This window comes from Brevibacterium sp. K11IcPPYGO002 (assembly GCF_050920635.1).
GTDB lineage: Bacteria > Actinomycetota > Actinomycetes > Actinomycetales > Brevibacteriaceae > Brevibacterium.
This window is the reverse complement of sequence record NZ_CP131929.1, coordinates 3,327,011-3,382,325: the sequence shown is the minus strand read 5'-3', so window position 1 is coordinate 3,382,325 and position 55,315 is coordinate 3,327,011. Positions and strand designations below refer to the sequence as shown.

Sequence of the window (55,315 nt, the reverse complement as noted above, 5' to 3'; positions counted from 1 at the left end):
ATTCACGGAGATCCCCACCCTGATCATGCTCGGGGCGCTGATCATCCAGTGGCAGAGATCGGACGAGCGTCTCAGCCGCAGAATCGACCGTCAGGCCGCTCGCGACGGCGACGCCCAACTGCAGGCCTACAACCGTTATCTCGCGCAGCTGCACGCCGCAGACCAGCGCAGTCCTCGCCGCCGGGCATGATGGCTGCGTTCGAGTGCGACCCGAGCATGGCCCCCGACCTCGACTCATCCCGGACGTGTGACGCAGATCAACTTAACGTACGTTAAAGTGGCGGGAGATGCTTCTGCACGTCTCGAGGGCGGAGAGAAGCAGACGCCCCGAAAGCTACTCGGATCACCGGATTCGTACGAAGGAGTCGCATTGTCCACCAGTGTTCTCACCGAAGTCAGCGGCGATGTCACGACCGTGACCATCAATCGTCCGGAGAGCCTCAATGCGCTCGACGAGTCGACGTTCCAAGCCATCGGCACAGCCGTCGCCGAGGCGGCCGTGAACTCCCGTGCCCTCATCCTCACCGGCAGTGAGCGGTCCTTCAGCTCCGGAGCGGATCTGCAGGGAGGAGTGGCGAAGCGCGAAGGCATCGACCTCGCCGGGGCGAATGAGATCATCGCCTCGATCCTCGACCTGCCCATCCCCACGATCGCGGCGGTGTCCGGACCGGCCGCCGGCATCGGCTGTTCCCTCGCTCTGGCCTGCGACTATCTGGTGATGAGCGAGAAGTCCTACCTCATGCTGCCGTTCACGAAGATCGGCCTCATGCCCGACGGAGGCTCGACTGCCCTGGTCGCCGCCTCGGCCGGGCGTCACCGGGCTCTGCGCCTGGCGCTGACCGGAGAGAAGCTGCAGGCCGCCGATGCCCTCGACTGGGGATTGGCCAGCGAGGTCGTTCCGGCGGGAAGTCACCTGGAACGTGCCGAAGAAGTCGCCGTAGTCTTCGCTCAGGGCCCCACCCGGGCCCTCACTTCGTCGAAGCGAGCGATCAATCGGGCCAGCCTGGCCGAACTCGACTCGTCCTTCGACCGCGAGGTCGAAGGGCAGGATGCTCTGCGGGCAAGTAAGGACTTCGCCGAGGGAGTCGCCGCCTTCCTCGACAAGAGAGCACCCGGCTTCACCGGGGAATGATCCTGGAGCGGCGCGGATGAGATTGTTGATGACTGCCAGTCCACGGGCCGGTCCATGAACGCCTGGCCACGGATCGGTCCATGACCGCCCGACTACGGATCGGTCCATGACCGCCCGACTACGGATCGGTTGATAACTGTTTGACCACGAATCGACTCAACCGCATCCGCGCCGCCTCCACAGCTGATGTGATGGTGACGACCGCCCACCACGAAACCGGCGATCACGATACTTCTCCCGTCGCAGCCACAACGTCGCGACGGGACCGGAGCACGAACGAAGGAGTCTCATGCTGACAGGAATTCCGTCCACCCTCGGCGACAGCTACCAGCTCAACACCACCAGCCTCATCCGCCACGCAGCCACCGTCTTCGGTGATGTCGAGGTCGTCTACCGCCGTTCGGACGGCTCCTGGGGCCGATCGAACTACGCCGACGAATTCAAGCGCATGGCTCAGCTCGCGCAGGGCCTCGCCGACCTCGGCGTCGGCGCCGGCTCCATGGTCGGAGTCCTCGACTGGAACTCCCGCCGCCACCTCGAGCTCTACTTCGCCGTCCCCGGTGTGGCCGCGACCATGCTCCAGCTCAACCTGCGTCTGGCTCCCGAAGACCTCGCCTACGTCGTCAGCCACTCGAAGTCGGACTGGATCTTCGTCGACGAATCTCTGCTGCAGGTCGCCGAATCGCTGGCCCCGAAGCTCGACGTCAAGGGCTGGGTCGTCATGACCGACAAACCGATCGCCGAGATCGAGACGAGCCTGAACAACGTCGTCTCCTACGAAGATCTCATCGCCGACAAGCCCGAGACCTTCGACTGGCCGGTCGTCGACGAGAAGACCGCCGCCTACGCCGGATACACCACCGGCACCACCGGCCGGCCCAAGGGCGTCTACTACTCGCACCGCTCGATCTACCTGCACACCATGGGCGGTCTGGCCGCACTCCACGCGGGCTTCGACGACTGCGTCATGCCCATCACGCCGATGTTCCATGTGCTGTCGTGGGGATTCCCGCAGAACGCGGTGGCCGCCGGTGCCAAACTCGTCCTGCCGGGCAAGTTCGCCGCCGAGGAGTTCGGCGCCATCGCCCAGGCATTCGTCGAGGAGAAGGTCACCCTGGCCAACGGCGCTCCTGCCATCTTCGGGCCGATGCTGCAGATGATGAAGAAGATGCCGCAGGCTCCGGATCTGTCCGGCGTCCGTCTCGTCTCCGGATCTTCGGAGCCGCCGCTGTCGATGATGCGCGGGTTCAAGGAGGTCACCGGGGCTGATGTCATCCACGGCTACGGTGCCACCGAAACCACGCCGCTGGCGTCGACGAACTGGAAGATCCGTCCCGGTCTCGACCTCGACGAGGAGGAGAAGTGGGACCTCAAGCGCTCGCAGGGACTGCCGATCATCGGTGTCGAGATGAAGACGGTCGACCCCGAGGGCAATGAGCTGCCACGCGACGGAAAGTCCATGGGCGAGCTGCTCATGCGCGGCCCCTGGATCACCGAGTCCTACTATCAGCTGCCCGACAATGCCGATCGCTTCCTCGACGGCTGGTGGCGGTCGGGTGACGTCGGCACCATCGACGAGTACGGCTACCTCAAGATCACCGACCGTCTCAAGGACGTTATCAAGTCCGGAGGCGAGTGGATCTCGTCGATCGACATGGAGAACGCGATCCTCGACAACCCCGACGTCAGTGAGGCCGCCGTCATCGGCGTCCCCGACGAGAAGTGGGATGAGCGTCCCGTCGCGTACGTCGTCGCCAACCCCGGCGCCGAGGTGACCAGGGACGCGATCGTCGAAACGCTGAGTGCTCGTTTCGCCAAGTGGCAGATGCCCGACGAGGTCAGGGTCGTCGACGAGATGCCGCGCACCTCGGTGGGCAAACTCGACAAGAAGCTGCTGCGCAAGGACTGGGAACAGTCCTGATCGCAAGGCCGGTCCGGGCAGGGATCGGTCGAGCCCGGGCTCGACCGATCACAGCAGCAGCCAGCCGATGAGCCCTGCGCCGAGCACTGTCGCCCATGCCGGGACCTTCCACCTGGTCGAGGCAACGAAGGCGGCGACGGCCAGCGCCAGGGTCGCAGGCGAGGTGATCCCCTCGACGAAGACGGGATCGTAGAGCGCGGCTCCCAGCAGCCCCACGACGGCGGCATTGACTCCTGTCAGTGCCGCCGTCGCCGGTTCCCAGACGCGCAGCCGTTCCCAGAACGGCAGAATCCCGATCACCAGCAGACCGGCTGGAAGGAAGATCGCCAGCAGGGCGATGCCGGCGCCGAGGATGCCGGTCGGTCCCGTCGTCATCGACGCTCCGAGGAACGCCGCGAAGGTGAACAGCGGACCGGGGACGGCCTGAGCGGCGCCGTAGCCGGCGAGGAACGTATCGTGATCGATCAGCCCCGTGGGCACGAGTTCGGCCTCGAGCAGGGGCAGGACGACGTGGCCGCCGCCGAAGACCAGGGCTCCGGCCCGATAGAAGATGTCGATGAGGCGAATGGTCGCGTCCCCGGTCGCCGCGGTGAGCGCGGGCAGTCCGAGCAGCAGCGCGGCGAAGGCGATGAGGGCACCGATGCCCAGCCGTCTGGCTCCGGGGGAGGCGATGCGGGTCTCTTGGGCGGCCGCCTCGGCGGGGGATTCCTGCTCTTTCCCGCCTTTGCAGGGCCGTTTCAGCCAGACGAGACCGAGCACTCCGCCGAGGACGATCGCTGCGATCTGGACGAGGGCCGCCGGCATGATCGAATCCGGGACGACGAGCATGAGGATGAGGGCGGCCGCGGCGATGCTCGCCCGCCTGGCATCGGGGGTCAGCGTTGTCGCCATCGACTGCACGGCACCGGCGACGACGGCCACCGCGGCGGCCTTGAGCCCGAGCAGCCACCCGGCATCGCCGGGGTCGCCGAAGGCCGAGAGTCCGAGCGCGAAGAGGGTGAGCAGAATCGCCGACGGCAGGGTGAAGCTCACCCACGCGGCCACAAGCCCCGGCAGGCCCGCACGGCGCAGCCCGAGTCCCATGCCGACCTGGCTCGACGCGGGGCCGGGCAGCATCTGGCAGACGGCCACGAGGTCGGCGTATGCGCGGTCATCCAGCCACGCGCGGCGGCCGACGAAGGTCTCGCGGAAGTACCCGAGGTGGGCGACGGGACCGCCGAACGATGTCAGGCCCAGGCGCAGGAACGAACCGGCCACCTCGGCGGTGCGGGCAGATGCAGTGGTCATCGCATCAGTGAACACGGGCCAAGTGACGCAGAGGTGAACGGGCACCGGCGGATCGGGCACGACCGCCCAGCGCACGGATCGGAGGCGAACCCTCAGGGATGGTGGAGGAGGTAGGTCCCACCCTTGAGGCAGGTGTCGACGACCCAGCCGTCGCCGACGAGGCCGGTCAGCGCGGTGCGCAGCGCGAGTCGCCAGCGGCTGGCGAGCTCGGCATCCTGACCGCGCAGGTCCTCGATGTCGGAGGGGAAGTCCAGCGAGACGAACTCGGTCTCCTTCGGCACCTCGCTCAGCAGCGGTTCCCCGTCGTCATCGGCGCGCAGGCAGGGGAACGCCGATCCGGGATCGACGACCGATGCCCGGGCCGGACGGTCGAGCGGCCATGACACCATCATCCGGTCGCTGGCCTGGCCGGAGTTCACTCCGTCGCGCATCTGCCCGTAGAAGTCCTCGAGGTATTCGACCATGCCGACACCCAGACGCTGGAAGTTGAAGTACGCATTGCGGGCGATGAGCGGGTCGAAAGTCCAGGTCATCTCGGTGATGCCCAAGTTGAGGCACCACAGACGCTGGTGCAGCTTCATCGCGGAGCCCGCACCGCGGCCGATGATCTGGTGGCGGACGCCGGCGATATGCGAATGCATGACCGTGCCCAGCGGCTGGCCGAAGAAGCCGATGGTCACGCCGATCATCTCGTCGGGTTCGTCGACGCTGTATGCGGCGGAGACGTAGTTGCCGGCGTGGGCGAAGGCGATGATGAGGCTGGGCTCGAACACGTTCGTGCCGGTCTCGTCGACATTCCAGACTTCGTCGAGCAGCATTGAGGCCTTGGCCGCCTCATCGGCGGTGTGGATCTCGCGCACCTCGATGCGCGCGGTCTCTGCCGCGGCGGCGTATTCGTCCTCCGCCAGGGCGAGGATCTCCGAGTCCACTGTTCTCAGTTCTGGGTTCGCGCTCATGGTGACATTGTGCCACCAGGACGTGACCTCGGCGGGAGACGCACGGCAACGATTCGAGTACGGAGAACGGGCCGGAGCATGCCCATGCGCGCCTGGGTGAATGTCCTCGTACGCCCCGGTGAACTCCGCCGCCAGAGCGGATGAGGCAGGTATAGCCTGGACACATGAGCTCAACAGTCGCCGTCATCGGCGCCGGAACCATCGGCCGATCGTTCGCCTTCCTCTTCGCCCGCAGCGGGTACACGGTGCGGGTCTTCGACCCGCGATCCGACCTCGCCGAGGTGGTCGCCGGGCTGCAGGCCGAGGTCACCGCCGACGCTTCCGCCCGGAATGAGCTGGCCTCGCAGGTCGGCACCGTCGACATCGCCGAGACCGTCGAAGCCGCCGTGGCCGGTGTCGTCTTCGTCCAGGAATCCGGTCCCGAGGATCCCGAATCGAAGCCGGTGCTGTTCGCCCAGATCGCCGAGGCGGCGCCTGCCGGGGCCGTGTTCGCAACCTCGTCGTCGACGATCCCGGCCTCAGTGATCGCGGCCGCGCTCCCGGAGTCCGCAGCATCCCGCGTCATCGTCGGCCACCCGTTCAATCCGCCGCACCTGATGCCGCTCGTCGAGGTCGTGCCCTCCCCGCAGACCTCCCAGGAGACCGTGGACGCCGCGGTCGAGTTCTATCGCAGCTGCGAGCGCGAACCGGTGGTGCTGCGGCGTGAGATCCGCGGCTTCGTCGGCAACCGGCTGCAGAATGCGCTGATGAGGGAAGCGATCTCGCTCGTGCAGAACGGGGTCGTCACCGCCGGGGACCTCGACTCGGTGCTGAAGAATTCGCTGGGTCTGCGCTGGTCGGCCATCGGCCAGTTCGAAGGCATGCACTTCGGCGGGGGAGAGGCCGGGATCCGCGGCTTCATGGACCATATCGGCCCGGCCTTCGCCGCCATTGCGGATCTGCCCGTCGACGTCGACCCCGCAGCCATGGAAGACGTCTTCGAGCAGGTCGAAGAGGCCTACGGACCCCAACCGACCCCTCAGGCCGCCGCCGTCCGCGACCGGATCCAGAAAGCTGTCCTCGAAGCTCGCGGTCAGGGGCGCTGAGGCGCATTCGTCCCAAATAGAGGTCAGTATCGGATAACTTCCGGGCTCAGAAGTATCCGGTAATGACCTATTTTCGTGGCCGCAGCGGCTCAGACTGCGGCTTGGTAGAAGTACGTGGTGCGTTCGGCGATGAGGCCCTCGGCGTCGAAGAGGAAGAAGTCCGCGAATCCCACCGAGGTCTCAGAGCCGTCCTTGAGACGACCGCTGAAGACACCGCGACTGGACGCCCGATCGCCGTCGACGAGGATCTCCTGCAGCGAATGCGCACCGGACTCGATGACGCGTTCGCCATGGTAGAAATCGGTGATCTGCTGGCCGACCATCGTCGGATAGCCGGGCCGATCATAGCTGGCGTCGGCGGCGAACAGCGCCGAGGTGGCGCCCGCATCTCCGGCGTCGACGGTGGAGTAGTAGCGCTTCACGAGTTCAGTCACACTGGCCATGGCACTACCGTAACAGTGACTCACGTCATAGCAGGCCCGACCGTCGACCGCGCGCGGGTGCACCACGATTGCCTTCGCCGCCGGCCGTGACCCCATTTCGCATTTCCGTCCCGCATCGGGTTAGTATCGATCTGCTAATGATAACGAGTCTCACTAACTAGAGAGTGCGAATGATGAAACGACACATGCTCGGATCGGCGGTGGTCGCCTCGGCGCTGCTGCTCACCGGCTGCCAAGCCGGCGACGACGCCACCGACTACGACGCGGTCGGCCAGGACGAGAAGACCGCCGGCTCGGAAGAAGACACGGACGAGACAGGGCACGCCCAAGAACTCGCCGCCGCGCAGCCGCGGATCGTGACCACCTACGACGGCGGGATCCTCACCCTCGACGCGACGACCCTCGACGTCATCGACGATACGAAGCTCGAGGGGTTCAACCGTCTCAACCCCGTCGGCGACGGCCGCCACCTCATGGTCTCCGTCGCCGAGGGATTCCGGCTCTTCGACGCCGGAGTCTGGACCCAGCCCCATGGCGACCACACCCACAGCTACGCCGCCGACCCGCAGCTCACCGGGACCGTCTTCGACACCGAACTGCCCGGACACGTTGTCAACCACGGCGAGACCACTGTGCTCTTCGGCGACGGCGACGGCAAGATCCAGACCTTCGACACCGGGGACTTCTCCGACGGCGACCCGCAACCCGAGGTCACCGAAGCCGCAGAACCCCATCACGGAGTCGCCGTGAAGCTGGCCGACGGGTCGATGCTGCGCACGGTCGGCACCGAGGACGAACGCTCGGGCGCCCAGGTCGTCGACGACTCCGGCAAAGAGATCGCCAGCAGCGACGACTGCCCCGGAGTCCACGGCGAAGCCGCCGCGAAGGACGAGGTCATCGCGCTCGGCTGCGAGGACGGAATCCTGCTGTACAAGGACGGGAAGTTCGAGAAGATCGATGCCCCCGATTCCTTCGGGCGCATCGGCAACCAGTCCGGAAGCGATGAATCGCAGTACATCCTCGGCGATTACAAAGTCGACGAAGACGCCGAACTCGAACGTCCCGAACGGGTGAGCATCACCGATACGAAGTCGGGCGAACTCAAGCTCGTCGACCTCGGTGCCTCGTACAGCTTCCGGTCGCTCGGCCGCGGACCCGACGGGGAAGGCGTCGTCCTGACCACGGACGGCACGTTGAAGATCATCGACCCCGTCACCGCCTCGGTGACGGAGGAATACCCGGTCATCGACGAATGGGAAGAGCCCGTCGAATGGCAGCAGGCCCGCCCGATGCTGTTCGTCCAGGGCGAAGTCGCCTATGTCAGCGATCCGGCGGAGAAGACGATCCACATCGTCGACCTCGAAGCCGGTGAGGTGATGGCCGAGGGTTCGCTGCCGCACGCGCCGAACGAACTCACCGGCGTCACCGGCTGATCAGCCTCGATCCAGACCCGGCCGGCTGACGAGCCTGGCCCGACCGGCTGCGCAGCTGAGCGCATCGCCGGTCGGGTCGGCCGCCTCGGTGACGGCTGGGAATCCGCCCAGGAAATGAGACCGCCGTTGCCGCCGCCGGGTTTCGGCCATAGCGTGGGGGATGGACCTGCGATCACACCATCAGTGATCGCCTCAACCCCGTCGAAGTGAAAGAGGACAGCCATGACCACCATGTATCGCGTCACCGACCCGGCGACCGGCCAGGTCGCCGAAGAATTCCCCACCGCCACCGATGCCGAGATCCTTGCCGCTCTCGACCGTTCGGCGACGACATTCGACGAGTGGAGCCGGACCACGGTAGCCGAGCGCGCTGCACTGCTGACCCGCGTGTCCGAGATCTACGCCGAACGCGCCGAAGAGCTCGCCGAAGTCATCAAGCTCGAAATGGGCAAATCCGTGCCCGAAGGCAAGGGCGAAGTCCAGCTGTGCTCGATGATCTACAAGTACTTCGCTGACAACGCCGAAGCCTTCATGGCCGACGAACCACTGCGCGGACCCAAGGACGCCACCGCCATGATCCGCCGCAAGCCCGTCGGCTCGCTGCTGGGCATCATGCCGTGGAACTTCCCCTACTACCAGGTCGCCCGCTTCGCCGCCCCGAACCTGGCCCTGGGCAACACCATCCTGCTCAAGCACGCCCCGCAGTGCCCCCGCTCGGCACAGATCATGGAAGAGATCTTCATCGAGGCAGGCCTGCCCGAAGGCGCGTACATCAACATCTACGCCAGCAACGAGCAGGTCGCCGACATCATCCTGCCCGATCCGCGCAATCACGGTGTGTCCCTGACCGGATCCGAACGCGCCGGTGCCGCCGTCGCTGCCGAGGCCGGCAAGAACCTCAAGAAGGTCGTGCTCGAGCTCGGCGGATCCGACCCCTATATCCTGCTCGACACCGACGATGTCCAGAAGTCCGCGAAGACCTTCTTCACCACCCGCATGGGCAACACCGGCCAGGCCTGCAACTCGCCCAAGCGGATGATCGTCATGGACGACATCTACGACGACTTCGTCTCCTCCATCACCGAGGCGGCCCAGAAGAACACCCCTGCCGTTCCCGGCGAGGACGGCTCCCGCCTGTCCCCGCTGTCGTCGGTGGCCGCCGCCGACCGCTTCGTCGAACAGGTCCAGGACACCGTCAGCGAGGGCGCGACCCTGCTGGCCGGCGGCAAGAAGTACGACGGCGGCGGCGCCTATGTCGAACCCGTCGTCCTCACCGATGTGCAGAAGGGCATGCGCGGATACTACGAAGAGCTCTTCGGCCCCGCCGTCATCGTCTACAAGGTCAGCAGCGAAGAGGAGGCCGTCGAACTCGCCAACGACACCCCCTTCGGTCTGGGTGCCGCCGTGTTCTCCACCGATATCGCCCGGGCCGAACGCGTCGGAGACCAGATCGATTCCGGCATGGTCTTCCTCAACGCTCCGGAGGGAACACGCGAGTTCCTGCCCTTCGGCGGAGTCAAGCGCTCCGGCGTCGGCCGGGAGCTCGGACCGCTGGCGATGGACGAATTCGTCAACAAGCAGCTCGTGTACAAACAGAGCTGATCGGTGCGTTCGGAGCCCTGGGAATCCGGGCTCCGATCGTGATCGGGTTGTGATCGCCGTCAGGGCGCTGTCTCCTACCGGGAGACAGCGCCCTGATTGTATGCTGAGACCACGCACAGCCAATTCTCATAAATCTCAGCGGGAGGTCTTCCCATGTCGGCACCGAAGCCGTCGACCCAGGTCAACGCCGCAGCCTCAAAAGGGATCATGCGGCCGGTCAACCGATTCCTCGAACAGTGGATTCCCTCGGCCCTGACCTTCGCCATCGTCCTCACCCTCATCGTCGCCGTCCTTGCGTTCATCTTCACCGATGCGGGCCCGACCGATGTCGTCATCGGCTGGGGTGAGGGACTGGCCGGACTGCTCGAGTTCATGACGCAGATGTGCCTGATCCTCCTGCTCGGCCACATCCTCGCCAACACCGGACCCGTGCGGAAACTGCTGGCCCGGCTCGCCCGCGTCCCGGGCAACGCCACCTTCGCCTATGTCTTCGTCTTCGTCGTCGCCGCTCTCGCCAGCCTCATCACCTGGGGCCTCGGCCTCGTCGTCGGCGCTCTGCTCGCCCGTGAGATCGCCGTGCAATCGCGCGAACGCGGGATCAAGGTCCACTTCCCGCTGCTCGTGGCTGCCGGATACTCCGGATTCGTCGTCTGGCATATGGGCTATTCGGGCTCGGGCCCGCTGACCGCGGCCACCCCTGACTCCTTCCTCTCCGAATCCCTCGGCGGGCAGACGGTTCCCGTCTCCGAGACGATCTTCGCTGGCTGGAACCTGCTGGCCATCGCCGGGGTCATCATCGTCTGCGGACTCCTCTTCTTCCTCGTCGCACCCAAGGCCGGTGCCCCCGTCTACGAACTGCCCGCCTCGGTGAGCTCGGAGACGCAGTCGCAGGCCGACAATGAGGTCGTGACACCGGCCGATCGCATCGATGCCTCGCGCATCCTCACCCTCATCATCGGTCTGGCGCTCGTCGTCTACCTCGTCATCCACTTCGCGCAGGGCGGGGGACTGACACTCGACATCGTCAACTGGTCGTTCCTCGCGCTCATCCTGCTGCTCGTGCGCAATCCCTTCGAACTCATCCACCTGACGAAGGAGGCGGCATCGAATGTCGGCGAGATCCTCCTGCAGTTCCCGCTCTACGCAGGAATTCTCGGCATCATGTCGACCACCGGACTCATCGCGGTGTTCTCCGACGCCATCGTCTCGATCGCGAACCCGGCCTCGTTCGGGGTCCTCGCGCTCATCTCGGCAGGACTCGTCAACTTCTTCGTCCCCTCCGGCGGCGGACAGTTCGCCGTGCAGGGCCCGATCATGCTCGATGCGGCCAACCAGCTCGGCGTCGACCCGTCGATCGCGATCATGGCCGTGTCCTACGGCGACCAGTGGACGAACATGCTCCAGCCGTTCTGGGCGCTGCCGGTGCTTGCCATTGCCGGTCTGAAGATGCGTGACATCCTCGGCTACACCGTCATCACATTCCTCGGCGCAGGGGTGGTGATGGCGGCCGCGCTGCTCTTCGTCTCCCTCTGAGCCCCGCCTCGGCGAGGGTGAGCCGCTGATCTGCAGAATCGCGTGGCATAACAGGACAAATGACCGGAAGTGTCTATGTGGTAACCTCCATTGTTGGCCGTCCCCGTGGAACCGGGGATTCGGCAGGACGGAATTCCATTCAGCAACAGCCGTTGATCATGCCCGGTTGAGCACGCTGTTCGACCGGGTCCGATGCCACGACGCAACAGCGTCCGGATAAGGAGTACAACCATGTCAGCATCAGTCGACACCCCGCCGGGTGACCCGAAGGGAGAGGCGAAGGCCAAGGTGAAGCCCTCGCGTCCTCCCGTGAATAAGCGAGTGTTCGCGGCCGCGGCCCTGGTGGCGATCGCCATCACCGTATGGGCTCTCATCTCACCGACCAACGCCGAGGCGGTCCTCGGCGCCGTCGTCGGCTGGACCTCCGATTGGTTTGGTTGGTTCTACGTTCTCCTCGTCCTCGCCGTCCTCGTCTTCGTCATCTACCTGGCGGCTTCCCGCTACGGCAACACGAAGCTCGGCCCCGAGCACTCGAAGCCCGAATTCGGCCTCGTCGCCTGGGCGTCGATGCTCTTCGCCGCCGGCATCAGCACCGACCTCATGTTCTTCGCCGTGGCCGAGCCGGTTACGATGTACCTCACCCCGCCGAGCACGGAGCCAGAGACGGTCGCTGCCGCCCGCGAATCCACCGTGTGGGCGCTGTTCCACTACGGCCTGAGCGGTTGGGGGCTCTACGCACTCATGGGTATGGCTCTGGCCTACTTCGCCTACCGGATGAACATGCCCTTGGCGATTCGCTCGGCGCTGGCCCCGATCTTCGGCAAGCGTGTCCATGGTGCTTTGGGCGAGACGGTCGATTTCGCGGCTCTGCTGGGAACGATCTTCGGCGTGGCCACCTCGTTGGGCATCGGCGTCGTCATGGTCAACGTCGGCCTCAACACGGTATTCGGGATCCCGATCGGCACCGCTACCCAGGTCGGCATCGTCGTCGTCGGTGTCGGCGTCGCCACGCTCTCGGCGGTCTCGGGTGTGGACAAAGGCATCAAGTTCCTCTCCGTCCTCAACGTCGTGCTCGCCATCGCGCTGAGCTTCTGGGTGCTCGTGGCCGGAAACACGCAGTTCCTGCTCAACGCCTTCGTCCTCAACATCACGGATTTCGTGCGCCTGTTCCCGGACATGGCCGGACAGACCTTCGCCTTCGAAGACACCGGCACGTGGATGACCGACTGGACCCTGTTCTTCTGGGCCTGGTGGATCGCCTTCGCTTCGTTCGTCGGGCTCTTCCTCGCCCGCATCTCCCGCGGCCGCACGATCCGCCAGTTCGTGCTGGGCACCCTGACGATTCCGTTCATCTACATCTTCATGTGGATCTCGATCTACGGAAACTCGGCCCTGGACATCATCCGCAACGGTGATGTGAAGTTCGGCGAAGCGGTCATGGTCAGCCCCGAAGGCGGATTCTACGACCTGCTCTCCCGCTACCCGGCCTTCTTCCTCATCGCGGGGCTGGCCACGCTCACGGCTCTGCTGTTCTACGTCACCACCGCGGACTCTGCGGCCCTGGTGATGGCGAACCTGTCGTCGAATCTGCGCAACCCCTCCGAGGACGGTCGCGCCGGTCTGCGCATCTTCTGGGCCGTGCTCACCGGTGCCCTGACGGTGGCGATGCTGCTCGTCGGCGGCATCGGCGCACTGCAGAGCGCGACGGTGATCATGGGCCTGCCCTTCGCCTTCGTCGTCATCCTCGTCATGATCGGCCTGTACAAGGCACTGCGGGTGGAGGCGAACCGCGTCGACAGCGTCGATACGACCCTGCCCGGTTCTCTGGCCCGTCGCTCCCGGGGTCCCGGTCACGAGACCTGGCAGCGTCAGCTCGGCCGGGTGCTGTCCTTCCCGAATCGGGCGCGCGCCGAGGAGTTCGAGCAGAAGGTCCTCATCCCCACCCTCCACGAGGTGGCTGCAGAGATGGAAGACCGCGGAATCTCGTCGCGCTGCGGTCGCGTCGATAACGAAGGCGTGTTCGTCGACGACGGCGAACTCTTCCAGTTCGAGGTCGACGGAGACGGGGAGTACCCTTTCCGCTATCAGGTGTGGCCGCACAAGGTCAGCGTGCCGTCGTTCGGTGGAATGGTTCCCCGCGGAACCGGCGAGGACTACTACCGGATGGAGGTCTACCTCGACGGAGGCACTGGTCAGGGCTATGACATCATGGGCTTCTCGAAGGAGCAGATCATCGCTGACGTGCTCGACCAGTACCAACGCCACGTCGAATTCCTCCAGCTGCAGGAGAACATCATCCACCGCGACGACTGAATTGCGGCTTCCGGATGACTGAATCTCATCGGATGAGAACGACGCCCGGGATCACTGGCCTGTTGGTCGGAGATTCCGGGCGTCGTCACATCTGTGCAAGCACGGTGCGCAGGGTGCGGGTGACGGACAGAGCAGTCAGCCCGCTGGTGGCAGGGTTCTCTGGGCTCGGAGAGGAGCGGATGTCGAAGGAGAACTCGCCTGCGGACCCGGATGCCCGAATCCGGTGGGCGGACTGAGTCTGACCGGCCACCGCCTGGAGTTCGACCTGCACCCGGTTCAATGATGCGCCGAGTAAGTCGGCATCGGTTCGTTCAGCTGCGCAATCGGTCGACGCCGCGCTGGTCCCGGAGGCTGAAGTGGACGCAGCGGTACTCAGTCCGCGGGTGGCCCACGCGAGAGCGACAGCGATATTGACGTTGGCCGGGAACTTCTCGATCGCCTCGGCGGGGTTGCCCGTGAACACTGTCAGGGGGCCGTCCTCGGGGCGGAGGTCACGCAGACGCTCGGCTTCGGTCTCGGACATCCACGGCCGGATGAGCCCGCTCGCCTCCTTCGAGGTGGTGATGTCGACGCTGTCGAGGCCATCGGCCTGAGCCGCCGCCTCGAGCACATCGAGTCCGCCGATCGCCACATTGGTCACATGCAGCCGGCCCGGTCCGGCGAGCAGACTCGCACGGGTCTCGGGCTCGGCCAGGGCACCGACGCTGGTGAGGACGAGCGGACGACCGGCCGCGATGGCAGCCGGACCGAGCTGTGCGGCGGCAGGCACACCGGCGCATTCGACGATGGCATCGAAATCGGAGAACATCCTCGGCGAGGGCGTCTGTCGGTCGGTCAGAGTGGGACGGTCGACCACCTCGGCACCGTGATCCGGGGGGTCGGCGTGCTTGGTCCGATCCGAGACGAGGGCGGTCAGGCGGAGCGTCCCGGCACCGAGCTCGGGGGAGAGCAGCTGGGCGACGTGACGGCCGATGGCACCGAATCCGAGGAGGAGCACTGAGGTCATGGCCGCACCCTATCGGAGACGACTGACGCAGAGAATGCTGAAGACAGGTTCCCGAGGCTCAGAACCGCGCGACTGCCGGCCGAAGGCGACCGGAATATGGGGCGCGCGGGCAATGTCTGCCCGACGCGATACGGTTTGAGGATGGACGACGAATCACAGCCGAGCTCACTTGGGGGAGCCGTCATCGGCGATGACGGGCTGGCTCGCACCCCGTGGGCGTACGGTGACCCGATGCTGCTGGACTACTACGACAGCGAATGGGGACTGCCCATCCACGACGAGCCCGGCCTGTTCGAGCGAATGAGCCTCGAAGGTTTCCAAGCCGGACTGTCCTGGCTGACGATCCTGAAGAAGCGGGAGCGGTTCCGTGAGGTCTTCGCCGGATTCGATCCCGACGCCGTTGCTCGGTTCGGTGAAGGTGAGATCGCGCAGCTGCTGACCGATCCGGGGATCATCCGCCATCGCGGCAAGATCGAAGCCTGCATCAATAATGCTGCGCGAGTGATCGACCTGCGTGAAGACGGCGGCCTGGATGCATTTCTGTGGTCGTTTCAGCCTGCGCAGACGCCGCGACCGCGCACTGTCGCCGAGGTCCCGACGACCGGACCGGAATCTGTGGCCCTGTCGAAGGCACTGAAGAAGAAGGGCTTCCGCTTCGTCGGACCGACGACGATGTATGCGCTGATGGAGGCCATCGGCATGGTCGATACGCACGTGCTCGATTCCCACCGCCGAGGCGCTTCCGGAGTGTGGTCTCAATGAATGACATCCGCGTCTCCGCGCTCGCCCTCCTCCACCCGCAGCGCCGGGAGCTGCTCATGGTGCGCAAGTCCGGGACCAGTTCGTTCATGCTGCCCGGCGGCAAACCCGAAGAGTCAGAGACCGCTGAGGACACCATCGTCCGCGAGATCGCCGAGGAGCTCGGACTCGATCTGGACCGGCACCGGCTGCGCGCTTTGGGCACATTCGCTGCGGCGGCGGCGAACGAGGACGATCACCGAGTCATCGCTGACGTGTTCTGCTACGACGGTGTGCCCGAGGCACTCGACGTCGAGAACATCGAGCATCTGGCCGAGATCGCCGAAGCCGGCTGGTTTCCCATCGACCCGCTGCCCGCGGACACCGATGTCCGCCAGTTCGCGCCGCTGACCCGCGACGAGGTGATCCCGGCGCTGCAGGCCGCGGGGACACCGGCCGGCTGAACGGGTGAAGAACACCTGGCTGAATCGGTGCAGAGCGTGTCTGTCGGGGTGTCGTGTTCGCAGTGGAACGATCTCCGGGGCGACGGCTCAGGCCCGCCCTTGTCGCGAATAGGCGATGAGGGCCCGATACAGATCGATCGGCGCACAGTTGGCGCCCTTGGCCAGGGACTTCATGAGCTTGCGGTAGGTCTGGTAGTCCATCTGCGCCGGGTTGTCCGTGGGCACGAGGTTGTAGTCGTGCAGCACGGTCAGCGCCCGGGAATCCATGATGGAGAATTTCTTCGGATTCACGACAGTGAGCAGAGTGCTGGCCATCGGGATTCCCACTCCGGGCAGCATCCGCAGCAGCGGCAGACGGAAGCGGTTGGGTGTGTCGTCGTCGAGGGCGACGCCGGTGACGAAATCGATGTCATCGGATGGGATCTCCTCAAGACTCGGCAGGACGCCGATGGCCTTCCACTCGGCGACCTTGAGGAAGTGCTTGCGTTTGAACGATTCGCGGATCTTCGTCTTCGGGCCGATTTCGCCGAAGATCTCCGATTCGAGTTCCGTGAGGACATAGTGCGGTTCGAATCTGAGGACGAATGCGGTGTCGATGGTGCCGCTGGGGGCGTCGCGATTGAGGTTCGAGCTGAGTTCCGATGAGTTCATGGACCGATGGTAGGCGACCATTCTGACTTGCAGGTGAACACTTCTCCGCCGCACGGACGGCAGATCGGTCGGACACGGCAGATGCAGTGCCGATGTCGTAACCTCGGACTATGAACCCCGAACACCCGTCTCAGGCGACGTACACGCCGGCCCTGCTGGGCTTGGTGTGGACGGCGATGTTCGGGTTCTCCGCCTTCTTCTTCAGCTATTCGACGATGGTGACGATCGCGGCGACAGACGGGCTGTCGACGATCACCGGCGGGTCCGTTCTGACGACGATGATGATCGGTGTCATCGTCGCCCAGCCCTTCGCTCCGTGGGCCGGTCGAGTCTTCGGATTCAAGGCTTCGCTCATGCTGGCTCTTGCGCTGCAGTTCCTCGGCCAGCTGCTCGGACTCTTCGTCACCCCGCCCCTGTTGGCGCTCATCCTCGCCGGACTCTGCGGGGGCATCGGATTCGGGCTCTTCGTCGTCCTCGCCAACGCTGCGGTTCCGGGGACGACCTCACCAGGACGGATCGGCAAGGCGCTGGGCTTCTTCGGCGGGATCACCTCCCTGGCGGCGGCCGTCGGAGCACCGCTGGGACTGTGGCTGGTCGAGACGATCCCGATCTGGATCTTCCGCATCATCGTCTGCGCCTGTCTCCTCGTGGCCATCCCCACTGTGCTCAGATACGTGCCCGGTCGGTCGCCTCGGCGAGGGAAAGACGATGCGGGAGAATCGGTCAGCGGCAATGAGACGGTCGGGGTTCGGTCCGGTCGCAATGAGAAGAGGAGCCTGCGGAAGGTGGGACGTCGGGCGGGGGAGGCGCTCGGGCTCGTCCTCATGCTCTCCCCGTTCCTCGTGGGCATGATCGTCTTCGGGATCATCGTCGGCTTCGGTCCGGGCGAGGACGTCGCGGTGGCGGCTCTGTTCATCGCCGGGATGCAGGTATCGGCGGTCATCGGACGCTTCGTCGTCGGAACCGTCTCGGACAGCTTTCCGCCTTTCGCTCTCAATATCTTGGGACTTGTCCTCACGGCGATCGGGCTGGTCTGCGCTGTCGTCTTCTACGGTGCGGCGCTGTTCGTTTCGATGCTCATCATCGGACTGGGCTTGGGCGCCATGCAGTCGGCGAGCCTCGTCATGGCCTTCGCCTCGGTCAGTTCGCCGAGCCGGGCCAGCGTCGCCTGGAACATGAACTTCGACATCGGGCTGGCCATCGCCGGTGTGGTCGGCGGGCTCGGTTTCACCTATCTGGGGTCGTCGTCGACCTTCCTCGTGTGTGCTCTGCTTCTGCTGTTCGCCGGTGCCCTGTCGTGGATCGCGCGGACGCTGCAGATGCGGAACTCCGGGCGCAGCTGAGCCGGTCACCGCGGCGAATCCTCATCGAGTCGGGCCAGCAGCCCGACGGCCGCGCGCGTGTACTCACCGATCCAGCGATCGTGGATCCGTTTGATCGGCAGCGGCGCCAGTGCCAGCAGTCGGGTGCGTCCGTCCTTGCGTCCGGTGACCAGCTCGGCGCCTTCGAGCACCCGAATATGCTGCAGCACAGTCGTGCGGTCGAGGTCGGGAAACGCCTCGCAGACTTCTCCGGTCGTGCGCGGTCGAGCCCGGAGCAGGTCGAGGATGCGTCGACGGGTGGGGTTGGCCAAGGCTTTGAAGACCGCGTCATCGGATTCCTCGGAATCTGTTTCCCTCGGCGCTGAATCGTCGGATTCTTCCGAATCCATTCCCCTCGACTCTGACATGTGGTAAAAATATCACATGACAGATGAGCAGAGCACTCAGAACACACCCGCCGAGCAGAACGATCAGTCCCGCCCGTTGGAGGAGCTGTCCTTCACAGTCACCGGCTACATCTCGAAGACTCCCCATGAGACCTATGAAGCGGTCGCCGATCCCGAGCAGCTCTCGCACTACTTCACGACCGGTGGTGCCCACGGCCGATTGGAGGCCGGGGTTGATGTGACCTGGGACTTCGCCGACTTCCCGGGCCGATTCCCCGTCGCGGTCGTCGAGAGCATCCAGGACGAGAAGATCGTCATCCGCTGGGAGGGTTCCGACGACTCCGTGGGCAAGGACACGACAACGACCTTCGAGTTCACGCCCGTCGATGACGGGGCACGGACGCTCGTGACGATCACTGAGAAGTCCTGGAAGCTCACCGAGGGCGGGGCCCAGGGCGCCTTCGGCAACTGCATGGGCTGGACCGGAATGCTCTCCGCGCTCAAGGTCTGGATCGAGCACGGAATCAACCTCCGCGAGGGCTACTACAAGTAGGTGCAAACCCTCAGCGCGCGGACGGCTTCGAATCTTCTCAGTGAAAAGTTTGCTCCGGTACGATCGAATTGTGACTTATCATCATGGGGATCTGCGTCGGACCCTGTTGGCGGAGACCGCCTCGGCGATCGCGGAGGGCGGAGTGGCCAAGCTGAGCATGCGAGCCCTGGCGCAGCGGGCCGGCGTCTCGAACGCCGCTCCGACTTACCATTTCGGTGACAAATCCGGTCTGCTCACAGCTCTTGCCGCCGAAGGCTACGACCGGCTGGCCGAGGCAATGGCCGGAGTCGACGGTGACGGCGGCCTCGTCGCTCGTGGAGTCGCCTATGTCGAATTCGCGCTTGCCTGCCCATCTCACTTCACGGTGATGTTCCAGCCCCGGCTGCTTCACGATGATGACGCGGATCTGACTGCGGCCCGCCGTCGCGCGTGGGATGCGCTCTCGACCGGAGTGGCGACAACCGGATCGGCGCCCGACTCCGACCTCGGGGTGGCGGCATGGTCGCTCGTCCACGGATACGCCACTCTCGTGCTCAGCGGAGCAGTGGAGGCCGAAGACGCACTCGAACAGGCGCGAATCGTGTCGGGCCACCTCGTTGAGGGTGCGAATAAGGGCAGCTGAGTGACTGGTCCAGAACTGCCGAATGGACCGGATCGGCACCTGAGGTGCCCCGGGATCACCGTCCGGTGGTCGCCTTCTGTCCCGGTTCGAGTCCGTGGGAGTTCTTGATGAAGAACGCACCGATGACGCCGAGGATGCCGACGCAGGCAGCGACGAAGAACGCGACGTTCGCGCCGTGGACCAGACCCGCCATGCCGTAGGTCTCCGGGTTCCGCGCGGCCGAGGTCATGACTGTCACGAGCGCTGCTGTGCCGACGGAAGCGGCGATCTGACGCATCGTATTGTTCAGGGCGGTGCCGTGGGGGATGAGGTGTGAGGGCAGCTGGTTGAGGGCGGCCGTGGTCACCGGCATCATCACCATGGCGACACCGAACATGCGAACCGTGTTGACCACGGCGAGGTAGACGAACGAGGTGTCCGGTTCCAGGCGAGCGAAGAGGAACGTGGTTCCGGTGAGCAGGACGAAGCCGGTCACGGCCAACCATTTGGCACCGATGGCGTCGAAGATGCGACCGGTCACCGGGGACATCAAGCCCATCACTGCGGCGCCCGGCAACAGGGCCAGGCCAGATTCCATTGCCGAGAAGTCATTCATGTTCTGCATGTACAGCGGCAGGACCATCATGCCGCCGACCATGACGATGAACACGCACATGCCCAGCAGGGTGTTGAGGGTGAACATGCGGTAGCGGAGGATGCGGAACTCGAGGATGGGCTGCTCGAGTTTGAATTGCCGGGTGATGAAGAACGTCAGGCAGATCGCACCGACGATGAGGGGGATGAGCACCTGGGCGCTGACCCATCCGGCATCACCGGCGGTGCCGAAGCCGAACAGCAGTCCGCCGAATCCGAGGGTGGAGAGGATGATCGAGAGGATGTCGAGACGGGGGAAGGTGCGTTCTGTGACGTTCTTGAGCAGGAAGTAGGCGACCACGAGGTCGATGATCGCGATCGGCAGCATCATGTAGAACAGCGTCTGCCATGGCAGGTGATCGACGATCCAGCCGGAGAGGCTCGGGCCGATGGCCGGGGCGAAGGCGATGACGAGGCCGAAGGTGCCCATGGCTGATCCGCGCTTCTCGACGGGGAAGATCGCGAACAGGATCGTCTGCATGAGCGGCATGATGATGCCGCCGGCTGAGGCCTGGATGACGCGGCCGATGAGCATCACCGGGTAGACCGGGGCGATCGCGCAGACGAGCGTGCCGAGGATGAATAGGCCCATGGCGGTGAAGAAGAGGCCGCGCGTCGTGAACTTCTCGATGAGGAATGCGGTCACCGGGATCATGATGCCGTTGACGAGCATGAAGCTCGTCGTCACCCACTGAGCCGCGCCGGAGGTGATGTCGAAGTAGGACATGAAGTGCGGCAGGGCGGTGTTGAGCAGCGTCTGATTGAGGATGATGACGAACGCGCCGGAGACGAGGACGGCGAGAACGAGGTTCCGATTGATCGGGGCGCCTTCTGTCGGGTCCTGCTGAGTGTCGTCTCCGTTCGCCAATGGCATCCCCTCACCTGTTCGTCGTCTGCGTCTCTTCTCGTCTTCCAGCGACAGCCTGCCCGGAGCAGTGTGCTGAATCGGCCCCTCTTCGCGCCCGGAAAAAATTCCTTGGTTATATAACCGCTTCATGCAGTTTAACGCACGACCCTCGCCGAGGTTGTCCCGGGTCGGTGTGAGATTCGCCGAGTTCATCGTCCGCCTCGGTGACGGATACCCGCCGTTGGCGCGGAACTGCCGCTGGTGCGGAACATCTGCCGCTGGTGCGGATGATTCCGACCGCGGCCCCACAGGGGGACCGCGGTCGGAATCATGACGGTCGGCCGCCTCGGTGCCGGATCAGGTCAGGCGGGTGGCCGGCGACTGGGTCTTGTTCGGGTCGGTCTCCGGCAGGTCGCCGAGGATGTCGTCGATGCGGGAGAGCACGTCGGGGCTGAGGGTGACCCCGGCCGCCTCGGCGTTCGAGTCGATCTGCTCGGGGCGGGAGGCACCGACGAGGGCGGTGGCGACGTTGTCGTTGGCCAGCACCCAGGCGATCGCGAGCTGCGCCATCGTGATCCCGAGTTCGGCGGCGATGGGCTCGAGCTCCGTGATCGCGGTGAGCATATCGTCGTGGAGGTAGCGACTCTTGATGAAGTCGGCGCCGCCCTTCTCATCGGTCGCGCGCGATCCGGCAGGCACCGGCTGGCCGGGCTTGTATTTGCCGGTCAGCGCACCTTGGGCGATCGGGGACCAGACGATCTGCGAGATGCCGAGTTCCTTCGACGTCGGGACGACCCGTTCTTCGATGACGCGCCAGAGCATGTTGTACTGCGGCTGGTTGGACACGAGCTGGATGCCGAGGTCGCGGGCCATGTGGTGGGCGGCGCGCAGCTGGTCGGCGTTCCATTCGCTGACGCCGATGTAGAGGGCTTTGCCGGAGCGGACGATGTCGGCGAAGGCCTGCATCGTCTCCTCCAGCGGAGTCTCGTAGTCATAGCGGTGGGCCTGGTAGAGGTCGACGTAGTCGGTGCCGAGCCGGCGCAGCGAGCCGTTGATCGACTCCATCATGTGTTTGCGCGACAGGCCGGTGTCGTTGTGGCCCTTGGGTCCGGTCGGGAAGTAGACCTTCGTGAAGATCTCGAGCGATTCGCGCCTTTGGCCCTTGAGCGCGTCGCCGAGGACCTGCTCGGCGACGGTGTTCGCGTAGACGTCGGCGGTGTCGAAGGTCGAGATTCCCGCGTCGAGGGCGGCGTGCACGCACTTCGTGGCGGTGTCGTTCTCCACCTGTGAACCGTGCGTGAGCCAGTTGCCGTAGGTGATCTCGGAGATCTTGAGTCCACTGTTTCCCAGATATCTGTGTTCCATGACCTCAGCCTACGACCGGGCGGGGGAGTGGGGAACCCCTCGCCGAGGCAGTGGCGCCGCACGAGGTGAGTGCGCGGCGGGTGATCGTGGTGAGTACGCGACGCAGGTGGTGAGTGCGCGGCGGGCGCGTGCGGCCACGGAGCGGCCCCGGCACGGTTTGAGTCAGGAAGCACTGTTTCAAATCAGTGCTTCTCGACTTAAAGCGTGCCGTGAAGAATACGCCGCTCGGAAGGCTCTGCTCGCCCTGGAGTGGGCCGCCAAGAGGAGTAGCCGGTGCCTCAGTGCGCCGGGCCGGCGTTCTCCGCGATGTGTCCCTGCAGGGTCGCGGCGAAGGCCGCGGAGTCCCCGGCCCGCAGATGCGCGACGAGGTCTTCGTGTTCGGCGATGATCTCATCACAGCGCTCGAGCAGGCGACGGCTGTTGATGAACAGGGTGAACCGGTGACGGTCTGACAGCAGCGAATACATCTCCAACAGCACCTGGCTGCCGCTCGACTCGACGAAACCGCGGTGGAAGTCCAGGGTGAGGTCGATGAAGCGGGCAACATCCTCCTCGGCGAATGCCGTTCGCTGCTGGGAGACGAGCGCATCGAGCCGGTCGGCCAAACTCTGCCGCAGTGCGTCCGGGGCACGCTCGACTGCGGTCGTTTCGAGGATGAAGCGGGCATCGGCGAGCTCGGCGACCGTGCGTTCGTCGATGCCCTGGACGATCGCGCCGCGCTTGGGATAGATGCGAATCCACCCTTCGTCCTGCAGCCTGGCCAGAGCCACTCGCACCGGGGTGCGGCTGACCCCGATCTCGGTGGCCAGGGCCGCCTCGCCGAGCATCGTCCCGGGCAGGTGTTCGCCGTCGAGGATCTGGCCGCGGATGTGGGAATACGCGCGTTCGGCCGCGCTCTGCGATTCGGATCCTCTGCTCATCCCCGGCCTTCGTTCCGACTGTCCGTGCCCTCTGCGGCGGTGACCCCGCCGGGCTGGGGCGGTGCTTCCGGTGGCTCGTCGGCCGCCTCGGCGAGGGCCGGTGCGCGGCGTCCGGGCCAGCTCATCAGCGGGATCGCGCGGATCGAGAATCCGACGGCGATGAGGAGGACGAACGTGGCCATGAGGTTGATCCACAGGAACCCGCCGGTGCCGAGGACGGACCCGGCCATCGCCGCCATGAGTGCCCCGCCGAGGTTCATCGCCGAATCCGAAGCCCCCTGCAGCGGCACCTTCGCATGTGCCGGCACCGAGGCAGTCAGCAGGGACGAGCCGCCGATGAGGAACATCGACCACCCGATTCCCAGCAGCGACAGCGCGGTCGAGAGCAGCACCATCGACGACTCCGGGGCCACCGCATCGATGACGCCGAGGGCGATCGTGAGGACGAAGATGCCGGCCCCACCTGCGATGACGACGCCCGAACCCCACCGGTCTGCCATCCAGCCGAACACGGGGGAGAGGGCGTACATGCCGGCGATGTGGATGCTCACGACGATTCCGATGGCGCCGAGGCTGAACTCCTGGTGGTCCATGTGCACCGGGGTCATGACCATGACGTTGGTCATCATCATCTGTCCCGCGATGATCGTGACCATTGCGAACAGCGGCACCGGGCGGGCCAGGGCGAAGCGCAGCGCTTCGCCGAGTTTCATCGGGGACGGGGCAGCCGCCTCGGTGCTGGTGGATCTGTTGGTCGGGGTGGAACCGCTCGCCGAGGCGGAGTCCTTCGCCGAGGCGGCCCCGCCGTTGCCCGCCGTCGTGACCTCGCTGTTGTGGTCTGGATCGTCGAGTCCGGGTTCGCCCGGATGGTCGGTGCCGGCGGCCACGGACTTCGTCAGCGTCGAGGCCGACAGTGTGGCCAACGCGAACGCGACCATCGAGATGAGGTAGGGCCCGGCGAGGCCGTTCATGCCCAGTGTTTCGCCGAGGTGGGCCCCGGGGGCGGTGAAGCTGGGGCCGAGGACGGAGCCGATGGTCGTTGCCCACACCACCAATGACATCGCACGACCGGCGGCGGCCGGGTTGGCGAGGTCGACGGCGGCGTAGCGGGCCTGCAGGCCGGAGGCGGTGGAGGACCCGCACATCATCATCCCGAGCATGAACAGGGGAAGGAACTGCAGGGCGACGCCGATGAGGACGACCACGGCGCCGATCGTGCCGATGCCGAAGCCCAAGGTCAGCGCCTTGCGGCGGCCGGAGCGTCCGGCGAGCACGGCGAGGGGGTAGGCGATGAGGCCGGCGCCGAGGATGACGCTCATCTGCGCGAATCCGGCCATCGAGGTCTGGCCGGTGATCTCTTCGGCGAGCAGTCCGCCGACGGCATACCCGGAGGCGATGCCGGCTCCCGAGAGGAGCTGGGCGGTGATGAGTTTGGCCTGTTCGCGGATGTGGCTGGTCATAGTGGTCTCACGTCGTCGCGGTGGTCAAGACTCACTCACACTAGCTTGCATCCATCTTGGATACAACAGGTGGTCGCAGGGCGGGATGGGTGAGGAGCTGCGGCTCCGGCCCGGGGTCAGCGGGCGGCCACGGTGAAGTGTCGGTCGCGTCCGGGAGTGGTGAGTTCGTCCACGGCGGCGACGGCGAGGTCCTCGGCACTGATCCGTGATCGCCCGTCCCGTCCGAGCAGTAGCGTCGTCGTCCCGCGCTGATAATCGCCGAGGCGGTCGCCGGGTTCGAGGACCGCGGGAGGGCTGAGATAGGTCCAGTGGTCTGTCGGCTGCCTCCGGCAGACCTCGAGCTGAGCGAGACTGGCTGCAGCGAGGTCTCTCCACTCCTCGGCAACGAATTCGGGATCGTCGAGTACGACGGAATCGGGATCATTCGGCGAACAAAGCGGACCGGCACCGCCGATGACGAGCAGCGGGACCTGCGCTCGTGCGGTCGCTGTCAGCACCGCCTTGGTGAGGGTGAGGAATCGTTCCGTCTGGCCGGGGGCGGCGCGGACGCTGAGCACGGCCGCATCGGCATCGGTCAGCGCCGTCTCGAGGTCGGAGGCGATAAGTGCGTCGACGGTGATCGATCGGATCCCGGGCCGGATCGCGGCGACGGGGTCGGACGGTGTGCCGTTCGGGTGGCGGGAGGCGGCGACGATGTCATGGCCGCGGTCGGACGCCTCGGCGACGATGCGGGATCCGACCATTCCGGTGGCTCCGATGGCGGTGATTCTCATGCTGCGGTCTCCTTCTCTGCGGGATTCGTGGTGCGGGTGATTATGGTGGGGGTCAGCTGCCCGCAGGCCAGTGCTGCCAGGGCGAGGACGAATCCGGCGACCTGGGCGACGTTGAGGCTCTCACCGGCGAAGACAATTCCGAGTCCGGCGGCCACGAGTGGGGAGAGCAGGCCGAGCAGGGCGGTTGCGGTGACCGGCAGACGACCGAGACCGCGGAACCACAGGGCGTAGGCGAGCAGTCCGCCGATGCCGCCCAGCCACAGGTAGCCGGTGATGCCCGGGGCGTCGACATGTGCGGGGACGCCTTCGATGAGCAGGGTGGGCAGGAGGAGGACGAGTCCGCCGGCGCTCAGCTGCCAGCTCGCGAAGCCGACCGGTCCGATGCCCGGCGGCAGTCCCCATCTCTTGACGAGGATGACGCCGGTGCCCATCGAGGCGGCGCCGAGGGTGGCGGCTACTCCGCCGGGCAGACGGGCGGCGGCGACGAAGAGGAGTGGGAAGAAGATACCGATGTTGAGCGTGCCGAGCACCACTGCTTTCCACCACCAGGACCCGGCGGGCAGGCGGCGGGCGATGAGGAGCCCGATGAGGCCGGCCGGCAGGGCGCGCATGAGTGCGGCGAAGAGCGGGTGGCCCGCGGGCAGGAATTCCGTGGTCACAAGGTACGTCGTGCCCCACACTGCCGGGGCCAGGGCGGTGAGGGCGGTGGTGCCGACCCGGGAATGCGTCGGGGTCGGAGTGGATGGAGTGGGTGCGGTCGTCGTTGTCATGACTCCAGCGTCGGCCCGCGTGCTGTCATGAGTCCAACACATAGTTTTCATCGAATCCATGAACTGTCATCATAGATAGATGGAGTTGCAGCAGCTGCGCTATGTTCTCGCCGTCGCCGAGGAGCGGAATTTCACCCGAGCGGCCCAGAAGAGCCATGTCGTCCAATCGGCGCTCAGCCATCAGGTCAAGGCGCTCGAGCGCGAGCTCGGAGTCCGACTCTTCGCCCGGACCAGTCGACGCGTCGAACTCACCGAGGCCGGGCACGCCTTCGTCGCCGGCGCCCGGGCGACCCTCGACGCCGCGGATCGGGCTGTCACCGAGGCGGTCGCCGCGACCGGTCAGATGCGCGGGAGTCTGGCGGTCGGGGCGATCCCGACGGTGACCCGACTCGACCTCACGGGGGTTCTCGGCCGGTTCCACCGGACGTATCCGCAGGTGAGCATCGGCATGAGCGTGGGCGGCAGTCTCGACTTCATCGAAAGGATCCGGGCGGGGACTCTCGATGCTGCAGTCCTCGGCCTGCCCGAAGATGTGGAGCCGAAGGGCGTGGCGAGCACCGTTATCGCACAGGAGTGGCTCGTGGCTGTGCTCGGCCCGGGCCATCGGTTCGCCGGGCGCAAGCGTCTGCGTTTGGCCGACCTTGCCGATGAGGCGTTCGTCGACTTCCCCGCGGACAGCCCCGGCCGTTCACAGTCCGATCGGGCCTTCGCCGAGGCGGGACTGACCCGAATGGTCGCGTTCGAATCGATGCTCGTGGACATGATGCTCGACCTCATTGCCCAGGGGCTCGGCATCGCATTGCTTGCCCCGGCGGTGGTGCCGGAAGGGCGAGGACTTGTCACCGCCCCCGTGACCGACGGGCCGAAACGCGTCGAATACCTCGCCTGGAGCGAGTTCAATCCGAGTCCGGCCGCGACGGCGTTCGTCGAGGAGGCTCTGGAGAGTCTGAGGACAGTCGGCGCATCGCGTAGCCGCTCCGTATAGGTGGGACCTCACTCAGGTATCTGCGCCAGTTCGCTCAACGCCGAGCGCACTCGAGTGGCGAACTGCTGGCAACCTGCTCTCAACAGCGCCTCATCGAGCTGTCGATACCTTGGCCTTGATTTCCAGTATTCATACTGACTTCGAGTGATCGGGAGAAGGCGGTCCGGAGACGAATCGACTACGAGGAGGAAGAAGTCGTCAGGCGAGACCACGTCGTAGGGCTGCGCGTCTGGAGTCGTAGTGATATCTGACGGGTCGTCTGCTGAAACGATGAAGTCCGAGCCTGCGGCGAGTGCTGCAGCGTGAACGTGATAGTCCTTGGGGTCTTGTCCGGAGAATTCGCCGCTGCCCGGAAAGTCCTGAATGACCTCGTCGACACATCGCTTCATGAGCTCCAGGCGATGTCGTGTGACATGGCCGGGAGCCGTCGGGTCCTTCTCCCTCATGTTCGAAAGGACCTCGGCGAATACGTCTTCGGTTGAATGCAATTGAAACATGCCTTCGTTGGCTTGCCTCAGGTGAAACATCCAGTCCAAAAGTGTCCGACTGAAGAAGATGTTCGCATCGACAAAGACCCGCTGCGGCATGTCAGCGTCGGGCGTCTCGGCATTGCTGGTGAAGGGGTCGGGCTGAATTGCGAGCTGAATCAGCCATCAATGAACTGTTCATGCTCCTCATCCACTTGCCGTAGGGATTCGAAGGCATCGCGACGAGATTCCGCGTTGCTTCGTATCAAGTCCAGTACTTCGTCTCGGTGGAAGCGTGTGTGACTCCCTCGCTTGTATGAACTTATCCGGCCTTGCGCAGTCCACTTCATCAAGGTGGGCCGGGAGACACTGAGCAAATCTGCTGCAATGGTGGAGGTGAGTTCGGCCGGAAGCTGCCCTATTGAGACAGCTCCGTGTTTGGCGATCCCCTGCAGTGCATGCAGCAGTGCTTCTTGGATGCCTGACGGGAGTTCGGTGGTTCTTCCGTCGCTGTGTCGCATAGCGAGAGAGGCGTCGTTCGGCACGTCAAAATTGCGAGCCTCTTCGACGGTTTCCTCGCTGATGTTGATGCGTTCGGATGACGCTGCAGCGGTCATGGCCTCCCCCATATTTTGCTGATCAGACCTTGGCTCCAAGAGTTGTTTCACTTATAAGTGTAACCCGGTGGATTGGTTGGCGCTAGGAGAGGTTTGAAGTCTCAGCCGAAGCCGCACGGTCGACGTCCTCACCATCGCCGTCGACAATAGGGGCCAGGCGAACGCGCTCGCCCTCCTGCGCGACACCGCCCAGGCTGGCCGTGCAGCCATCGCCCAGCAGAAACGACCGCTGCGGACGTGGAAGAACTCCTTCGAAACCGAGGTGATCGCCGACAGCAAGAAGGAATTCGCGCTTTCATGCTCCGCAAAGGCCGAGAGGCAGTAGCCTGAGTACTTAACGAACGATTGAGGAGGATGCGTGACAGACAACGAGGTCACACCACTGCCTGAGGCCTTCTACCTTCCTCGCGGTGAGAACGAATTCGACTCGACCCGGGCCACGACGAGCCCCTGGGACGAACGCATGCAGCACGGCGGGCCGCCCGCAGCGCTGCTCGCCCGCGCAGTCGAACGAGTCCGTGAGGACGAAGCGATGAGCATCGGCCGGTTGACGATCGACATGCTCGGCCCCATCCCGCAGGGCCGCATCCGCACCGAGGCGACGATCGTGAGACCCGGAAAGCGCATCGAACTCGTCGAGGCCAAACTCTGGGCCGAGGATCGTCTGGCCGTCACCGCAACCGCGTGGCGGATGCGCTCGACACCCGAATCCAGTGCCGAGGTGGCCTCGGCCTTCGACACCTCCTCGGTGCCGGAACCGCAGGAGCAGAAGTACTTCCCGGGCATCAGCCGCGACTGGGGCTACGGTCGCGCCATCGAATGGCGCTTCGTCTCCGGCGGCCTCCAAGAACTCGGGGCGGCCGATGTCTGGGTGCGCCCGCGCATCCCGTTCGTCGCGGGGGAAGACACAAGCCCGATTCAACGTTTCGTCATCGTGGCAGACTCGGCCAACGGCGTCTCTGCAGCTCTGCCGTACGGGGAGTGGACGTTCATCCCACCGTCGCTGTCACTCACCTTCGCGCGGGAACCGCGATCCGAGTGGCTGAACATGAACGTCCGCACCCATGTCGGCCCCGATGGTCGCGGTGTCGCCAATGGCGACCTGGCTGACGAGATCGGCTACGTCGGCGCCGTGACCCAGCCGCTGCTCATCGCCCGACTCTGAAACGCTGAGGGCATGGAGTTCCTCGGGCTGGTTCTCATCGGCTGCTTCGTCGGCCTGACCACCGTGCTCTTCGGGTTCGGCGGCGGCTTCGTCACGGTCCCGATCATCACCCTGGTCGATGCGGACCTCGGACAGGACACGGCACGGGTGGCGGCGGCCACCTCGGCGCTGGTGATGCTCGTCAACGCGATCGTCGCGACGGTGTCGACGAAACGTTCCACGCTCGCCCACCTGACGGGGCGGTGGTGGCTGCTCGGGCTGCTCATCGGCGGACTGCCGATCATCGTGTTCCTGCGCCGCCGGGTGCCGAAGATCCCCGAAATCCTCCATGCCTGGGGTTATTTCGTGCTGCTCGTAGCGGCCCGAGTCGTCGTCGCAGTGGCGTGATGGGCGGGCGCCGACCGCGCACGCTAGCGTCGACCGTTCACCTCAGCTACGTTCGTGCTCACCGACCGCTCACCTTAGCGTCGACCGCTCGCCGTATAGTTTGTGCGCTCGACGCTAAGGTGAGCGGTCGGCGAGGGGTATGCCAGAGAATATGCTCAGTTGTCCCAGCGGCGCCTGCGCAGGACGGGCGGCAGGCCGAAGTAGATCGGCGGACGGACCGATGCAGTCAGCGGTAACGGCATTGCTGCAGAGTTTTTGTCCGCGTCCATTTTGACTCCCAGTTCATGCTCTGCGCCCGCGGTGTCATCTTCATCGCCTCCGCTCGCGCCCAGCGCCCACGCGCTTTCCCAGCTGATGAGCTCGCCGGCGTGGCAGACGGGGTCGCCTCCGCTCGACGGCGGCTCGGCCCACATCCACAGGTTGATCCCGTACTCCATGAGGACCAGCTTGTTGCCGGCCTCCCGTGACGAATTGTCCTTGACCAGAGCCGCCCGCAGTGTCGCCGAGGCGTTCTCGAGATCCGTCCACCCGTCCTGCCGATGCGGCAGGAACACCCACGTCCCCGCGGGGACGCGATCGGGCACAAGATCCTCGAGCCTGACGATCTCAACCGAGTCCCCGCAGGCATCGAGCATCTCCTCGAAGCACGCACGGGCCACCTCGGGGGAGGGTGCGGTGATGAGCAGTCGGGTCGCCTCGGAGCGCACCTCATCCAGCGAGAGGTGGGTGAACGGATTCGCGCGCATCGAACCGAGCACCTGCGTCCAGTGCCCCGGCACCGTCCCGTCTGCCAGGAACCCGCTGGTGCGCGGGCGCTCCTCATCATGTCGCATCGAAAATCCTCCTCGCCGAGGCTGCTCACCGTTCCCTCCCATCATGCACCCACCCGTCGGTCGGACTGCCGCGTACCTAACAAAACGGACACGTTCCTGCCGACCGTATGTCATCGCCGCACCGCCGGCTCTACACTGATCGGAGTGGATCGAGCAGCGGCTTCGCCGGCTCGGTCCACGACCACGTTTGAACGATCTCGCCGAGCCGGCGAACCTGCACGCACGAAAGCCCACGCACTTGCTCTCTTCCTCACGCCGTACACTTGCGGCACTCGCAGCAGTCCTTTCCCTCGGCCTCCTCTCCGGATGCGCCGAGGATACCCAGCCGACCGTCGACACCGCCTCATCGAGCACGGCCGACCCGAAACCGACCCGTGACGCCTCGACGTCATCCGCCGAAGCACCTGCACCGGCATCATCCGACAGCGACGGTGCCAGCGACGACGGCGAAGGCAGGGGAGGTGAGGGCCACGCGGGCAGCGCAGCGACGGGGACCGCCTCGGCGATGTTGGACGAACTCGCGGTCAAGGGCCGGGCACCGAAGACCGGCTACGACGGTGACCTGTTCAAATGGCGGTCGGACACCGATCACAACGGCTGCGACACCCGTAACGACGTGCTCCGCCGCGACCTCACGCACATCACCCTCAAAGCCGGAACTCACGGATGCATCGTGCTGGCCGGGACTCTGGCCGACCCGTATCAGGGCGAGACCTACGACTTCGACCGCAGCGCGAACGCCGTCGACATCGACCACGTCGTCGCCCGATCGAACGCCTGGCAGACCGGGGCTTTCAAGTTCAACGAGGAGACGCTGAAGGAGTTCGGCAACGACCCGCTCAACCTGCTCGCCGTGAGCTCGAGCCTCAACCGGCAGAAAGGCGACGGCGACGCCGCGACCTGGCTGCCGCCGCACAAGTCCTACCGCTGCGACTATGTCGCCAGGCAGATCGCCGTGAAGCACAAATACGCGCTGTGGGTGGTCCCAGCGGAAAAGGCCGCCATGGAACGCGTCCTCGACAAGTGCGACGACCAACCCGCCTTCACCGAGGATGCCGACTGGCCCGGCCCCGGCGACGGTGACAACGTCACCACGAAGGAAGAGACCCGGCCGGCAGGTCAGAAGTCCTCGAGCTCGGGTTCGTCGAGTTCATCGAGCTCGGGATCGTCGTCGAACGGTTCATCAGGCAGTTCGTCGAGCGGATCATCCAGCGGCTCATCGAACTCGTCGTCCTACTTCGAGAACTGCACGGCCGCCCGCGAAGCCGGTGCCGCACCCGTTCGCCGAGGCGACCCCGGCTACGGGTCCCACCTCGACCGCGACGGCGATGGAATCGGCTGCGAATAGCAACGACATCGCCCTTGTCGGGCTGTGGAAATCACCCGTTCAACGCTCAGACACGGAGTCCGAAGCACGAAGATGGGGAACGTGCATGCTCACGGCCGGCCGCCTCGGCGGGGGCGGTGTGCACGCGGTCACACTCGCTCGGTAGTCTGAAGTCGAACACCGTCGCAGCTGTTCCTGCCGACGGCTGCCACGATCATTGACGATGAGGAGACCTGCCATGTCCGGACTCGATACCGCCCTGACTCCGCTGCGCTTCCTCGAGCGTTCGCTCGAGGCTCACCCGGATCGGGAGGCGATCGTCGACGGGCCCCGCCGCTTCACCTACCGGCAGATGGCCGAGACCGTCCAGAACCTCGCCGAAGGACTCGTCCGCCGTGGACTGCAGCCCGGGGACACGGTCGCCGTGCTCGCCCCCAACAGCGCCGAGGCGCTCATCGCCCACTACGCGGTCCCGCTGGCAGGCGGCGTGCTCGTCATGCTCAACACCCGACTGGCTCCGCCCGAGGTCGAGTACATCCTCGGCCACAGCGAGGCGAAATTCCTCTTCGGCGATGCCGGACTCCTCCAGCCGGTCATCGATGCCGGGGCTGCGAACGCCGTCGATACGATCGTCGTCCACCCCGACGAAGACGGCACCCCAGGTGAGGTGGCCGCCGCGGATCTGCGCGTGGAAGCGTATGCCGACTGGACCGCCTCGGCGCCGGAATCACCCCGCGCTTATGAAGTCGAAGACGAGACCGCGACGATCACCGTCAACTACACCTCGGGCACGACGGGTCGGCCGAAGGGCGTCATGTACACCCATCGCGGGGCGTACCTGAACTCGCTCGGCGAGGTCGTCACGCAGGACTTCGCGGCGCTGACGAAGTACCTGTGGACGCTGCCGATGTTCCACTGCAACGGCTGGTGCACGACCTGGGCGCTGACCGCGGTGTCGGGCACGCACGTGTGCATCCGAGCCGTGCGCGGGCCCGAGGCCTGGCGGCTCATCGACGAAGAGAAGGTCACGCGGATGGCCGGTGCTCCCGTCGTGCTCAACACGATCGCCGGGGCCGAGGAAGCCCACGACCTGGGTGGATCGCTGTCGATCACCACGGCCGGCGCCCCGCCGTCGCCGACGACGATCGCCCTCCTCGAAGGCCTCGGCATCGAGGTCATCCACGTCTACGGACTCACCGAATCCTACGGCCCGTACTCCTCATGCGAACCGCAGCCCGAATGGACCGGTCTGCCGGTCGAGGAGCGCGCGAAGCTGAAGTCCCGACAGGGGATCGGCATGATCAGCGCCGAGCGCATGCGCGTGGTCGAGCTGCGCGACGACGATGTCCTCACCGACGTGCCCCGCGACGGGGTGACGATGGGCGAAATCGTCATGCGCGGCAACAACGTCATGAAGGGCTACCTGAACGCGCCCGAAGCCACCGCCGAGGCGTTCCGCGGCGGCTGGTTCCACACCGGCGACCTCGCCGTCATGCACGAGGACGGATACGTCCAGATCCTCGACCGCGCCAAGGACATCGTCATCTCCGGCGGAGAGAACATCTCCACCATCGAAGTCGAGCAGGCCCTCGTCGCCCACGAATCCGTCGCCGAGGCGGCCGTGGTCGGAATGCCCGACGAGAAGTGGGGACAGCGACCCTTGGCCTATGTCGTGCTCGGGCCCGGCACCGAGGCGACCGAAGCCGACCTCATCGCCTTCGTCAAGACCCGCATCGCCTCCTACAAGGCACCGGCCGGCATCGAATTCGTCGACGAGCTGCCGACGACGTCGACCGGCAAGATCCGCAAGAACGCCCTGCGGGAGATGGCCGGGAGCTGAGCGGCCGGCTCGCCGGTCGACTGCGCCGCTATCCGATGAGTCTCAGGCACTCGGTGATGATGTCCGAGAGTCGTCTCGTGTTCTTCTCGACCTCGGAGCCGGCGGGACTGTGCGGGGTGGCCAGCAGGAGCGAGCGGGAGAACGCGGGATCCTCGATGGGCAGCAGAGCGACGCCCGGATGGTGGCCCATCGAGGCGAGCAGCGGGACGAGGCCGATGACCATCTCCGCGGCGATCATGCCGAGCATCACCGCATAGTCGTCGGTGCGGAACTCGACCTCCAGCTGATGCCCTGCAGCCCTGAAGGTGTCGACGACGATGGTGTCGATCGGGTCGCCGCGCGTCGATCCGAGCAGCCAGTTCTCGTCCTGCAGTCCGACCAGCGTCTCCACATCGATCGACTCCCGCTGCGCCAAGGGGTGGGAGACCGGCAGGGCCAAGTGCAGCGGTTCCCGGAAGACCTCGGTCGTGCTCACCGCCGGGGTGAAGGGCAGCTCGTAGCCGGGTACCGAATAGAGCAGCACCGCGTCGTACTCATGCTGATTGACATGGGCGACGAGCTGGTGGATCTCCTCGAGGGTGCTGTCGATGTGCAGTCCGGCGTGCTTCGACTTCTTGACGATCGAGGGCAGCAGCGCCGAGGCGGCGGTGGGGAAGGTGCCGAACTTCATCCGCGTCAGGCCGGACTGTCCATGGGCACGCACATCGTGCAGGGCCCGCTGTGACAGCGTGAGGATCCTCTGCGCCCGATCAAGCATGATCTCCCCGGCCGCCGTCAGCGTCGTGCCCCGAGTCGAGCGGGCGACCAGGGCGGTGCCGCAGAGCCGATCGAGGTTGCGCAGATGGTAGTCGACCGAAGGCTGGCTCCAGCCCAGCTGCTTGGCCGCACGCGCCACCGACCCTGCTTGGGCCACTGCGGTCAGGGCCTGCATCTGACGAAGATCGAGCATTCCCCGATCCTAAGCCGTTCACACCCGTCGCGCCATACGGTGTATGGAGCGAACCAGGGATCTGGGGGATTCCTCCCGCCGATCCGATGCGCAACGATAGCCCTATGTTGGAATCGCTCACGCAGACACCAGGCTCGCAGCATCGCCTCGGTCGCCGACACCGTCTCGACCAGGATCAGGCGCCGTACGCGCAGGCCCTGAGCGCACTGGCCTCCCGCGACCCGATCAAACTCATGGTCCCCGGACACGGCGGCACCGAGGCCGGCAACAGCGGGCTCCTCGCCGACTTCATCGGCGACCGCGCCGTCCGCCTCGACGTGCCCATGCTGCTCGAAGGCATCGACCTCGAGGACGATTCCCCGTTCGCCGACTCGCTGGCCCTGGCCGCCGACGCCTGGGGAGCCCGCCGCACCTGGTTCCTCACCAACGGCGCCTCCCAAGCCAATCGCACCGTCGCGCTCGCCGTCGCCGGGCTCGGAGACCATGTCATCGCTCAGCGCAGCGCCCACTCGAGCTTCAGCGACGGCATCGTCCTCGCCGGCCTCCATCCCAGCTACGTCTCGCCCTCGGTCGATTCCGCCAATGGGATCGCCCACGGTGTCTCAGTCGCCTCCCTCGAGGCGGCACTGCGGCTGGCCGAAGACGAAGGCCGTCCCGCCTCGGCGGTCTACATCGTGTCCCCGAGCTACTTCGGTTCCGTCGCCGACGTTCGCGGTCTCGCCGACGTCGCCCACGCCCACGGGGCACCGCTCATCGTCGACGGAGCCTGGGGCCCGCACTTTGGATTCCACCCGAGCCTGCCCGAGTCTCCGACCCGCCTCGGCGCCGACCTCGTCATCTCGAGCACCCACAAGCTCGCCGGGTCGCTCACCCAGTCGGCGATGCTCCACCTCGGTGAGGGCCCTTTCGCCGAGGTGCTCGACCCCCTCATCTGCCGGGCGATGACGATGACGGCCTCGACGTCGTCCTCGGCGCTGCTCATGGGATCGCTCGATGTCGCCCGCCGTACTCTGGCCACCGGTGAGGACGGGATCGGCCAATCGATCGACACCGCGCTGCACCTGCGCGAACTGGTGCGCACCGATGACCGCTTCGCCGACGTCAGCACCGGTTTCGGCAACTTCCCCGACATCGCCGACACCGATCTGCTCCGGGTGCCCATCGACGTCTCGGCGACCGGCATCAGCGCCCACTGGATCCGCGACCGGCTCATGTCCGGCCACGATGTGTTCTTCGAGATGTCGACCGACACCACGCTGGTCGCCGTCATCGGCGCAGGAAAGACACCCGATGTCGACGCCGTCTTCGCCGCCCTCGGTGAAGTCGTCGATTCGCCGGCGGGCCGGGCCGAGGCTGCCAGCGGTGGTGTGCGGACGGACTTCCCGGAGCTGCCCGCACCCGGGCGGATGCGGGTACGACCCCGGGACGGGTACTTCGCGTCCACCGAGATCGTCTCCGCCGCCGAGGCGGTGGGCCGGATCTCCGCGGACTCGCTGGCCGCCTACCCTCCCGGTGTTCCCAATGTCATGCCCGGGGAGGAGATCACCGCCGAGGTGGTCGACTTCCTCACCGCGGTCGCGGCATCCCCGTCCGGATTCGTCCGTGGCGCCGTGACCTCGGCTGTCGATTGCTACCGAGTCCTCGCAGACTGACCCGAGCCCCTCCCACCCGACCACACGACCACACGACAACGATGTCTGGAGAAGTCATGCCCACGCTGCGCCAACAGCTCTTCCGAGTGAAGCCCATCCCCACCTACAGTGAGACCGCCGAGAGTGGGCTGAAGAGAAGCATCGGTCTGGTGCCGCTGACGATGATCGGCGTCGGCGGAACCATCGGCACCGGCATCTTCTTCATCCTCTCCGAGGCGGTTCCGATCGCCGGGCCGGCCGTCATCGTCTCCTTCATCATCGCCGGAGTCGTCGCGGGCCTCTCCGCCCTCTGCTATGCCGAGCTTGCCGGCAGCGTGCCGGTCTCCGGCTCCTCCTATTCCTATGCCTACAGCACCCTCGGCGAGCTGCCGGCGATGGGCGTCGCCGCCTGCCTCCTGCTCGAATACGGCGTCTCGACGGCGGCAGTGGCCGTGGGATGGTCGCAGTACGTCAATCAGCTGATGTTCAATCTCTTCGGCTTCCACCTGCCCGAAGCTCTGTCGTATGCGCCCGAGGAGGGAGGCATCGTCAATCTGCCGGCGGTCGTGCTCATCATCCTGTGTGCGCTGCTGCTCATCCGCGGAGCCTCTCAGTCGGCGATCACCAATACCGTCATGGTCATCATCAAGGTCGGAGTGCTCGTGTTCTTTGCCGCCGTCGCCTTCACTGGGTGGAACGCTGACCACTTCGCCGACTTCGCCCCCTTCGGCTTCGCCGGAGTGATGACCGGTGCCGGGATCATCTTCTTCTCTTTCGTCGGACTCGACGCCGTCGCTACGGCCGGCGACGAGGCGAAGAACCCCCACCGCAATCTGCCCATCGCCATCATCTCCGCGCTCGTCATCGTCGCCTCGGTCTACGTCCTCGTGGCGCTGGCCGGCATCGGGGCACAGCGGGCAGAGGACTTCGACGGGCAGTCGGCCGGTCTGTCCGCGATCCTCGAAGACATCGTCGGTGCTCAATGGCCGGGCACCGTGGTCGCCATCGGCGCGGTCATCTCGATCTTCAGCGTCACCCTCGTCGTCCTCTACGGACAGACCCGCATCCTCTTCGCCATGTCCAAGGACGGCATGGCCCCGAAGGTTTTCCAACAGGTCAACCCGCGGACGATGACCCCGGTGCGCAACACCCTCATCGTCTCGGCCGCGGTCGCCGTCCTCGCGGGCGTCCTGCCCATCAACTTCCTCGCCGAGATGACCTCGATCGGCACGCTCGCCGCGTTCCTCGTGGTGTCCATCGCCGTGATCGTCCTCCGCTGCCGAGAGCCGAACCTCGAACGCAGCTTCAAGGTCCCCTTCTACCCGGTTATACCGATCCTGTCGATCATCGGTTGCCTGTGGATCATCAAGGACCTGCGCCTCGTGACCATCATCGTCTTCCTCGTCTGGACGGCCGTGGTCCTCATCTGGTACTTCTTCACCGGTCGCAGGAACTCGGTGCTCGGGCGCGAACTCGCCGCGAATACGGAGGCAAACCGATGAGCATCGTCGTCGGCGTCGTCCCCGGCAGGGACCCCCGCCCACCCGTCCGCCTCGGCGCGCTCCTGGCCCGGTCCTACGGACATTCGCTTGTGCTGGCCTCCATCCTCTCCAGCCCGTGGGGGACGGGTGTGCGCGTCGACGCCGAGTACAGGAGATTCCGCGCAGACGAGGCCGAACGATGCCTGCAGGCTGCAGCCGAGGCGGTTCCCGCCGATCTCGCGGTCGAACGTGTCACTCGTGAGGCCGGATCCCCGCGCAACGGTCTCCTGCAGGTGTGCCGCGAAGCGGATGCCTTCCGCCTCGTCCTCGGGTCGTCCGCGGACGCCCCGCCCGGACTGATCCGCCTCGGCGGTGTCCCCACCGGCCTCCTCCACAGTGCGCCGCTGCCGGTGGCTGTGGCCCCGCAGGGCTTCGACACCGCCGATGACGCCCGCGTCAGCCGCATCAGTGCGGCGTTCAACGGCACCGAAACGTCGGCTGGACTCGTCATCGGTGCGGCCGCCGTCGCCGCGCTCGCCGACTGCCCCCTGCGCATCGTCGCCTTCACACCCCGCCAGGGCAGGGTCACGACGGGTCTCGAAGCGGGGGTCGGTGCCGATGTCGAGGACGCCGTCGTCGACGAGTGGGCGGCCGAGATCGATGAACGCACTCAGACGCTCGCCGGCGAGATCTCGAGGCTCGACCGTCGGCCCACTGCGGTCGAATCGGTCTTCGGGTCGGGTCGGAACTGGAGCGAGGCCGTGGGCCGTGTGCCCTGGGAGCTGGACGAGGTGCTCATGGTCGGCTCCCGCACCCTCGGGGCGCTCACCCGACTGTCGCTCGGCTCACGCGCAGCGAAGATCCTCAAGAACTCGCCGGTACCCGTCGTCCTCGTTCCCCACCGCGCGGGCGAGGACTATGCCGAAGCAGGCGAGACGACCCCGTGACGACAGGAGACAGAACCCGATGAACAACAACGACGTCCCGCAGGTCCCGACTCCCGACACGGCCCACACCGACAGGAAGGCCCCGACCGACAGCACGGCTGAGACCGCCGATACGGCTCCGACCGCCGACACGGCCCCGACCTCCGGGACGACATCGGCTGCCGCGAAGCCGGCCCCGGAAGGCACCCGCTTAGGAGAGCTGTGGTCGATCCTGCCCGAGGCGGCCGGGGTCGACTCCCACGGGGTGCTCGAGATCGGAGGCGTACCCGTCACCGACCTCGCCGCCCGGTACGGGACACCCCTGTACGTCTACGACGAAGCGGGTCTGCGCCGGCGGATCCGTGCATTCGTCGACGGGCTGGCGGCACGGTGGCCGAACTCGCAGGTCCTCTTCGCCTCGAAGTCCTTCCCTGCGGTGGGCATGTACCGACTGGCCCATGACGAAGGAGCGAGCATCGACGTCGCCGGAGGTGGGGAGCTGCGGATGGCGCTCGCCGCCGGAGTCCGTCCCGACCGGATCCACTTCCACGGCAATGCGAAGACCGATGCCGAACTGAGCATGGCGCTGCAGGCGGGGGTCGACACGATCATCGTCGACAACGAGGACGAGATCGATCGGCTCGAGCGCCTTCTCACCTCGTCCCAGAAGCTTCTGCTGCGGGTCATCCCCGGCGTCGAAGCGAAGACACATGCCTCGCAGGCCACCGGCGGACTCGATTCGAAGTTCGGTCTGCCCATGGACCAGGCGAGGGCGGCCATCGAGCGCATGCGCGCCCACCCGCTCATGGACTTCGAGGGTGTGCATCTGCACATCGGCTCGCAGATCCTCGACACCACACAGTTCGCCGAGGCGGTCGAGAAGATCTCCAGCGCCGGAACCTTCGCCACCTACGACGTCGGCGGCGGCCTCGGCGTGCGGTACACGTATGACGATGACGATCCCGGCATCGACGACTACCTCGACGCCATCGTCTCGGCCGCCCGCAGACATCTGCCGGCCGAAGCTCGCCTGCTCATCGAACCGGGCCGTTCGATCGTCGCTCGCGCCGGCGTCACTGTCTACGAGGTCACCACGGTCAAACGCACGGGACGAACGTTCGTCGCCGTCGACGGGGGACTGGCCGATCAGCTCGATGTCGCCCTGACCGGGCAGCGTTTCGAGGCGATCCTCGCCAATCGGGTCTGCGACCCCTGGACCGAGACCGCGCAGGTCGTCGGTCGGCAGTGCGAATCCGGCGACCTCCTCGTCGACCGAGCATCTCTGCCACCGGCTGAGGTCGGCGACACCCTCGTGCTGGCCACGACCGGGGCCTACGGATACACGATGGCGAACAACTACAACGGTGCGCTCAAACCGGCCGTGGTCTTCGTTGCGGAGGGCCGGTCCCGGCTGGTCGTGCGCCGCGAAACCTACGATGACTTACTCGCCCTGCACGAACCGGTGCCCGCGACCGCGTCGGCCGCGGAATCGGGAGCTGCGGACCCGGCGGCCGCGGGTGCGGGAGCTGCGGACGCGACAGACATGGGGTCGGGCGCGACGGCCCCGGCGGCTGCGGAACAGACGGAGTCGCTGCCCGGGGCGAGGTGACCCGGACGGTCTCAGGCGTGCCGACAGGACTGGGGTGTTCGTCGGCACGCCCGACTGAGCCGCCTCATACGAACAGGGCGAGTCCGAATACCGCGAAGACGACGAGCAGCGCGATTCCATGGACGGCCGTGACGCGTCTGCCCGCGAACGCAATGATCGAGACCAGCAGGGTGATCGCCAGCAGCGCCAGGTTGATCGGTGACTCGGCGAGCACGATCGGCTGATCGGTGAGCATGCCGATGACCAGAACCGTCGGAATCGTCAGCCCCACCGTGGAGACCTGTGCTCCATGGCAGAGGTTGCTCACGCGCTGGATCTCCCCGTTCCACGCCGCGCGCAGAGACGTCAGCGTCTCGGGCAGGAACACGATCATCGCAATGACCACCCCGGACAAAGCAACAGGAGCGCCGAGGCGGCCCAGACCGTCGTCGAGCAACGAGGCCATGTCATGGGAGAGCAGCACGATCGGCAGCACCGTGGCGACGAGGAGGGTCAGCCGAACGGCGATCTCCACACGGTGGGTCGAGATGATCGCGACGATTCCTTGAGATTCGTCGCCAGCCAGGTCGGCCGCCTCCGGGCGGCGTGATTCGGACTGGCCGGCTTCCTGGGGACGGCGCAATTCGGCCTGGTCGGCCGCCTCGGCGACGGATGAGTGCGACGTTCCGGCAGTCGATGAGGCGCCCGCCGAAGCAGACCCGACGGGCGCCGCCTCGGTGAACTCGTGGGCCTGCGGTCCCGTCTGTCGGTAGAGGAAGAAGACGTAGGCACCGACGGTGACCACGATGATCGGGATCTCCTGCCAGATCTCGTAGGCGCCATCGGGGGTGCCGATGAGGGCGGGCACGGCGAAAGCGAGGGCGGCGAACACGACGATCATGACGAGGTAGTTCGAGACGCCCGTGCGATTGTGGGTGAGCGCCCCATGCCGCAGCCCGCCGACGAGCAGACACAGGCCGACGACCGCGCCGAGGATGATCATCGACACCGCCATCACCGAATCACGGGCGATCGTCGCGTGATCGCCCGGACCCAGCAGGACCGCGGCGATGAGGATGACTTCGATGAGGCAGATCGAGATCGTCAGCACGAGTGAACCATAGGGATCGCCGAGGCGGTTCGCTAAGTGCTCGGCCTCGGTGACGACGCCGAAGGCGCAGATGAGGATGACCGCGATGATGACGATGAGCGCGGTCACGAGAAGCGGCAGGGGGACCGGCGGGGCAATCAGAGAGCCCATGAACTGCAGGGCGATGAAGACGCCCCAGCCGAGGACGAGTCGCAGGATTGCGGTCGGCGTGATGATTGAACGGAGGGCGGCGGTCATGAAAGGTCTTCCTGTCTCTGAGGCCGTCCTCATTGTGAATCTCACTCAGCCGGGTCGTCCCGACTGGTTTCTTCCACTTTCAGACTATCCAGGCCCGCCTGGCCCGGCAAATCGGGTGATCTGGGGCACCGGATGGCTTGGGGTGCTGGCGCGGCTCAAGCGCGTCGTCGGCCAAATTGGGGTGCGCGTTGGTGGGCGCGAGCCTTTCGTCGGAGCTCACGTTCTGGTTCTGTATAGGTTCCTCTGAAATGACCACTTTCCTCGCTGTGAAATTCAGAGCAGGGTGTATCGATTCGCTGGATCGAGCAGCTGCCCAAAGTGGATTGGCCGGTTGTGCGCCGGGCTAATACGGAGCGCTCAAGCCAGGGAACATGGGGAAGTGCTTGACGTTGAGCGTCAGGGGAGTTGTGCTCAGAGATACTGCGGTCGCTGCGATAGCCAAATCGGCTGAATCGATACCGCGAGTGCCGGGCAGCCAGGCTCTGCCCAGCTCGCCCGCGAGCTCCGAGATCGACTCGTCGACCGGGTGCCAGGTGAGAACGGACAACAGGCTGCGAGTTGGGTTTTCTTCCCCTGTTCGCATTCCAGCGAGCACTTCGAGGCGACTCATTTCGCTGGCATGCAGAGGGCCGTCCGCGCGTGCTGCGAAGAGCGCAGCTTTCGCCGCCTCGCGTCCACGGAGGACATCGATGAGGACGGATGTATCGACGACAGTCATTGCGTCAGCGCTCGGTTGAACCTGTCTCCGGAGCGTAGGCGTTCGACGTAGGCTTCCCCGTCCTCTTGTCGATCGATCCACGCGCCAAAAGCCTCTTCGATGGCGCTGTAATCGTCGTCGGTGCTTCGACCCGCACCATATGTATTTTCAACGGCATCTCGAATCAACGCAGAAATCGATCGGCCCGTCCGTAACGCTTCGTTATCGAGCAGCCTGCGGGCTTCGACGGTCAATGAAATCTGAGTGCGTTGCATGATGTAATTCTACATCATCACATGATTCGTGTCTCTGCCGAACGAGTGTGAAAGTGCAGGGATGCTGCCGCGTCAGCGCCCGTAATCAGAACCCGTAGGCGGCGTCCCGCTCCTCCCGAATCGAGGCAAAAGTGCGGGTGAGCACGATCGTGTCCTCGACGAGGCGGTCGAGGCGCTGCAGGACGTCATGGCTGACGATCTCGCCGCGGTGCAGGTCGCTCTCCTCGATGAACACGTACGGCTGGACGACCTGCGCCTTCATGTAGCTGAGGATCGGCAGCAGGTGCTGGGCCGGAATGAGATAGTGCTTCGACGACCCCGCCGTGGCGATGACGCCGACGACCTTGTCGAGGAAGGCGCTCGTCGGCAGCAGATCGAAGACGTTCTTCAGCGCCGCCGGGATCGACGCCTGGAAGATCGGGGTGCCGATGATCATCGCATCAGCGGCCATGAGCTCCCTGGCCACCCGTCCGGTGTCACCGGTGTACTCGGTGAAGTGCCGCCCGTCGGCGAAGATCATGTCCGCCTCGGCGAGGTCGATGACGCTCACGTCGATGGTGGGGTCGTAGGCGGCGACCGCCTCGGCGAGGTGATCGATCACGGTCCGGGTCTTCGTTCCGACGTTCGACCCGGACAGCAGAACCAGCTTCATGACAGGGCCTCCTCGGCGGAGTCGAAAGCGGAGCCGGCAGGGCCGTACGCGGATCCGGCAGGGCCAGATGCGGAGCCGGCGGAATCGAACGCGGAACCAGCAGGGCCGAACGCGGAACCGGCTGATTCGGTCGGCGATTCAGCAGGCGCGGCAGCGGTGTACTTCTTCACGGCGGGGAGGATTTCGGTGCCGATGATCTCGATCTGCTTCATCACGTCCGCGTACGGCATTCCGCCGAAGTCGACCTGTGCGAGGTAGCGCTGATGACCGAAGACCTCATGCTGGTGGAGGATCTTCTCGATGATCTGCTGCGGGCTGCCGATGTTCGCGATGGATGCCGGGTCGACGCTCTGCGCGAAGTGCTGCTTGGGCATGCCCTGCCCGTTCGTGCGCTTCATCCCCTCGTTGATGTGCGGATACATTCCCCGCAGCGCCTCCTGCGAGGTCTCCGCGGCGTGGAAGAAACCGGCCGTGGCGATCGGCAGGGTCGCCGGATCGAATCCGGCATGAGCGGCCGCGCGACGGTAGGCATCGACGGTGCCCTTGAACACCGAGGTGGTCCCGCCGAGGTGGGCCATGACCATGGGAACCCCGGCCAGCCCTGCCTTCACCGCGCTCGCCGGCGCTCCGCCGACGGCACGCCAGATGCGCAGAGACTCACCGGTGGGGCGGGGGAGGACCTCGGCGTCGTTGAGCGGTGCCCGGAACTGACCGGACCAGGTCACTCGCTGCTCGCGGTTGATTGTCAGCAGCAGATCGAGCTTCTCCTCATACAGCTCTTCGTAGTCGCGCAGATCGTAGCCGAGGAGGTCGAACAGGCCGACCCGGGAGGCGCGACCGGCGACGAGTTCGGCGCGGCCGCCGGAGATGAGGTCGATGGTTGCGAAGTTCTCGAAAACGCGGACCGGATCCGAGGTCGACAGGATCGTCGAGGAGCTGCCGATGCGGATCGTGTCCGTGGCCTGGGCGATCGCGCCGAGGATGACGGCATGGGCCTGCGAGGCGAAGAACTCCTGATGGCTCTCGCCGAGGCTGACGAAGTCGAGTCCTGCTGCCTCGGCGGCTTGGGCATAGCCGATGAATTCGTGGATGCGCTGACCTGCGTCGACACGTGATCCGTCGTGCGGATCAGGCAGATGATCGCCGAGGCTGTAGATGCCGAACTGCAGTCCTTTACCTCGGTCGAGTCCGAATTCGTGCATATAGTTCGGGGGCCTTGACGGCTGGGAATCAGCCGTTCCGGAGTGCTGCGGTGGGGCGGTGTGCTGCTGGGCGGACTCGCTCAAGGTGTCTCCTCGTGACGGCGACGGAAATGTCATTTGCCATGTCAACTGAGACGGTGGCGGGATTATTCCCGCGAGTTCTCGCCGCGCTTCCGGCTGGTGTCGTAGAGCTTCTTCATGAGCGCGTGCAGCTGCACCTTCTCGTCTTCGGTGAGAGCATCGTTGAACAGAGATGACTGCTGCTGAAGCTGGGAGGGGAACGCGCGCTCGAGGAGGTCGCGGCCCTTGGGTGTCAGCGAGATGTGTTTGGTCTTCCAGTCCTGTTCGCGGGAGATCAGGCCCTCGGACTCGAGGCGGGCGAGCATGCGGGAGATCCCGCCGCCGCTGACGGTCAGTCCTGCGGCGAGTTCGGACTGGGTGATGGGTTCGAAATTCCGGATATGGGCGAGGGCTTCGAACTGAGCGACGGTGAGCCCGAATTGGCGCAGGTGCTGGTTCGAGAGCTGGTTGCTGTTCTGGACGAAGCGAGCCATGCGCAGCCAGATGAGCGTGCTCAGGTCGAGGTCGTCCATCGTGACTCCTTCTCTTCACTGCGCATGGGCTGCTGACGTAGTTGTCGACGCGCTTCGTCCTCACATTACCTGTGTGCGTGTGATGAGGCGCGCACGCCTGTGCGGCCTGGAATGCAAACGGTGGCCACATTCGGACGCTTGCCGGTGGAGGAAAGTGTCCGAACGTGACCACCGTTTGGCCGAGGTGAGAAACTTCCGGCCAGCGGCTCAGGCGTCAGCGGCCACGGCACGAGAGGCGCTCGAGCGCTTGCGCCCCTTGCCTGCCTTGCCGGCGAAGAGGACGCGGTCGACGCTCAGACGGCCGGGACCTGCGGCGGCGATCAGCAGAGCGCCGGCGGCCAGCGCCGCAACGAGCTCCCAGCCTCCCTGATCGACGAACGGGGTGGGAGTGAGATGGACGATGATCAGGGCGCCGATGACGTCTGCTGCCAGCAGGAATCCGACGAGAGGAGTGAGCGCGCCGAGGATGAGCAGCGCTCCGCCGATGAGTTCGATGAACGTGGCAACCGGGGCCGCAATATCGGCCATCGGCACTCCCATCTGCGCAAACGAATCGCTGGTCCCGGCGATGGTCCACTCATTGAACTTCTGCCACCCGTGGGCGATGAAGATCGCGCCGAGGCCGATCCGGGCGATGAGGGTGATGATGTCGCGGGCAGAGGTCGGCAGTCCGGTCGTTGCGTACACGGTGATCTCCAAGATTGGTTGAAAGTGCAATCACACGGTATGTGTCGAACATGGCAAGACGCTGAATACCCTCAGCCCGTGTGTGGTCTTTGCGCTGGCCATCTCTGACCGGAGTGGGACAATAGAGGCAAAGACTGTGCCTCGCGGGTGAGCGCAGAGACCGCGAGCAGGCGCACGTACCGGATGCGCTGCCCACGGGCGCAATTGGAATTGAACTGGGAAGAGGACAAATAGGTGAGCGAAGAGAAGAGCGAACTCCTCGGAGCGGGACGCAAGGCTGCGGTCATCATCGCCTCCACCTCGGCGGCCAGGGGAGAGGCCGCGGACACGACGGGTCCGATCCTCGTCGATTGGCTGCGCGGCCGCGGTTATGAGACGCCCGATGCCATCGTCGTCCGCGACGGCGAACCCGTCGGTGACGCACTCAAGCAACTCCTCGTCGACACTCCGGAAGCCGACCGTCCTCGCATCATCGTCACCAGCGGCGGTACCGGGCTCGCTCCCGACGATCGCACTCCGGAGTTCACTGCCGAACTCCTCGAACGCCAGTCCCCGGGCCTCATCTATGCGATGTGGCGCAAGGGTCTCGAATCAACATCCTCGGCGGTGATGAGCCGCGGAGTCGCGGGAGTGCGGGGACGCAGCTTCGTCATCAACTTCCCCGGTTCGAAGGGCGGGGTCAAGGACGGAATCACCGTCATCGACGACCTCCTCGAACACATTCAGACCTCCGTCGAGGACACCACCGACCACGGTCCGCGGGTCTGAGAGAGGAACGCGAACATGCCGATGCGCAAGGCCGTGCGAGCCCGGGTCTATAAGTTCGATGCCACCGGTGAGATCTCGGCCGGCCCGGATTCCCTGGCTGGGGAGGAGCCGCTGGAGATCCAACTCAACGGTGAGCAGTACACCGTGACCATGCGCACCGCCGGGCACGACGTGGAACTCATCGCCGGCTACCTGCTCTCCGAGGCGGTCGTGACCTCGATGGACGATATCGAAGAGGTCAACTTCTCCGCCGGACTCGCCCCCGACGGCAGCCGGAACTACAACGTGGCCCAGGTGCGTCTGGCTCCTGGGATCTGGAATCCCGAGACGGCGCCTGCCCGCAACGTCTACACCTCATCCTCGTGTGGAATCTGTGGAACCGCGGCCGCCGATGCCGTGACGAAGACCTCCGCGTTCCCTCTCATCCCCGCTGCCTTTCATGTCGAGGACCAAGGAGAATACGAGTTCCCTCGGCTGCTCTCCGCGGCTCGGATCGGTGAGCTGCCCGATCGACTGCGGCAGACGCAGGAGATCTTCGACAAGACCGGTGGGGTCCATGCCGCTGCGCTCTTCGCCGTCGGAGACGATCCGAACGCAGAACCCGAACTGCTCGTCGGTCGTGAGGACGTCGGCCGGCACAATGCCGTTGACAAGGTCATCGGCTGGGCCATGGCCAACCGCGGCCTGCCATTGCGGTCGACAGTCCTGCAGGTGTCCGCGCGGGCATCGTTCGAGCTCGTCCAGAAGTGCGCGATGGCCGGCATCCCGATGATGTCCGCCGTCAGCGCCCCCTCGGCGATGGCCGTCGACTACGGCAAAGACGTCGGCGTGAGCGTCATCGGCTTCAACCGCAAGGGCAAGTTCAACGCGTACTCGTATCCCGAGCGCGTGGCCTGACCTCGCCGAAGCGATTGCCTGTAAGAATGGCTTGTCCCGTCCCAGTTGGAGCTCTTTGCCAGTCGCGTTGACTCGGCACGCAAGGCTTCGTCGCCCGACTCAGAAATATTGTGTGCGATCAATGCTTCCGAAGAATTCTCGCTGCCCCATGCGAGTGTTCCAGATCCGAATTCCCTTAAGGCTGGGTCGAATCTCCTTGCTGCGCCTGTATTCGTCTTTAGCGAACCATGAAGCCGTCTCCACTCTGGCCTGTCCGTAGTGGAGTACTTCGTCGATAGCGTGAGAAAGATCCGTATCTTGAGTGCAGAGGATGACGAGGTCAATGTCTTCTTCAAGGGAGCGCCTCACAAGACCCAATGCACACAGTACGTCTACGCCCTTTTCCTCGCGCTTGGCAATGAGGAAATTTCCCTGTCCATCGGTGGCCCTGGTGCCATCATCCGCATATTTGTAGGTGTATTTAAGAGGGCGGTGAGTAATGTGAATCGATGGGTCCCGCTCCCACTGTGATTTATGGGCAAGGTTTCGACCATAGAAATCTGGGTCGTGTTTGGCGTTGGGAAGACCTCGATAGACGTCGACTTCTGTGAGAACAGCTTCTGACCGGTCCCTGATGATGGAGTTTCGCCGCTGTATGAGGTTCTTGGCGTACTGGCCTGGATGAATGAGCGACTCGTGAGGAGGGCGGTACCTGTCGAATAGGCCATGCGCGGTCAAGTGCAGATTTTGGTAGTCGATGACGATGGCGGTTCGCAGCTGCGACATTGCGGCTCCTGGATGTAAAAAAGCCTCGCCAGTCCCGGAGGACGGCGAGGAGCTATGTCGATGAGTATTGCACGAAGGTTTCAAAGTGTAAAGCGGTGGGAGAAATTGCCAACGACTGCGGCCGTTCATAACGATCCACCAAGTGCGCATCGTCGAGAGGCGTGGGGGATATCGATCTCTCGGTCTACTCGCCGAGGCGCCCCTGTCGTTCCAGTGCTAGATTCGCTGGCATGGACATCAATGCCGATTCCGCCCGGGCCGACTTCGAAACTGCGGCCCCTTCCGCCCACCCCTTGACCGTCGCGCAGGCGCGCACCGAATGGGACGTGCAGACGGCCTTCCTCGACTCCTGCTCATACGGTCCGCCGCCTCGGCGCGGGTGGGAGGCGATGCAGCGATCCCTCGACCAATGGCGGGTCGGCAGCGTGCCTTGGCCGCGGTGGGCGGAATCGGTCGACACCAGTCGCGAACTCTTCGGCCGCCTCGTCGGTGTTCCCGCAGATCAGGTGGCCACCGGGGCGGCCGTGTCCCAGCTGCTCGCCCCGATCGCCACGGCACTGCCCGACGGCGCGGAGGTCCTCATCCCCGACATCGAATTCACCTCCGGGGTCTACCCGTTCGCCGTCCACGCCGACCGCGGCGTGCGGGTGCGCACCGCGCCGCTTGACACCTTCGCCGAGGCGGTCGACGAGTCCACGACGCTCGTGTCCGTCTCCGCCGCTCAGTCGGCAACCGGCGAGGTCGCCGATATCCCGGCGATCACTCAGCGCGCCCGCGAGGTCGGGGCCCTGACCGTCCTCGACGGGACACAGGCGGCCGGATGGCTGCCGCTGGACGCCGCCGACGTTGACTTCCTCGCTGTCGCCGCCTACAAATGGCTGTGCGCCCCACGCGGGACGGCGTTCCTCACAATGCCGTCGCAGTTGGCAGCCGCACACGATGACCAACCGCACCGCGCAGCGTTCTTCGATCGACTCAAGCCTCTGGCAGCGGGCTGGTTCGCGGCCGGGGGAGCGGCCAGCTACGGGATGCCGATGCATCTGGCCGACGGTGCCCGCGCCTTCGACATCTCCCCGGCCTGGCACTCGTGGGTGGGCACGGCGCCCGCGCTCGAACTGCTGCTCGACGTCGGAGTCGACCGGCTCCATACTCACGACCTCGCTTTGGCCAACCGTTTCAGAACCGGGCTCGGCCTAGCGGAGTCGAATTCGGCGATCGTCTCGATCGGCCTGGACATCGCTGACCGGTCCTGGCCCGGTGCCCTCGACCGACTCGACGAAGCCGGAGTGCGGTACTCGCAGGCCGGAGGGAACATGCGCTTCGGATTCCACCTCTTCAACGACGAGACCGACGTCGATATGGCGCTCAACGCTGTGACGGACTACCCGCCTGCTTGACGGGTGCCATCTGAGGCCCGAGCGTCCACGATCGGCTGACGAGAACTCAGAGCGATTCGAGGATGCTTTCGAGCCTGCCCGCAGTCGCCTCGAGCTCACGGGCCTGTGCCAGCAGCTTCTTGTGTTCGCGCTGCAGCGTCGCCACGGTGTCAGCGGCCGCTGAACCATTCATGCACGGCAGTAGCTCTCGGATCACCGCGGTGCCGAGGCCCGCGTCGATGAGCCTGCGGTAGAGCACGACTCGCTCGACAGCGTCGGTCGGATAGCGACGTTGACCTCCTGCGGTGCGCTTCGGCGCCAGAAGGCCCTGCTCCTCGTAGTAGCGGAGGGCGCGCGGACTGCTGCCGGCGCGACGTGCGGTCTCTCCGATCGACAACAGCACCGACGACTGCGGATTCTGTGACATGTGTCTCTTTACCTTGAAGTTGACGTCAACGTCAGATTTTAGCATCGAAGTACCCGCCTGAATCGGCGGGAGATGCGAAAGGAAACACTGCCATGAAGATCAAGAACAGCGTCGTCATTGTCACCGGCGCGAACCGCGGGCTGGGGAAGCAGTTCGCCGCGCAACTGCTCGAGCGCGGTGCGGAAAGAGTCTATGCCGCAGCGCGTAATCCAGAGCTCGTCGATCTGCCCGGGGTCGACGCTATTCGTCTCGACGTCACCGACCAGCAACACGTCGACGACGCGGCTCACGCGGTCGGCCACGCAGACATCGTCATCAACAACGCAGGATTCTCATCCTTCGCCCGCCTCGTCGACGGAGACCTGAACGACATCAGGCGAGAGATCGAGGTCAACTATTTCGGTGCCCTGCGGATGATCAGAGCCTTCGCTCCGGCCATGCGAAACCGCGGCCGAGGTGCCTTTCTCAATGTCTCCTCCGTCATGGCGTGGCTGGGGTACGAGCACTCGAACTCCTATGGAGCGTCGAAGGCCGCGAATTGGGCGATGTCGAACGGGCTGCGGGAGGAGCTGGCGGGGGCGGGCATCCAGGTCAGCTCGGTACTGCTCGGAAGCACTGACACCGACATGATGGCAGGGATCGACGTACCCAAGAATCGCCCCGAGGAACTCGTTGCCACCGTTCTTGACCAGTTCGAAGGAGGGGTGAATGAGATCCTGGCTGACGACGCGGCGCAAGGGCTGAAGTCCGGGCTGTCCGACGATCGCGGAAGCTTCGCCGGCTGAAGCGGTCGCTCAGTCGTCTCCCCGCCGGTCGGTTCCGACCGCCCGGCGGGTCGCCTCGGCGGCGTGATCGAGGAACCCGGCAATCGCCTCCAAGGTCGCGTCATCGAGCCCGGACAGCCCGGCCCCGAGCTCCTCTCCCAAAGGTGCCAACTGTGCGAACAGTTCGGGCAGGCGGGTCGGATCGACGCGGATGACGACGGTGCGCCGGTCGGTCTCCGAGCGTTCGCGGACCACCCAGCCCTGCTGCACGAGCCGATCGATGATGCCCGTCGTCGTCGCCGGCGGCAGCGCGAGCATCCGCGCGAGTTCACCGGTCGTCACCGCCTCGTGCCGGTGGGCGAGGTTGAAGCACTGCAGATCGATCGGACGCATTCCCAGCCGCGCGCTGAGGTGCTGGCCGAAGATCGCCAGCTGGAGTTCGAGCTCCCGATAGCGGTCGAGGACGCGCCACATCGGGGTCTCGCCCGAATTGATCTCGGGGATCTCGGGAACGGGATCGCTCATATCCACATCCTCTCAGTCTTCGGCAGGGAAGTCGTGCGCCGCCATCGCCAGGCCCATATCCAGTCCAGACCTGCGCACGGCAATCTCTTTCGGTTTCAAGATATTTCGGTTATCGTAATAGTATGTCAGATGGTCTCGACGTCCCGGCCGCAGTCACCCGATCGATGCTCGGGTGGGGTGTCGTCGCCGGTCCCTTCTACCTCGTGTTCGGGCTCATCCTCGCCCTGACCAGGGACGGATTCGACCTGACCCGCCATTCGCTCAGTCTGCTCAGCCTCGGCGAGGGCGGCTGGCTCCAGATCCTCAACTTCGCCATCACCGGCATCATGGCCATCGTCGCCGGGTGGGGACTGCTGCGCGCGCCCACCGATCGGTCACGCGGCACCGGCATCGCCGTCATCATCGCCGGCGCCGCGCTCGTGCTCGCCGGGGTATTCCGCCCCGATCCCGTTGCCGATTTCCCTCCCGGCGCCGAGGCGACCGCCACCGCGAGTGGAATCCTGCACCTGGTCGTGGGCGCCGCCCAGTTCATCGGCCTGACCGTGGCCGCCCTCATTCTGGCCGGGACCTTCGCCCGTCGCGGTGAACGCGGGCGGGCACTGGCCTCCCGCATCCTCGGCATCATCGTCATCGTCGCGTTCCTCGCCGGGGCCGCGCTGTCTGCCTCTCCGGTCGGCGTGGGCCTGCTGTGGGCGGCGGTCGTCGCCGGATTCGCCTGGCTGCTCGTCAGCTGCCTCTGGGTCTACCGGATCGTTCCGCACCCCGACGTCTCCCGACGCTGAACCCCGAACCCTCGGCAATTCGATAACACGGCCATAACGATCGTCCGTCGTCTCTCCGGCGGCGGGCAGCCATCCGGCCCCCCCCCGACCGGGGCAGGGCGGCCATTGTGAAATATCTGCAACATTCAACAATTTCTTCATGTGGCGATCGGAGCGCGAACTCGAGGCTACTCTTACTCTCGGCGCCTTTCCGTGCCGACGGAACGGGCGCGACCGACAGATACAGGCGCATCCCGACCGCAGCTCGCGGCGATGCCGACGACAAGATGGAGTGACGATGACCTACACGCTGCAGGCCGTTGAGAACTCGGATGAGAAGGCCAACCTGGTCAGGCGCCTCCGGAACGGGGCGCTCATCATCATCTTCGCCTCCGTGCTGTGTGGACTGCTGGCCTGGAACGAACCGCACCCGGTGGCGGTGGCGCTCGCCGTCCTCGTCGGAGGTGCCGGCATCCTCGCCATCGACATCGCCTTGGCCTACCGGTCCTCGGTGCGCCGGTCGAAAGGCTGAGTCAGACCCGCACCCGTTCTGCCCCCGTAGCGCTGTGCCACCGCGGTTGCATCACCGCACCTGAGACACCCCGACACCCGCCGTCCGCCTCCGGCTAGCATGCTGAGTTGACGCATGCCGGCGACAGGAGATGAGCAATGGCCGACCACGGCCGGAACCCGGATCAGAAGACCCCTGGCATCGGTCTGCTCACCGTCCTCCTCGGCGCCGTCGCCGCAGGGCCCATCATGCTCTACGGCCTCAGTGCCACGAGCGATTCGATCATCGCCGAGCTCGGCATCTCCGAAGCCCACTTCGGTCTGCTTGCCACCACCTGCTTCGGCGCCGCCGCGATCGGCAACGCCACCCTGGGCCGCCTCGCCGACCGGCATTCCGACCTCTCGCTCATGGCGTTCATCTTCGTCCTTGCCGCACTCGCCCTTCTGCTCGTGGCCGTGCCCGACGGATTCTGGCTGCTGCTGGTGGCCGCCGCCCTGTCCGGCATCGCCCAATCCTTTCCCAACGGCGTGACCAACCGGATCCTCCTCGAACGCGTCCCCGACACCAAACGCATCGGCTGGGTCGGCATCAAACAGTCCGGAGTCCAGGTCAGCCAGCTCGTCGCCAGCCTCGCCTTCCCCGTCCTCGCGCTCGGTATCGGGTGGCGCGGCGCCGCACTCACCGTTGCGATCATCCCGCTCATCCTGCTCGCGATGACCTGGTATTCCCTGCGCGCCACCCCGCTGCTGACAGCTCCGAAAACCTCGACCGATACTCCCGCCGAGGCGGCCGACCCCACCCCAACCGCCCCGAACGACACCCCCGCCGAGGCGGCCCGCCGTGACCCCGAACCGGGACCCGCCCGTCCGGCCAAGCACCCCGGCATGGTGTGGGCCCTGTCGCTGTTCGGGCTCATCAACGGCATCGGTGTGCAGGCGACGAACGTGTACATACCGCTCTTCGCCGTGCGCGAGATGGGCTTCTCCCTCGTCCTCGGCGGCGCCACTGCCGCACTGGCCGGCGTCATCGGCGTCATCGCCCGAGTCACTTGGGCAAGGCGCATGGCCAAGGGCGCTTCGGGCCCCCGCCTGCTGCTGGTCCTGGCCCTCATCGCCCTGGCCGGAGCGGTGCTGTTCCTCATCGCCGACGCGGCCGGGTGGGCTCTGCTCGTCTGGGTGGCCGTGGCCTTCCACGGCATCTCCGCGCTCGGCGTCTCGGTGGTGCTCATGGCCGCGCTCATGCGCGCGATTCCGGCATCTTCGATGGTCTCGGCCAGCGGCATGGTCACGGCCGGAATGTTCTTCGGCTTCGCCTTGGGCCCGCTGCTCATGGGCATCATCGTCGGCTCACCCGGCGGCTTCGTCCTCGGCTGGATCACCGTCGGCATCACTTACGTGCTGTGCGTGATCCTCGCGCTCGTCCTCATTCGTGTGAGCTCACGGCGCTGACTTAAATCGCTGCCGCTGCTGACAGCCGCTGACGACAAGCGCCGGTGACAGCGCGGCCCCGGCCACTGCCAGCGGCAACTACCCCTCGCCCGACTCCTCGACCACCCGATCGGTGGCCAGCAGGGTTCGGTCCCCGGCCCGCAGGGTGCCCACGCCCGCAGGGGTGATGACATCGGGGATCGCGACGGCGCCAGACCCATCGGCCCGGTAGCCGCGTGCCAACGACCCCGTGGTCGCATTGTGCACCCGCAGCTTCCCGCCCTCACGCAGATACAGCAGCCCACCGGCCGCCGCCTCGAGGTGCACCGACCGCGGCACCGACACCGGCAGCTCGTTCTTGCCCGTCTCATCGATGACGGTGATCCCCGACTTCCCGAGCGTGACCACAGCCTGCGTGTTCGCATCGCGGGCGACCCCGCGCGCATCGTCATCGAGCAGATCGCCCGTTTCCCGATCGAACACCGGTCCGACACCGTCACCGGCATCGAGGCGGATGAAGCCTTCCCCGGTCGCCGCGCCCGCAGCCGCCGTGAGCTTCTCGGCATCCCAATCGTTGTCGGCCAGCGAATGCTCCCACACGGTCGCCCCAGCCTCGCTGGCCACGAGCTTGCCGTCGGTGATGTCGAGAATCAGACCCTGATACTCGCCGAGGTGGCGCACCCCATCCGAACCCCCGCCATCCGCATCCTCGGCCGGCTCCCCGGTGGCCGGGTCGAGGACGACCGCGTCGTCCGCGGGTGCGTCCTCGGCGGCGAAGACCGTGCCGGGTCCCCGCAAGGGTCCGGGCACGTCGACCGGACCCCACGCCTTCTTCCCGGTCTTCAAGTCATAGGCACTGGCGGTGACGTCCTCATCGCAGTCCGTGCTCGACTTGGAATCCGTGAGCACCGCCAGGGGAGTGTCCCCGTCGGCGGTGACGGTGAAGCCGGTGCAGCCGCTCGGGCGCTCGGCGCGCCACAGTTGTCTGCCCTTCGTGTTCACCGCCGAATACGTCAGTGACTCCTCGCCGGAACCGGCAGACAGGAACACAGAGCCGGCTGGCTGGACGGGCAGATCCCAACCCGGTTCGACGAGCTCGAGCGGTTCGACGATGAGCGGCAGCTGCAGATCCGACGTATCGGCCGCTTTAAGATCGGTGTCGACCGTCTCCGGGGAACGGTCGAAGTCCTCCGGTGCAGTGCCGAAGGAACACCCGGTGAGCACCAGAG

General features: G+C 65.7%; 56 protein-coding genes (2 of these 56 cut by a window edge). 29 read left to right on the top strand and 27 right to left on the bottom strand.

The features are described 5' to 3' along the window. From QYM46_RS15580 to QYM46_RS15570, 3 genes are all read left to right on the top strand, one after another. A protein-coding gene (locus QYM46_RS15580; RefSeq protein ID WP_432789701.1) for a cytochrome c oxidase assembly protein crosses the window boundary here: on the top strand, positions 1–190 show its 3' end. The gene continues 794 nt to the left of window position 1, outside the view; the window shows 190 of its 984 coding nt (coding positions 795–984); its start codon lies beyond the left edge, outside the window; its stop codon occupies positions 188–190. A 180-nt stretch (positions 191–370) separates the two neighbouring features. Continuing rightward, positions 371–1,132 carry an enoyl-CoA hydratase gene (locus QYM46_RS15575; protein ID WP_432789700.1) on the top strand — a complete coding sequence of 254 codons (762 nt, stop codon included), beginning with the start codon at positions 371–373 and terminating at the stop codon, positions 1,130–1,132. A 289-nt stretch (positions 1,133–1,421) separates the two neighbouring features. Next, the gene (locus QYM46_RS15570; RefSeq protein ID WP_432789699.1) at positions 1,422–3,053 is read left to right on the top strand and encodes a long-chain-fatty-acid--CoA ligase; all 1,632 of its coding nucleotides are present in this window, start codon (positions 1,422–1,424) and stop codon (positions 3,051–3,053) included. 48 nt (positions 3,054–3,101) lie between these two features. Here the strand turns inward: QYM46_RS15570 and chrA are convergent, their stop codons facing one another. Further along, complete coding sequence (gene chrA / locus QYM46_RS15565; protein WP_432789698.1) at positions 3,102–4,340, bottom strand: chromate efflux transporter; 1,239 nt, start codon at positions 4,338–4,340, stop codon at positions 3,102–3,104. Positions 4,341–4,432: 92 nt separating this feature from the next. Beyond that, a complete protein-coding gene (locus QYM46_RS15560; protein WP_169253158.1) occupies positions 4,433–5,296 on the bottom strand; it encodes a hypothetical protein in 864 nt (287 codons plus the stop codon). Between the two features lie 164 nt (positions 5,297–5,460). On the opposite strand from QYM46_RS15560, the gene QYM46_RS15555 reads away from it, so the two are divergent. Beyond that, entirely contained in the window at positions 5,461–6,381 is a 921-nt protein-coding gene (locus QYM46_RS15555) for a 3-hydroxyacyl-CoA dehydrogenase NAD-binding domain-containing protein (protein WP_432789697.1), read from the top strand. 89 nt (positions 6,382–6,470) lie between these two features. Here QYM46_RS15555 and QYM46_RS15550 read toward each other — a convergent pair whose 3' ends face one another. After that, complete coding sequence (locus tag QYM46_RS15550; RefSeq protein WP_432789696.1) at positions 6,471–6,824, bottom strand: nuclear transport factor 2 family protein; 354 nt, start codon at positions 6,822–6,824, stop codon at positions 6,471–6,473. A gap of 170 nt (positions 6,825–6,994) precedes the next feature. On the opposite strand from QYM46_RS15550, the gene aztD reads away from it, so the two are divergent. The 4 genes from aztD (at position 6,995) to betT (ending at position 13,705) form a co-directional block, all read left to right on the top strand. Then, the gene (gene aztD / locus QYM46_RS15545) at positions 6,995–8,257 is read left to right on the top strand and encodes a zinc metallochaperone AztD (RefSeq protein WP_432789695.1); all 1,263 of its coding nucleotides are present in this window, start codon (positions 6,995–6,997) and stop codon (positions 8,255–8,257) included. Positions 8,258–8,479: 222 nt separating this feature from the next. Next, positions 8,480–9,859: an NAD-dependent succinate-semialdehyde dehydrogenase gene (locus tag QYM46_RS15540; RefSeq protein ID WP_432789694.1), complete on the top strand. Its 1,380-nt coding sequence runs from the start codon at positions 8,480–8,482 to the stop codon at positions 9,857–9,859. Positions 9,860–10,012: 153 nt separating this feature from the next. After that, on the top strand, positions 10,013–11,392 hold the full coding sequence (locus tag QYM46_RS15535; protein WP_432789693.1) for a short-chain fatty acid transporter: 1,380 nt from the start codon (positions 10,013–10,015) through the stop codon (positions 11,390–11,392). A 231-nt stretch (positions 11,393–11,623) separates the two neighbouring features. After that, positions 11,624–13,705 carry a choline BCCT transporter BetT gene (betT, locus tag QYM46_RS15530; RefSeq protein ID WP_432789692.1) on the top strand — a complete coding sequence of 694 codons (2,082 nt, stop codon included), beginning with the start codon at positions 11,624–11,626 and terminating at the stop codon, positions 13,703–13,705. An 85-nt stretch (positions 13,706–13,790) separates the two neighbouring features. On the opposite strand, the gene QYM46_RS15525 is transcribed toward betT, so the two are convergent. Further along, the gene (locus QYM46_RS15525; protein ID WP_432789691.1) at positions 13,791–14,711 is read right to left on the bottom strand and encodes an aspartate dehydrogenase domain-containing protein; all 921 of its coding nucleotides are present in this window, start codon (positions 14,709–14,711) and stop codon (positions 13,791–13,793) included. Between the two features lie 141 nt (positions 14,712–14,852). Here QYM46_RS15525 and QYM46_RS15520 point away from each other — a divergent pair, with 141 nt between their 5' ends. Next, positions 14,853–15,473 carry a DNA-3-methyladenine glycosylase I gene (locus QYM46_RS15520; protein WP_432789690.1) on the top strand — a complete coding sequence of 207 codons (621 nt, stop codon included), beginning with the start codon at positions 14,853–14,855 and terminating at the stop codon, positions 15,471–15,473. After that, positions 15,470–15,913, top strand: coding sequence for an NUDIX hydrolase (locus QYM46_RS15515; protein WP_432789689.1), 444 nt, complete (start codon positions 15,470–15,472; stop codon positions 15,911–15,913). Before QYM46_RS15520 ends, QYM46_RS15515 begins: the two co-directional genes overlap by 4 nt. A gap of 87 nt (positions 15,914–16,000) precedes the next feature. On the opposite strand, the gene QYM46_RS15510 is transcribed toward QYM46_RS15515, so the two are convergent. Beyond that, positions 16,001–16,564, bottom strand: coding sequence for a hypothetical protein (locus QYM46_RS15510; protein WP_432789688.1), 564 nt, complete (start codon positions 16,562–16,564; stop codon positions 16,001–16,003). Between the two features lie 110 nt (positions 16,565–16,674). Here QYM46_RS15510 and QYM46_RS15505 point away from each other — a divergent pair, with 110 nt between their 5' ends. After that, on the top strand, positions 16,675–17,907 hold the full coding sequence (locus QYM46_RS15505; protein WP_432789687.1) for an MFS transporter: 1,233 nt from the start codon (positions 16,675–16,677) through the stop codon (positions 17,905–17,907). 5 nt (positions 17,908–17,912) lie between these two features. On the opposite strand, the gene QYM46_RS15500 is transcribed toward QYM46_RS15505, so the two are convergent. Continuing rightward, entirely contained in the window at positions 17,913–18,275 is a 363-nt protein-coding gene (locus tag QYM46_RS15500; protein WP_432789686.1) for an ArsR/SmtB family transcription factor, read from the bottom strand. 34 nt (positions 18,276–18,309) lie between these two features. On the opposite strand from QYM46_RS15500, the gene QYM46_RS15495 reads away from it, so the two are divergent. Both QYM46_RS15495 and QYM46_RS15490 read left to right on the top strand, forming a co-directional pair. Continuing rightward, entirely contained in the window at positions 18,310–18,825 is a 516-nt protein-coding gene (locus QYM46_RS15495; RefSeq protein WP_169253144.1) for an SRPBCC domain-containing protein, read from the top strand. A 70-nt stretch (positions 18,826–18,895) separates the two neighbouring features. After that, positions 18,896–19,447 carry a TetR/AcrR family transcriptional regulator gene (locus tag QYM46_RS15490; protein ID WP_432789685.1) on the top strand — a complete coding sequence of 184 codons (552 nt, stop codon included), beginning with the start codon at positions 18,896–18,898 and terminating at the stop codon, positions 19,445–19,447. Between the two features lie 55 nt (positions 19,448–19,502). Here the strand turns inward: QYM46_RS15490 and QYM46_RS15485 are convergent, their stop codons facing one another. From QYM46_RS15485 to QYM46_RS15460, 6 genes are all read right to left on the bottom strand, one after another. Next, positions 19,503–20,954 (bottom strand): MDR family MFS transporter, encoded by a 1,452-nt coding sequence (locus QYM46_RS15485; RefSeq protein WP_432789684.1) that lies wholly within the window; start codon positions 20,952–20,954, stop codon positions 19,503–19,505. A gap of 330 nt (positions 20,955–21,284) precedes the next feature. Beyond that, positions 21,285–22,292, bottom strand: coding sequence for an aldo/keto reductase family protein (locus QYM46_RS15480; protein WP_432789683.1), 1,008 nt, complete (start codon positions 22,290–22,292; stop codon positions 21,285–21,287). Positions 22,293–22,570: 278 nt separating this feature from the next. Beyond that, on the bottom strand, positions 22,571–23,212 hold the full coding sequence (locus QYM46_RS15475; protein WP_169253140.1) for a GntR family transcriptional regulator: 642 nt from the start codon (positions 23,210–23,212) through the stop codon (positions 22,571–22,573). Next, entirely contained in the window at positions 23,209–24,672 is a 1,464-nt protein-coding gene (locus QYM46_RS15470) for an MFS transporter (RefSeq protein ID WP_432789682.1), read from the bottom strand. Before QYM46_RS15470 ends, QYM46_RS15475 begins: the two co-directional genes overlap by 4 nt. Positions 24,673–24,788: 116 nt before the next feature. Next, entirely contained in the window at positions 24,789–25,445 is a 657-nt protein-coding gene (locus QYM46_RS15465; protein ID WP_432789681.1) for an NAD(P)-dependent oxidoreductase, read from the bottom strand. Continuing rightward, the gene (locus QYM46_RS15460) at positions 25,442–26,215 is read right to left on the bottom strand and encodes an EamA family transporter (protein ID WP_432789680.1); all 774 of its coding nucleotides are present in this window, start codon (positions 26,213–26,215) and stop codon (positions 25,442–25,444) included. The genes QYM46_RS15465 and QYM46_RS15460 overlap by 4 nt, the downstream gene beginning before the upstream one ends. 79 nt (positions 26,216–26,294) lie before the next feature. Between QYM46_RS15460 and QYM46_RS15455 the strand changes: the two genes are divergently transcribed. After that, the gene (locus QYM46_RS15455; RefSeq protein ID WP_432789679.1) at positions 26,295–27,200 is read left to right on the top strand and encodes a LysR family transcriptional regulator; all 906 of its coding nucleotides are present in this window, start codon (positions 26,295–26,297) and stop codon (positions 27,198–27,200) included. Positions 27,201–27,208: 8 nt separating this feature from the next. Here the strand turns inward: QYM46_RS15455 and QYM46_RS15450 are convergent, their stop codons facing one another. Both QYM46_RS15450 and QYM46_RS15445 read right to left on the bottom strand, forming a co-directional pair. After that, positions 27,209–27,787 carry a PIN domain-containing protein gene (locus QYM46_RS15450; RefSeq protein WP_432789678.1) on the bottom strand — a complete coding sequence of 193 codons (579 nt, stop codon included), beginning with the start codon at positions 27,785–27,787 and terminating at the stop codon, positions 27,209–27,211. Between the two features lie 59 nt (positions 27,788–27,846). Then, complete coding sequence (locus QYM46_RS15445) at positions 27,847–28,284, bottom strand: helix-turn-helix domain-containing protein (protein ID WP_432789677.1); 438 nt, start codon at positions 28,282–28,284, stop codon at positions 27,847–27,849. A gap of 358 nt (positions 28,285–28,642) precedes the next feature. Between QYM46_RS15445 and QYM46_RS15440 the strand changes: the two genes are divergently transcribed. Both QYM46_RS15440 and QYM46_RS15435 read left to right on the top strand, forming a co-directional pair. After that, positions 28,643–29,449, top strand: coding sequence for a thioesterase family protein (locus tag QYM46_RS15440; RefSeq protein ID WP_432789676.1), 807 nt, complete (start codon positions 28,643–28,645; stop codon positions 29,447–29,449). Positions 29,450–29,461: 12 nt separating this feature from the next. Next, the gene (locus QYM46_RS15435) at positions 29,462–29,836 is read left to right on the top strand and encodes a TSUP family transporter (protein ID WP_432789675.1); all 375 of its coding nucleotides are present in this window, start codon (positions 29,462–29,464) and stop codon (positions 29,834–29,836) included. Positions 29,837–29,991: 155 nt separating this feature from the next. On the opposite strand, the gene QYM46_RS15430 is transcribed toward QYM46_RS15435, so the two are convergent. Continuing rightward, positions 29,992–30,669 (bottom strand): hypothetical protein, encoded by a 678-nt coding sequence (locus tag QYM46_RS15430; RefSeq protein ID WP_432789674.1) that lies wholly within the window; start codon positions 30,667–30,669, stop codon positions 29,992–29,994. Between the two features lie 238 nt (positions 30,670–30,907). On the opposite strand from QYM46_RS15430, the gene QYM46_RS15425 reads away from it, so the two are divergent. Together QYM46_RS15425 and QYM46_RS15420 are read left to right on the top strand one after the other, a co-directional pair. Continuing rightward, on the top strand, positions 30,908–32,017 hold the full coding sequence (locus QYM46_RS15425) for a GmrSD restriction endonuclease domain-containing protein (RefSeq protein ID WP_432789673.1): 1,110 nt from the start codon (positions 30,908–30,910) through the stop codon (positions 32,015–32,017). Between the two features lie 217 nt (positions 32,018–32,234). Continuing rightward, positions 32,235–33,836 carry an AMP-binding protein gene (locus QYM46_RS15420; protein WP_432789672.1) on the top strand — a complete coding sequence of 534 codons (1,602 nt, stop codon included), beginning with the start codon at positions 32,235–32,237 and terminating at the stop codon, positions 33,834–33,836. A gap of 28 nt (positions 33,837–33,864) precedes the next feature. On the opposite strand, the gene QYM46_RS15415 is transcribed toward QYM46_RS15420, so the two are convergent. After that, complete coding sequence (locus QYM46_RS15415) at positions 33,865–34,785, bottom strand: LysR family transcriptional regulator (protein ID WP_432789671.1); 921 nt, start codon at positions 34,783–34,785, stop codon at positions 33,865–33,867. A gap of 104 nt (positions 34,786–34,889) precedes the next feature. Here QYM46_RS15415 and QYM46_RS15410 point away from each other — a divergent pair, with 104 nt between their 5' ends. The 4 genes from QYM46_RS15410 to lysA are packed head-to-tail and all read left to right on the top strand — an operon-like array spanning position 34,890 to position 40,432. Continuing rightward, positions 34,890–36,437: an aminotransferase class I/II-fold pyridoxal phosphate-dependent enzyme gene (locus QYM46_RS15410; RefSeq protein WP_432789670.1), complete on the top strand. Its 1,548-nt coding sequence runs from the start codon at positions 34,890–34,892 to the stop codon at positions 36,435–36,437. A 56-nt stretch (positions 36,438–36,493) separates the two neighbouring features. Next, positions 36,494–37,918: an APC family permease gene (locus QYM46_RS15405; RefSeq protein WP_432789669.1), complete on the top strand. Its 1,425-nt coding sequence runs from the start codon at positions 36,494–36,496 to the stop codon at positions 37,916–37,918. After that, on the top strand, positions 37,915–38,844 hold the full coding sequence (locus QYM46_RS15400; RefSeq protein WP_432789668.1) for a universal stress protein: 930 nt from the start codon (positions 37,915–37,917) through the stop codon (positions 38,842–38,844). The genes QYM46_RS15405 and QYM46_RS15400 overlap by 4 nt, the downstream gene beginning before the upstream one ends. 19 nt (positions 38,845–38,863) lie before the next feature. Next, positions 38,864–40,432: a diaminopimelate decarboxylase gene (lysA, locus tag QYM46_RS15395; protein ID WP_432789667.1), complete on the top strand. Its 1,569-nt coding sequence runs from the start codon at positions 38,864–38,866 to the stop codon at positions 40,430–40,432. Positions 40,433–40,496: 64 nt separating this feature from the next. Here the strand turns inward: lysA and QYM46_RS15390 are convergent, their stop codons facing one another. From QYM46_RS15390 to QYM46_RS15360, 7 genes are all read right to left on the bottom strand, one after another. Beyond that, the gene (locus tag QYM46_RS15390; RefSeq protein WP_432789666.1) at positions 40,497–41,759 is read right to left on the bottom strand and encodes a calcium:proton antiporter; all 1,263 of its coding nucleotides are present in this window, start codon (positions 41,757–41,759) and stop codon (positions 40,497–40,499) included. A gap of 343 nt (positions 41,760–42,102) precedes the next feature. After that, positions 42,103–42,477 carry a type II toxin-antitoxin system VapC family toxin gene (locus QYM46_RS15385; protein WP_169253122.1) on the bottom strand — a complete coding sequence of 125 codons (375 nt, stop codon included), beginning with the start codon at positions 42,475–42,477 and terminating at the stop codon, positions 42,103–42,105. Beyond that, positions 42,474–42,731, bottom strand: coding sequence for a CopG family transcriptional regulator (locus QYM46_RS15380; protein ID WP_432789665.1), 258 nt, complete (start codon positions 42,729–42,731; stop codon positions 42,474–42,476). Before QYM46_RS15380 ends, QYM46_RS15385 begins: the two co-directional genes overlap by 4 nt. An 85-nt stretch (positions 42,732–42,816) precedes the next feature. Then, positions 42,817–43,383, bottom strand: a complete 567-nt coding sequence (locus QYM46_RS15375; protein ID WP_432789664.1) for an NADPH-dependent FMN reductase — start codon at positions 43,381–43,383, stop codon at positions 42,817–42,819. Further along, positions 43,380–44,669 (bottom strand): LLM class flavin-dependent oxidoreductase, encoded by a 1,290-nt coding sequence (locus QYM46_RS15370; protein ID WP_432789663.1) that lies wholly within the window; start codon positions 44,667–44,669, stop codon positions 43,380–43,382. Before QYM46_RS15370 ends, QYM46_RS15375 begins: the two co-directional genes overlap by 4 nt. A gap of 62 nt (positions 44,670–44,731) precedes the next feature. Continuing rightward, the gene (locus QYM46_RS15365) at positions 44,732–45,178 is read right to left on the bottom strand and encodes a MarR family winged helix-turn-helix transcriptional regulator (protein ID WP_432789662.1); all 447 of its coding nucleotides are present in this window, start codon (positions 45,176–45,178) and stop codon (positions 44,732–44,734) included. A gap of 207 nt (positions 45,179–45,385) precedes the next feature. Then, positions 45,386–45,865, bottom strand: coding sequence for a DoxX family protein (locus tag QYM46_RS15360; protein WP_169253118.1), 480 nt, complete (start codon positions 45,863–45,865; stop codon positions 45,386–45,388). Between the two features lie 234 nt (positions 45,866–46,099). Between QYM46_RS15360 and QYM46_RS15355 the strand changes: the two genes are divergently transcribed. Further along, positions 46,100–46,633 (top strand): MogA/MoaB family molybdenum cofactor biosynthesis protein, encoded by a 534-nt coding sequence (locus QYM46_RS15355; RefSeq protein ID WP_432789661.1) that lies wholly within the window; start codon positions 46,100–46,102, stop codon positions 46,631–46,633. 15 nt (positions 46,634–46,648) lie between these two features. Continuing rightward, positions 46,649–47,530, top strand: coding sequence for a formate dehydrogenase accessory sulfurtransferase FdhD (fdhD, locus tag QYM46_RS15350; protein WP_169253116.1), 882 nt, complete (start codon positions 46,649–46,651; stop codon positions 47,528–47,530). A 99-nt stretch (positions 47,531–47,629) separates the two neighbouring features. Here fdhD and QYM46_RS15345 read toward each other — a convergent pair whose 3' ends face one another. Further along, the gene (locus QYM46_RS15345; RefSeq protein ID WP_432789660.1) at positions 47,630–48,295 is read right to left on the bottom strand and encodes a hypothetical protein; all 666 of its coding nucleotides are present in this window, start codon (positions 48,293–48,295) and stop codon (positions 47,630–47,632) included. Positions 48,296–48,525: 230 nt separating this feature from the next. Between QYM46_RS15345 and QYM46_RS15340 the strand changes: the two genes are divergently transcribed. Then, positions 48,526–49,692 (top strand): aminotransferase class V-fold PLP-dependent enzyme, encoded by a 1,167-nt coding sequence (locus QYM46_RS15340; protein ID WP_432789659.1) that lies wholly within the window; start codon positions 48,526–48,528, stop codon positions 49,690–49,692. Positions 49,693–49,738: 46 nt separating this feature from the next. On the opposite strand, the gene QYM46_RS15335 is transcribed toward QYM46_RS15340, so the two are convergent. Continuing rightward, complete coding sequence (locus QYM46_RS15335) at positions 49,739–50,098, bottom strand: MerR family transcriptional regulator (RefSeq protein WP_432789658.1); 360 nt, start codon at positions 50,096–50,098, stop codon at positions 49,739–49,741. A 92-nt stretch (positions 50,099–50,190) separates the two neighbouring features. Between QYM46_RS15335 and QYM46_RS15330 the strand changes: the two genes are divergently transcribed. Continuing rightward, a complete protein-coding gene (locus QYM46_RS15330) occupies positions 50,191–50,883 on the top strand; it encodes an SDR family oxidoreductase (RefSeq protein ID WP_432789656.1) in 693 nt (230 codons plus the stop codon). A gap of 9 nt (positions 50,884–50,892) precedes the next feature. Here QYM46_RS15330 and QYM46_RS15325 read toward each other — a convergent pair whose 3' ends face one another. After that, on the bottom strand, positions 50,893–51,387 hold the full coding sequence (locus tag QYM46_RS15325; protein WP_432789655.1) for a MarR family winged helix-turn-helix transcriptional regulator: 495 nt from the start codon (positions 51,385–51,387) through the stop codon (positions 50,893–50,895). Between the two features lie 122 nt (positions 51,388–51,509). Here QYM46_RS15325 and QYM46_RS15320 point away from each other — a divergent pair, with 122 nt between their 5' ends. From QYM46_RS15320 to QYM46_RS15310, 3 genes are all read left to right on the top strand, one after another. Then, complete coding sequence (locus tag QYM46_RS15320) at positions 51,510–52,169, top strand: DUF998 domain-containing protein (RefSeq protein WP_432789654.1); 660 nt, start codon at positions 51,510–51,512, stop codon at positions 52,167–52,169. Positions 52,170–52,446: 277 nt separating this feature from the next. Then, the gene (locus QYM46_RS15315) at positions 52,447–52,680 is read left to right on the top strand and encodes a hypothetical protein (protein ID WP_169253111.1); all 234 of its coding nucleotides are present in this window, start codon (positions 52,447–52,449) and stop codon (positions 52,678–52,680) included. Between the two features lie 137 nt (positions 52,681–52,817). After that, on the top strand, positions 52,818–54,107 hold the full coding sequence (locus tag QYM46_RS15310) for an MFS transporter (RefSeq protein ID WP_432789653.1): 1,290 nt from the start codon (positions 52,818–52,820) through the stop codon (positions 54,105–54,107). A 78-nt stretch (positions 54,108–54,185) separates the two neighbouring features. Here QYM46_RS15310 and QYM46_RS15305 read toward each other — a convergent pair whose 3' ends face one another. Then, positions 54,186–55,315 carry the 3' portion of a hypothetical protein gene (locus QYM46_RS15305; RefSeq protein ID WP_432789652.1) on the bottom strand. Its footprint extends 49 nt past the window's final position, so the window shows 1,130 of its 1,179 coding nt (coding positions 50–1,179); its start codon lies off the right edge, out of view — the gene reads right to left on this strand; it ends in the stop codon at positions 54,186–54,188.

Excerpts from the sequence above, each read along its gene's own strand:
- QYM46_RS15345 (WP_432789660.1), bottom strand. The coding sequence starts at position 48,295 with ATGTCGCAGCTGCGAACCGCCATCGTCATCGACTACCAAAATCTGCAC.
- QYM46_RS15475 (WP_169253140.1), bottom strand. The coding sequence starts at position 23,212 with ATGAGCAGAGGATCCGAATCGCAGAGCGCGGCCGAACGCGCGTATTCC.
- QYM46_RS15495 (WP_169253144.1), top strand. The coding sequence starts at position 18,310 with ATGACAGATGAGCAGAGCACTCAGAACACACCCGCCGAGCAGAACGAT.
- QYM46_RS15325 (WP_432789655.1), bottom strand. The coding sequence starts at position 51,387 with ATGAGCGATCCCGTTCCCGAGATCCCCGAGATCAATTCGGGCGAGACC.
- QYM46_RS15310 (WP_432789653.1), top strand. The coding sequence starts at position 52,818 with ATGGCCGACCACGGCCGGAACCCGGATCAGAAGACCCCTGGCATCGGT.
- QYM46_RS15330 (WP_432789656.1), top strand. The coding sequence starts at position 50,191 with ATGAAGATCAAGAACAGCGTCGTCATTGTCACCGGCGCGAACCGCGGG.
- QYM46_RS15385 (WP_169253122.1), bottom strand. The coding sequence starts at position 42,477 with ATGACTGTCGTCGATACATCCGTCCTCATCGATGTCCTCCGTGGACGC.
- QYM46_RS15560 (WP_169253158.1), bottom strand. The coding sequence starts at position 5,296 with ATGAGCGCGAACCCAGAACTGAGAACAGTGGACTCGGAGATCCTCGCC.
- QYM46_RS15510 (WP_432789688.1), bottom strand. The coding sequence starts at position 16,564 with ATGAACTCATCGGAACTCAGCTCGAACCTCAATCGCGACGCCCCCAGC.
- QYM46_RS15450 (WP_432789678.1), bottom strand. The coding sequence starts at position 27,787 with ATGCCGCAGCGGGTCTTTGTCGATGCGAACATCTTCTTCAGTCGGACA.
- QYM46_RS15540 (WP_432789694.1), top strand. The coding sequence starts at position 8,480 with ATGACCACCATGTATCGCGTCACCGACCCGGCGACCGGCCAGGTCGCC.
- QYM46_RS15525 (WP_432789691.1), bottom strand. The coding sequence starts at position 14,711 with ATGACCTCAGTGCTCCTCCTCGGATTCGGTGCCATCGGCCGTCACGTC.
- QYM46_RS15460 (WP_432789680.1), bottom strand. The coding sequence starts at position 26,215 with ATGACAACGACGACCGCACCCACTCCATCCACTCCGACCCCGACGCAT.
- QYM46_RS15535 (WP_432789693.1), top strand. The coding sequence starts at position 10,013 with ATGTCGGCACCGAAGCCGTCGACCCAGGTCAACGCCGCAGCCTCAAAA.
- QYM46_RS15410 (WP_432789670.1), top strand. The coding sequence starts at position 34,890 with ATGTTGGAATCGCTCACGCAGACACCAGGCTCGCAGCATCGCCTCGGT.
- QYM46_RS15420 (WP_432789672.1), top strand. The coding sequence starts at position 32,235 with ATGTCCGGACTCGATACCGCCCTGACTCCGCTGCGCTTCCTCGAGCGT.
- QYM46_RS15455 (WP_432789679.1), top strand. The coding sequence starts at position 26,295 with ATGGAGTTGCAGCAGCTGCGCTATGTTCTCGCCGTCGCCGAGGAGCGG.
- QYM46_RS15430 (WP_432789674.1), bottom strand. The coding sequence starts at position 30,669 with ATGCGACATGATGAGGAGCGCCCGCGCACCAGCGGGTTCCTGGCAGAC.
- QYM46_RS15520 (WP_432789690.1), top strand. The coding sequence starts at position 14,853 with ATGGACGACGAATCACAGCCGAGCTCACTTGGGGGAGCCGTCATCGGC.
- fdhD (WP_169253116.1), top strand. The coding sequence starts at position 46,649 with ATGCCGATGCGCAAGGCCGTGCGAGCCCGGGTCTATAAGTTCGATGCC.
- QYM46_RS15555 (WP_432789697.1), top strand. The coding sequence starts at position 5,461 with ATGAGCTCAACAGTCGCCGTCATCGGCGCCGGAACCATCGGCCGATCG.
- QYM46_RS15405 (WP_432789669.1), top strand. The coding sequence starts at position 36,494 with ATGCCCACGCTGCGCCAACAGCTCTTCCGAGTGAAGCCCATCCCCACC.
- QYM46_RS15415 (WP_432789671.1), bottom strand. The coding sequence starts at position 34,785 with ATGCTCGATCTTCGTCAGATGCAGGCCCTGACCGCAGTGGCCCAAGCA.
- QYM46_RS15470 (WP_432789682.1), bottom strand. The coding sequence starts at position 24,672 with ATGACCAGCCACATCCGCGAACAGGCCAAACTCATCACCGCCCAGCTC.
- QYM46_RS15445 (WP_432789677.1), bottom strand. The coding sequence starts at position 28,284 with ATGACCGCTGCAGCGTCATCCGAACGCATCAACATCAGCGAGGAAACC.
- QYM46_RS15465 (WP_432789681.1), bottom strand. The coding sequence starts at position 25,445 with ATGAGAATCACCGCCATCGGAGCCACCGGAATGGTCGGATCCCGCATC.
- betT (WP_432789692.1), top strand. The coding sequence starts at position 11,624 with ATGTCAGCATCAGTCGACACCCCGCCGGGTGACCCGAAGGGAGAGGCG.
- QYM46_RS15340 (WP_432789659.1), top strand. The coding sequence starts at position 48,526 with ATGGACATCAATGCCGATTCCGCCCGGGCCGACTTCGAAACTGCGGCC.
- QYM46_RS15480 (WP_432789683.1), bottom strand. The coding sequence starts at position 22,292 with ATGGAACACAGATATCTGGGAAACAGTGGACTCAAGATCTCCGAGATC.
- QYM46_RS15400 (WP_432789668.1), top strand. The coding sequence starts at position 37,915 with ATGAGCATCGTCGTCGGCGTCGTCCCCGGCAGGGACCCCCGCCCACCC.
- QYM46_RS15315 (WP_169253111.1), top strand. The coding sequence starts at position 52,447 with ATGACCTACACGCTGCAGGCCGTTGAGAACTCGGATGAGAAGGCCAAC.
- QYM46_RS15365 (WP_432789662.1), bottom strand. The coding sequence starts at position 45,178 with ATGGACGACCTCGACCTGAGCACGCTCATCTGGCTGCGCATGGCTCGC.
- lysA (WP_432789667.1), top strand. The coding sequence starts at position 38,864 with ATGAACAACAACGACGTCCCGCAGGTCCCGACTCCCGACACGGCCCAC.
- QYM46_RS15515 (WP_432789689.1), top strand. The coding sequence starts at position 15,470 with ATGAATGACATCCGCGTCTCCGCGCTCGCCCTCCTCCACCCGCAGCGC.
- QYM46_RS15380 (WP_432789665.1), bottom strand. The coding sequence starts at position 42,731 with ATGCAACGCACTCAGATTTCATTGACCGTCGAAGCCCGCAGGCTGCTC.
- QYM46_RS15320 (WP_432789654.1), top strand. The coding sequence starts at position 51,510 with ATGTCAGATGGTCTCGACGTCCCGGCCGCAGTCACCCGATCGATGCTC.
- chrA (WP_432789698.1), bottom strand. The coding sequence starts at position 4,340 with ATGACCACTGCATCTGCCCGCACCGCCGAGGTGGCCGGTTCGTTCCTG.
- QYM46_RS15570 (WP_432789699.1), top strand. The coding sequence starts at position 1,422 with ATGCTGACAGGAATTCCGTCCACCCTCGGCGACAGCTACCAGCTCAAC.
- QYM46_RS15435 (WP_432789675.1), top strand. The coding sequence starts at position 29,462 with ATGGAGTTCCTCGGGCTGGTTCTCATCGGCTGCTTCGTCGGCCTGACC.
- QYM46_RS15485 (WP_432789684.1), bottom strand. The coding sequence starts at position 20,954 with ATGCCATTGGCGAACGGAGACGACACTCAGCAGGACCCGACAGAAGGC.
- aztD (WP_432789695.1), top strand. The coding sequence starts at position 6,995 with ATGATGAAACGACACATGCTCGGATCGGCGGTGGTCGCCTCGGCGCTG.
- QYM46_RS15375 (WP_432789664.1), bottom strand. The coding sequence starts at position 43,383 with ATGAAGCTGGTTCTGCTGTCCGGGTCGAACGTCGGAACGAAGACCCGG.
- QYM46_RS15390 (WP_432789666.1), bottom strand. The coding sequence starts at position 41,759 with ATGACCGCCGCCCTCCGTTCAATCATCACGCCGACCGCAATCCTGCGA.
- QYM46_RS15550 (WP_432789696.1), bottom strand. The coding sequence starts at position 6,824 with ATGGCCAGTGTGACTGAACTCGTGAAGCGCTACTACTCCACCGTCGAC.
- QYM46_RS15500 (WP_432789686.1), bottom strand. The coding sequence starts at position 18,275 with ATGGATTCGGAAGAATCCGACGATTCAGCGCCGAGGGAAACAGATTCC.
- QYM46_RS15505 (WP_432789687.1), top strand. The coding sequence starts at position 16,675 with ATGAACCCCGAACACCCGTCTCAGGCGACGTACACGCCGGCCCTGCTG.
- QYM46_RS15335 (WP_432789658.1), bottom strand. The coding sequence starts at position 50,098 with ATGTCACAGAATCCGCAGTCGTCGGTGCTGTTGTCGATCGGAGAGACC.